The organism is Arthrobacter sp. Sr33, from assembly GCF_054511195.1.
Map to the genome: position 1 here is coordinate 1 of NZ_JBTNDD010000011.1, position 57,671 is coordinate 57,671.

The following is a 57,671-nucleotide window of genomic DNA, read 5'->3' on the forward strand; positions in this document are numbered from 1 at the left end:
CCTTGTTGTTTTCCCTCCTCCCTCCCTATCCCACCACGAAGGTTCCCCCCCCTCCGTTCTTTTGTGTTCCTCCGCTCTTTGGTTTGGCCGGGTGGGCTAGTTGAGGAGTGCGTCCACGAAGGTTTCGGCTTCGAAGAGCGCCAGATCGTCGGGGCCTTCGCCCAGGCCCACCAGCTTCACGGGGACTCCGAGGCTGCGCTGGATGGCGACCACGATGCCGCCCTTGGCGGTGCCGTCGAGCTTGGTGAGGACGATTCCCGTCACGTTTACCACCTCGGCGAATACCCGGGCCTGGTTCAGACCGTTCTGGCCGGTGGTGGCGTCGAGGACCAGCAGTACCTCGTCGACGGCGGCCAGCTTCTCAATGACCCGCTTGACCTTGCCGAGTTCGTCCATCAGGCCCACCTTGTTCTGGAGCCGCCCGGCGGTGTCGATCATCACTACGTCCACTTCACCGTCGATTCCGGCCTTGACGGCCTCGTACGCGACCGACGCCGGATCGGCGCCGTCGACGTCGGACCGCACGGTCGGCACGCCGACGCGCTGGCCCCAGGTGGCGAGCTGCTCGGCAGCGGCGGCCCGAAAGGTGTCGGCAGCGCCCAGGAGGACATCCTTGTCATCGGCGACCAGGACCCGTGCCAGTTTGCCCACGGTGGTCGTCTTGCCGACACCGTTAACGCCGACGACCAACACGACGGCCGGCCGGTCGGCGTGCCGGTGGGTAGCGAGGGAGCGGTCCATGGTGGGATCCACGAGCTTGATGAGCTCCTGGCGCAGCATGTCCTTGACCTCGGCGGGGCTGCGGCTTCCTGCCACCTTCACCCGGGCCCGGAGCGCGTCGACCAGTTCCATTGTCGGTTCGGTGCCCAGGTCGGCGAGCAGCAGGGTTTCCTCGATCTCGTCCCACACGTCTTCGTCAATGTTGTCGCGGGACAGCAGGGCGAGCAGGCCCTTGCCGAGCGCGTTGTTGGAGCGGACCAGGCGGGCGCGGAGGCGGGCCAGGCGGCCCTGTACCTCGTCGGGGGTCTCGACCGGAACCGTTTCGGTGCCGATGGTCGTCTCTTCGAGATCGCGCAGATCATCGGGTACGACGACGTCGGGCGCCGTGTCTGTCGGTTGCTCCAACGTGTCAGTGGAGGTTCCCGGGGTTCCACCGGTAACGCGGTCGTCGTCGTCACGGGTGGTGGTGTAGGTACCCGGGGGTGTTTTGCGTCCCTTCAGCAGCAGCACGGCAAGTGAGCCGATCACCGCGAGAGAAATGGCTACGTAAATTAGTATCTGGAGCGTCGTCTCGTTCACAGACCTAGCTTCTCATACGCCTCTGGCATGGCCCGAGGGAAACTGGTGAAAGACTACTCTCATCATGTTCAGCCTCAGACGCTCCCCCGCCGCCGGCGATTCCGCCGTCGCACCCGCAGAACGCATCAGAATCCCCGAGGAAATCTGGGTCCTGATTGCTGCGGCCTTCGTCATTGCCATCGGGTTCGGGCTGGTCGCACCGGTGCTGCCCCAGTTCGCCCAGAGCTTCGACCTGCCGCCGTTTGTCGCCCGTCTTGAGCTGGGGGTGACCGCGTCGGCCATCATTGTCAGCGCGTTTGCCTTCACCCGCCTCGTTTTTGCCCCTGCCGGCGGCAAACTCGTCGAACGCCTCGGTGAGCGTCCGGTCTACGTGTCGGGGCTGCTGATTGTGGCGCTGTCGACGGGTGCCTGCGCGTTTGCCGCCGATTACTGGCAGCTGCTGATCTTCCGGGGGCTTGGCGGTATCGGCTCGACCATGTTCACGGTGTCGGCGATGGGCCTGATCGTTCGATTGGCACCGCCGGGGTTGCGGGGCAGGGTTTCGGGTTCGTACGCGTCGGCTTTCCTGCTCGGCAGTATCTTCGGGCCGCTGATCGGCGGACTGTTGGCCGTGTTCGGCCTACGGGTGCCCTTCCTGGTCTACGCCGGTGCGTTGATCGTCGCGGCGACCGTGGTGTTCATCAAGCTGCGGGATTCAGCGCTTCGGGATAAAGCAGCCAATGCGACCCCACTGCCCGGCCTTTCGGTACGTGAAGCGCTCGGCGACTCTGCGTACCGGGCGGCACTCGCCTCCGGGTTCTCCAACGGCTGGTCCTCGTTCGGGGTCAGGATGGCCCTGGTTCCACTCTTTGTCGTTGCGGTCCTGGACGAAGGACCGGAAGCGGCGGGCATCGCGTTGACGTTTTTCGCCCTCGGCACCGCGCTGGCCCTGACCTTCTCCGGCAGGCTGGCCGACCGGCTGGGCCGTAAACCACTGGTTCTGACCGGGTTGGCTGTCAACGGACTGGCCATGGCGGGTCTCGGTTTCACCACCGATCTGGTGATGTTCCTCGCGGTCTCCGTTGTTGCCGGCCTCGGGGCTGGCCTGCTCAACCCGGCCCAGCAGGCAGTGATCGCTGATGTGATTGGCAACCAGCGCAGCGGCGGCAAGGTGCTCGCGGCGTTCCAGATGAGCGCCGACACCGGCGCCATCATCGGGCCAATCATCGCCGGCCTGATCGTCGACGCGCTGTCCTTCGGCTGGGCGTTCGCCCTCACCGGCGTGGTGGCGTTCGCGGCGTTCCTCATCTGGCTGGGCGCCCGCGAAACGCTCCCCGAAAAGACGAGCGCCTAGGCGTCCACCAGCCGCTGGCTGATGACCGTTGACACGCCGTCGCCCCTCATCGTCACGCCATACAGGGCGTCAGCGACCTCCATGGTCCGCTTCTGGTGGGTGATGATGATCAGCTGGCTGGATTCGCGGAGCTCCTCGAAGATGGTGAGCAACCGGCTGAGGTTGGTGTCGTCAAGGGCCGCCTCCACCTCATCCATCACGTAGAACGGCGACGGCCGGGCCTTGAAGATCGCGACAAGCAGTGCGACGGCGGTCAGCGAGCGCTCCCCACCCGACAGCAGCGAGAGGCGTTTGATGCGCTTACCCGCCGGACGTGCTTCAACCTCGATGCCGGTGGTGAGCATATTGTCCGGGTCGGTGAGGACCAGCCGTCCCTCCCCGCCGGGAAACAGCCGCCCAAACACGCGCTCGAACTGCACAGCCGTGTCCTGATAGGCGGCGGTGAAGACCTGTTCCACCCGTTCGTCGACCTCGCGGATGATGTCGAGGAGGTCCTTGCGGGTTGCCTTGAGGTCTTCCAGCTGGGTGCTGAGGAACTGGTGGCGTTCCTCCAGTGCGGCAAATTCCTCGAGTGCCAGCGGGTTGACCCGGCCCAGGGACGCGAGATCCTTCTCGGCCCGTTTGAGCCGTTTCTCCTGCTCCTGGCGGACGAAGGGAATCCCGGCGGGGATCGGATTGCCCTCCTCATCCACTGGCGCCCTCAGCTCCGCCCATTTGTCGGCTGCAGCAACGGCTACCGGGACCGGCAGGTGGGGACCGTATTCGGCGATCAGGTGATCCGAGGTGAGGCCGAGTTCATCAATCGCACGGTTCTCAAGGGTTTCGATCCGGGCACGCTGCTGGGCGCGGGCCAGTTCGTCGCGATGCACCGAGTCAGTCAGCTCGCCGAGCTCGGTGATCAGGCGATCATTGCTGGTTCGGACGTCGGTCAGCTCGGCGTCCCACTGTGCGCGGGCCTCTTCAGCGGCGTCGCGGTAGTGCGCGGCCCGCTCCACCGAGACGTCAAGGTACCCGAGTGCGGTGTGCACCGCCTGTCCGACGGCGGCAGCCCTGGCTGCCTGCAGACGCCGGATCCGTGCACGTTCGGCGGCCTGGACGCGTGCCTGCCGTTCGGCGACGGCTGCGCGCTCCAGGGACAGGGCACGGTTGGCGATCGCGCGGAGCTGTTCTTCCGAACTGCGCAACGACAGGCGTGCTTCCATCTCGGCCTGCCGCGCCTGCGCCGCGCCGAGCGCCAGCAGGTCCCGGTGTTCGGTGGACGGTTCGCTCTCTTCCGGTGCGTCCTGGGCAGCGGCGAGCCGTTCGGTGACTTCCTGCAGCCGCTCCTGTTCGGCGCCGAGGTTGGAGGCGGCAGCGTCGGCCAGGCGGGTCAGCCGGTCGGTTTCGCCGGCCGCGGACCGTACCACTGACCCGAGTTGACCCAGCTTCTCGGCGACTGCTGCGAGTCGGGCATCGGAATCATGCAACTGTTCCAGGGCCTGATCGGCTGTCTTTTGGGCGTCGTTCAGCCGTCCGGTGGTAGCTGCTATCTCAAACCGTGCACGTTCCATCCGGTTGGCGGCGGCCTCGAGCCGGACCGTCGTTTCGTCAACCGCCGCCTGAACCTCCAGCACGCCCGGTTCGGCTGCGGACCCGCCGCTGACCGACGCGACGGTGACCACGTGCCCGTCCCTGGTGATGGCCGTCAGGTGTGGCTGGGCCTGCACCAGCTCGAAGGCGTCGTCAATCCCCTGGACCACAACCCTTCCCTGGAGCAGATGGGTTACCACGGCGCCTACCTGGCTGTCGCAGGTCACCAGGTCACTGGCAGGGGTCGCACCATCGGGTAGCGGATCCAGCTCTGGGGGGCGGACTGTGGGCGGCGTGCTGCCCACCGCTGCGTCGGCGACCAGCAGGGTCACCTGGCCGGCGTCGTCCTCCAGCACCCGGCGCAACACACGATCGGCGACTGTCAGGTCCCCGACGGCGACGGCGTCGGCTGCTGAACCGAGCGCGGCAGCGATAGCGCTCTCGTATCCTGGGGCGACCGTCAGGAGGTCGGTGACGGCCGCGAGGACGCCCTCAAGGCCAGCATCGAGCACCGCCTGGCTGCCGTCCCGGCGCTGCAGTCCGGTCATCAGCGCCTCCAGCCTGGCCTGCAGGGACTCCCGTTCGCGGTCGGCTGCCCGTTCCGCGCCGGTCAGGTCCTCAAGTTCCTGCTGGACCGTCTCCAGTGCACGGGTGGCAGCCTCGTACTGTTCGTCAAGGTTCTCTTCGCCCTCCTCGGCCCCGGCCACCTGGACCTCGAGTGCCGCGAACTCCTGCTGGGCGGCTGCCCGGCGGACGTCGACGTCGCCCACCGACGCGCGGAGCCGGCCCAGCTCCGCTTCGGCCGATTCCACCCTCGACCGGGCGGCGGATACCTGGCCGATCAGCTTCGCCAGGCCTTCACGCCGGTCGGCGGCGGCGCGGAGCAGCCCGGTCAGCCGTCTGTCCTCGACTGCCGCCGAATCCTCGGCATCGGCGCGCAATTCGATGGCTGTTTCCAGCGCTTCGGCGCGTTCGGCAACGTGGTCCCGCAACGCGGCTTCCTCGGCCCTGACACGGGCGGCCTGCTGATCCAGTTCGTCGGGGGTCCTGCCGCCGGCCCGGGAGACGCCGTCGTCGTCGCCGGCTCCCAACAGCCGCCGACGCTCCTCGGCGAGACTGCCCAACGACCTGAACCGTTCGCGGGTGTTGGCCAGCTGGTACCAGGTGTCGCGGGCGGCGTTCAGCCGCGGTGTCGCGTCGGCGGAGAACCGTTCCAGATCGGCTTGCCGCGCCCGGCCGGTTGCCAGAAGTTTTTCGACGTCGGCGCGGCGTTCCTTGAGCGCTGTCTCGTCAGCGACGTCACGTTCGAAGGAGTTCATCAGCTGGACCAGATCGTCGGCCATGAGCCGCGCCCTGGCATCCCTGACATCAAACTGGACGGTCTTGGCGCGGCGGGCGACGTCGGCCTGTTTGCCCAGCGGCGTCAGCTGGCGGCGGATTTCACCGGTCAGGTCGGTCAGCCGGGTGAGGTTGGCTTGCATGGCATCGAGTTTGCGCACCGTCTTTTCCCGCCGGCGACGGTGCTTGAGGATCCCTGCAGCCTCCTCGATGAAACCGCGGCGGTCCTCGGGGGTGGCATGTAGCACCTTGTCCAGCTGGCCCTGCCCCACGATCACGTGCATTTCGCGGCCGAGCCCCGAATCGGAGAGTAGCTCCTGGATGTCGAGGAGCCTGCAGGTGTCACCGTTAATGGCGTATTCGGATCCGCCGGTGCGGAACAGGGTGCGGGAAATGGTGACTTCGGCGTACTCGATGGGCAGGGCGCCGTCGGCGTTGTCAATGGTCAGGGAGACCTGCGCACGGCCGAGGGGCGGCCGGCCCGAGGTTCCGGCGAAAATGACGTCTTCCATTTTGCCGCCGCGAAGCGTTTTGGCTCCCTGTTCGCCCATCACCCAGGCCAGGGCGTCCACCACATTGGATTTGCCCGACCCATTGGGTCCGACCACCGCGGTGACGCCTGGCTCGAAGTCGAACGTCGTCGCGGATGCGAAGGACTTGAAGCCGCGCACGGTTAGACTTTTCAGATGCACAGTGTCTTAGGTCTCCAGAAGATGGTGGTTTTCCCTAATCTACTGGGTTAACGGGCCGTTTTGCAGCATTGCGAGGGTTCACGCACCGCGTAATGCTGCCCGAACGCCGCCTGTTGCAGCTTCACCAAGTAGGCTTTATAACGAATCGTTAGATTCGTTTGTGCGTCCGAGCGCCCTAGAGGCCATCCAGCGCAGGTAACCGAGGCGCACTGACTAGTCGACAAGGCAGGAAATTTGACCGGCAATTTCAACTTCCGACACCACAACACCGCGCTACTTGGCGTAGAGAGTGTTGAGGCTCCGGTCATCGTAACCTCCAATGAGTTCGACCGGGTATTAGCTCCGGCGCTGAAGCGCCTTCGTCTCTCCAACGGCCTGCTCCAGCGGGTGGCCGGAATCACCGAACGCCGATGGTGGGCTCCAGGCACCAAGTTCGACGACGCCGCCATCGAGGCAGGAGCCAAAGCGTTGGCTTCCTCGGGGATCGAAGCGTCGCAGATCGGGCTGCTGATCAACACCTCGGTGACCCGGACCAACCTGGAACCGTCGGTGGCAGTGAAAATCCACAACAACCTGGGGTTGCCCTCGTCGGCGATGAACTTCGACGTCGCCAACGCCTGCCTGGGTTTCGTCAACGGCATCACCCTGGCAGCGAACATGATCGAAGCCGGACAGATCCAGTACGCCATGGTGGTCAACGGTGAAGATTCCCAGGCCACCCAGGAAGCCACGCTGCGCAGGCTCAACCAGCCGGACGCCACCAGGGCCAGCTTCCTGCAGGAGTTTGCCACCCTCACCCTCGGGTCGGGCGCTGCGGCTGCGGTGCTGGGTCCTGCCGATGCGCACCCCGGCGCCCACCGTGTGCTGGGCGGAGTGGCGCGGGCCGGCACCGAACACCACGAATTGTGTATCGGCGGGATGGACGGCATGTACACCGATGCTCAGGGGTTACTCGACGGCGGCCTCGAACTGGTTGTCGATGCCTGGAAGGAAGCCCAGCAGGAATGGGACTGGACGTCGATGGACCGCTACATCACCCATCAGGTGAGCAGCACCCACACGAACGCCATTGTTGAGGCCATTGATCTGGATCCTTCACGGGTACCGATGACCTTCCAGAAATGGGGCAATGTGGGTCCGGCGTCGCTGCCGATGACCCTGGCCGCTGAAGCCCAGACGCTGACCTCGGGTGACCGGGTGCTGTGCATGGGTGTTGGTTCCGGGTTGAACACCGCGATGCTGGAGATTGCGTGGTAGCACTTCCCGGCGTCGACCCCTCGTGGCCGGCCTACCGAGACGTCCCCTCGACCGCTGCCGTGGATCCGGCAGGCACCACCAACAGCTGGCATTACCTGGATAACGGATCGCAGCTTTTGGAGCCGCCCAGGGGCACGCTGCTCTGTGTGCATGGCAACCCCACCTGGTCGTATCTGTGGAGGTCTGTGCTCGCTGCCGGCGTTGAGCACGGCTGGCGAGTGATCGCCGTCGACCAGTTGAACATGGGTTTGTCGGAGCGGACCGGCCGCTTTCGTCGGCTCGCCGACCGTGTGGATGACCTGAATGATTTTGTTGAGTCGATTGGGCTGACCGGGCCGGTCATCACGGTCGGTCATGACTGGGGTGGCGTGGTGAGCCTCGGGTTCGCCGACCGGCGCAGGGACCTGCTGTCCGGTGTTGTGCTCACCAATACCGCAATTCATCAAGACCCCGATCGCCAGATTCCTGCGCCGCTGCGGCTGGCGCTGCATCCGATGGTGCACCGTTGGGGGACCAGGGACACGTCGGCGTTCCTTGATGTCACCCATTCGCTGGCGCGTCCGTCGCTGCCCAAGGAAGTGCGGAAGGCGTTCCTGCTGCCGTACCGCGGTGGTGCCAGGCGTCAGGGGATCGCTGATTTTGTCGCGGATATTCCTGCGCGCCCGTCGCATCCGAGTTATCCGGCGCTTCGGTCCATCGCGGAGGGCATTCGCACCCTTGAGGTGCCTGCCCTGATGCTGTGGGGTCCCGAAGATCCGATTTTCTCCGACACCTACCTCAACGATCTGGCGGAGCGACTCCCCCAGGCCGATATTCACCGGTTCGAGGGAGCCAGCCATCTGGTCGGCGAGGATCGGGACATTGCGACGCCCCTGTTCGGGTGGCTCAATGGAGCCCGGACCCCAGGCGCAGCATCCCCAGGCGCAGCATCCCCAGGCGCAGCATCCCCAGGCGCAGCGTCCCCTGTGGCAGCGCCCCCAGAGGCAGCGCCCCCAGGCGCAGCGTCCCCGGATCAGGAACCAGCTCAAGCCAGCATGTTCCGCCCGCTGGAACACGAGCTGATTCAGCGCGCCAACGGCCCCCACGCGGACCAGTTGGCTGTTGCCGACATGGGCGCCGACGGCCAGATTGAGCGGTCGCTGTCCTGGCAAGGCCTTGAGCGTGAAGTGCAGACCCTCACCGCAGCTCTGCGGCAGATCGGCGTGCGACGCGGCAGCCGGATCAGCCTGATGGTTCCGCCCGGAGTCGAACTCACTGTGCTCCTGTATGCCTGCTTGCGGATCGGCGCCGTGATTATCGTCGCCGACGCCGGCCTGGGGAGAAAGGGCCTTAGCAAGGCCGTTCGTGGCACGGTCCCCGATTTCCTGATCGGCATCGACCTGGCGCTCACCGCCGCGAAGCTTTTCAACTGGCCGGGTCGCCGGATCAGTGTTGCGACGTTGCCGGCCGCGAAACGGAAGCTCCTCGGGGTGCAGCATTCGCTCGCCGAACTCCGCGCGGCCAGCGGAGATGGGACGTCTACCGAGACCGACGATGCTGGACTGGATCCTGCCGGTCTCGACCCCGATCGTCCCAATCCTGCCGGACTCGATCCCGATGGTCTTGATCCTGCCGGTCTCGATCCCGACGGCCTCGATCCCGATGCCGACGCGGCCATCCTCTTCACCTCGGGTTCCACCGGCCCGGCCAAGGGGGTCGTCTACACCCATCGGCGGCTCGCAGCGATGCGGGACACCCTGGCCCAGACCTTCAACATTCGACCCGGCGACGGGCTGGTGGCAGGGTTCGCGCCGTTCGCGTTGCTGGGTCCAGCCCTGGGGACGACGTCAATCACTCCCGACATGGACGTCACCAAACCGAAAACCCTATCCGCGGCGGCTCTTGCAGACGCCGTCGCCGCCATCCATGCGACCACCGTGTTTGCGTCTCCAGCGGCCCTTCGAAACATTCTCGCCACCCAGCCAGAACTCACTGACCAGCACCGGGCGGCATTGGCCGGTGTTTCACTGCTGCTCTCGGCCGGGGCTCCCGTGCCGTCACGGTTGCTGACCGAGCTGCTGGGTATCCTTCCCGGGGCATCGCTGCACACGCCCTACGGCATGACCGAAGCGTTACCCGTGACCGACGTCGACCTCGGGTTGATCCTCTCGGCCGAAGCCGATGCAGCAGCCGGGAATGTGGTTGGCGCTGGGAACGGCGTCTGTGTGGGCAGAGCTGTCTCGGGCGCAGAGATCACCGTTAGTCCCCTCAACCAGGAGGGTACCGCCGACGGCGACCCCACCACCGATGCCGGTATCACTGGGGAAATCCTCGTCCACGCTCCCCACGTCAAAGAGCGTTACCACCGGTTGTGGATGACTCAGCGTGAGAGCTCTCGCAGCGGCGGCTGGCACCGCACCGGAGATGTGGGCCATTTCGACGGCGACGGCAGGCTCTGGGTCGAGGGCAGACTCCCCCACATCGTGACTGCGTCGACGGGTGTTGTGACCCCGGTCGGGGTGGAACAGGTGCTGGAATCGGTCGACGTCGTCGGGCTGGCCGCGGTGGTTGGTGTTGGTCCGGCAGGCACCCAGGCGGTCGTTGCAGTGGTTGAGACCATTCCCCCGGTCAAGAAGCCTGGCCTGGCCGGAGCTGAGCTGGCGGCTCAGGCACGGAATGCGGCCCGGTCCGTCGGCGTGGAGTTGTCGGCAGTGTTGGCGGTCCCGTCGTTGCCCACCGACATCAGGCACAACGCGAAGATTGACCGGACAGCGGTTGCGGTGTGGGCTGCCGGGGTGCTCGCCGGCGGCCGGGTCGGCAAGCTGTGAGGGTTCTCGTCACCGGTGCCAGCGGGATGCTGGGCCGGGTTACTGCCGCGCTCCTCCAGGCGCAGGGTCACGCGGTCAGGACGTTTCAGCGGCGCCCATCCGGTCTGGCTGGCGTTGAAGACAGCCTTGGATCGATCACCGACCAGACGGCAATCCACCGCGCTGTGCAGGGCATGGATGCGGTGGTGCACCTCGCGGCGAAGGTTTCCTTCGCGGGTGCTGCGGCTGACTTCGAGGCAATCAATGTGGAGGGCACCCGTGTCCTGCTCGAAGAGTCGCGCGCGGCCGGTGTGCGCGACTTCGTCTTCATTTCCTCGCCGTCGGTGGCGCACGTGGGTGAGGCACTCGTGGGTCAAGGTGCCACTGAGGCCACTCCGGCTCTGGTGCGCGGCAATTACGCGCAGACCAAGGCTAAAGCCGAACTGCTCGCGTTGGACGCCAACAGCGAAGGTTTCAGGGTGGCAGCGGTCCGTCCCCACATTGTGTGGGGTCCCGGTGACACGCAGCTGGTTGAACGGGTGCTGGAGCGTGCGCGTGCCGGGCGCCTGCCGTTCCTTGACGCCGGCACCGCCCTGGTCGACACCACCTACGTGGATAACGCCGCCGCAGCGATCGGCGCAGCCTTGAGCGGCATGGATCGGTTGGCTGGACAAGCTGTGGTGGTCACCAGTGGTGAGCCCCGCCCGATCGGTGAATTGATCGCCGGAATCTGCCGGGCCGGAGGGGTTCAGCCGCCGCGGTGGGCCGTTCCTGGCGGTGTGGCACGGGTCGCGGGATCCCTGGTGGAATTCCTCTGGCAGCGCGGCGGGATCGAGAGTGAACCGCCGATGACCCGTTTCCTTGCGGAGCAACTATCGACTGCACACTGGTTTGATCAGCGCAGGACCCGCGAGTTGCTCGATTGGACGCCTACGGTGTCAGTGGATGAAGGTCTGGCCCGCCTGGCACAGCATTACCAGGGGAACCAGCATTACCAGGGGAACCAGGCTTCCCTCTCCTAGCGATCCATCGGAGCGTGGAGACGTCCCTGACTGTCAGTTCGTCCCCAGGTGAGCTGGCTCGGTGGTGGCACGCAGTTTTCCGTTGTCGTATCTTGACCCGTCGGTTGCCTCGGTGTCATTGGCTTGCCCTATCGGGGACCAAAGCGTCCGGAAAGCACGAATGCGCCACCGGATTTCTCCGATGACGCATTCGGGTGCTGACAACCGTACCGCTGACGCGGAGGGTTTAGAGGGTGTAGTACCCAACCAGTGGCATGGCGCTGACCGCGTGGACCAGGGTGCCCTGGCTCGGGTTCAGTGCGCTGACCATCTGGCCGCCACCGATGTAGATGCCGATGTGTCCGCCGCCGTTCTGGACGACAAGGTCGCCGGGCTGAGGGTTGCTGGTGGGGGTCAGCGCGCCCATCTGTGCCTGGCTGGTGCGGGGCAGGTCGATGCCGTGCTGAGCGTAGACCCACTGCACGAAGCCCGAGCAGTCCCAGCCGCCTGGCGAGGTGCCGCCGTAGACGTAGGGGGAGCCAACGAGGCCCTGTGCTGTTCCGGCGATCCCTGCGCTGGAAACCTGTCCGCCGGTGGATGCTGCTCCCATTGGCTGGATGGTCTCGGAAGCGGTGGTAATGCCCAGGGTGCTGGTTTCGGCAGGCGCCGGAGCGGCTGCTGGTGCAGCAACTGGGGCGGGAGCAGCAGCCGGAGCTGGTGCTGCAGCCGGTGCTGGTGCTGATACCTGAGTGGCCTGGCCGGCGTTGCCGGACAGTGAGATGACGTCACCTGGGTAGATGATCGAATCCCAGCCGAGACCGTTCGAGGCGAAGATGGCCTCGATGCTGACGCCGTAGGTGCTGGCGATGCTGCCCAGAGTATCTCCGGACTGAACGGTGTGAGTGGTGGAGCTGGCGGCGGTCGTCTGGGCAACTGGTGCGGAGACGGCGGCCGGGGCGCTGACGTTGACTTCGCCTGCAGCGTTGGCTGGGAGTCCGGCGCTGAACATCAGACCTGATGCGGCGACGACTACAGCTGCTGGACGACCGATGGCGCCAGCGTGAGAGCTAACTGCCTTGGAAACGGTCTGCATGGCGCTTGGTGGGGTTGCACGGTGGCGCGCGATATAACGGTTCTTGGACATGATGTTGCCTCTCCCAATGCCTGCGAAGTTAGCTGTCGGATTCGGATGGGAGCCACCCGGGCGCTGTGCGCCTTCACCCCTAGGTCGTCTGGCGACGACCACTACTACTGGTTCCCCCGCTTCTGCCTGATGTGTGCGAACGGACCTTACGACGGCGGCAGAATTAGGCAATCTGTCGAAAGGACGCTGAGTTGAACGGAACCCAACGTGCGGTCCACTGTACATTTCCTGGTCCGGGTTTGTCACATTTAGGTTACGGCGGCAGTATGCTGTTGGATGTCCCAGGTCGGGGCGCGGGTCCGACCGTGGAGGGCTGAGGCAATCCAACACGACCTGCAGGAATTCCGCCGGGGCGTGAACGAGCATCGAATAGGTGACACGGAGAATCCGTGCTCGACCGGTGGTGAGCAGGTTCCATCGGCGGCGGTCTTCGGCGAATTCGGCGGGACCACTGTGATGGTTGCGTCCGCCGGGTTCGATGCCCAGCTGTCCTTCGACGAACAGATCAAGCCGTCCCACACCCTTGATGTACACCTGTGTTTGGACGCTGAGTCCTGCGCGGCGCAGGTGGGTGACGCTCACATGGAGCCACGATGATGGACGCAGCACCCAGAGGTTTGGTTGCGTTGCGGCACTGATCCAGGCCAGTTCAGCTTTGGCACACGATGCAGTGAGCAGACTCCCAGTGATGCCGGGTAGCGCAAAGACTCCTGGCCCGGGGTTTACCACCTCACCCTTTGCGAGGGCCGCGCGGAGGTGACCAGATCCCAGACCGGCGCGGGTGAGTTCCCTACGGCGTGCCACGCCGCCTAGTTCTTGCAGTGTCTTGACCGTGTCCATGCCCAATGGTCGCCCTCTTTGGGGGTGTCAGTGCGGCGTCACCCGTTCTATGTGGGTAAGTCTCCTTGGTGGAGCGGGAGTGGGACTGGGGCTAGTGGGCAACGTGGCACAGGTGAGGTGCGAGGGAGTGCTGAACCAAGGATCCCGGCTGCAGGGATGCGCTACCAGCGGCCGTTGCGGGGCTTCGGCTGACACCGCGGGCAGCTGAACGACGAACGGTTCATAAACATCTCGCGGCGGATCAGCGAAAGGCCGTCAAAGAACGGGTCGGCGGCGCAGCGGGTACAAGGTTCGCCCTCGCGGCCATAGGCGTTGAGGGAACGTTCAAAGTAACCGGAGCTGCCATTGACATTCACATAGAGCGAGTCAAAGCTGGTGCCGCCAGCGTCGAGCGCCCGCAGCATCACATCACGGCAGGCATCAATCAGCCGTAGGGCATCGGCCCGGCGCATGACATCCGTGGGGCGGGCATAGTGGACTTTGGCTGCCCACAGCGCTTCGTCGGCGTAGATGTTGCCGATTCCCGATACCAGTCCCTGGTCCAGTAGCGCTCGTTTAATTCCGGTCCTGCGTCGCCGGAGCTTTGCGAAGAAGTCATCGAAGGAGAATGCCGGATCCAGCGGATCGCGGGCTATATGGGAGGCCTCAACCGGGATCAGCGGCAGTGGACTCTCCCCCAGCCCACCCGGATGGCCGTCTGTGGTCGACACCATCGACGTCACAAAGAGGCCGCCGAAAATGCGCTGATCAACAAACCGAAGCTCCTGCGGCAGGGGTCCGGCATCAGGATCGTCGACAGCCGACAGGGTGAGCCTGACCCGCAAGTGCTTTTCCTCGGGCAAGCCTGCGTCTTTGACCAGCAGCTGGCCGCTCATGCCCAAGTGAGCCATCAGGGCCACTGGCGCGACACCACTCGTGCCACCACTCGTGGCAGTCCCACCAGCCTCGGCCGGAGGTGCCAACGGCATCCACAGGAACTTTCCCCGCCGCACCACGTCCAGCACCCGGGCTCCCACCAGATTGCCGGCGAAGTCTTCGGCGCCCAGCCCGTGCCGGCGGATGGAGCGGACATCAAGGATGTCGACGTCGTCAATGGTTCGTCCCAACACCCAGCGGGCGAGGCCGCGACGCACCACCTCAACCTCGGGAAGTTCAGGCATGGTACGGCTTAGGCTGACTCGGCCGAACCGGGGGCGGCAGTCACGTCAGAAGCATCAGCAGGGCCAGTGCCATTGGCCGGGGTCGACACCGAGTAAGCGGCCGATTTGGGTTCGTGGGCGAGGTGCCGGAGCATCTTCCACGACGCGGCGGCTGCCTCCTGCTCGGCTTCCTTCTTGGAGGGGCCCGACCCGGAGCCATACGGCAGTCCGCCGACGATGAGGAGGGCTTCGAAGGTGCGTGCGTGGTCGGGGCCGGAGCCGGTGACCTTGTAGTCAATGGCGCCGAGCCGGCGTGCCGCGGCGATTTCCTGGATGCTGGTTTTCCAGTCGGTGCCGGCGCCCATCGCTGCAGCACTGCCAAGCAGCGGCGCGACAAGCCGCATCACCATGGCCCGGGCAACTTCAATACCGTTGTCCAGGTAGGTAGCGCCAATAATGGCCTCCATCGTGTCAGCGAGGATCGAGGCCTTGTTCTTGCCGTTGGTCAGCTTCTCCCCCTGGCCCAGCAGCACATACTCGCCGAGGTCCAGTTCGCGGGCAATCCCGGCCAGGGCACGGGTGCTGACGACGGCGGAGCGTCGTTTGGCGAGATCGCCCTCTGACAGGTCGGGGTTATCCCGGTACAGCGCATCGGTGACCGCAAGTCCCAGCACCGAGTCGCCCAGGAACTCCAGGCGCTCGTTGGTGGGGATGCCCCCGTGCTCGTAGGCGAACGAGCGGTGTGTCAGGGCAAGACGAAGCGTCCCGGCGTCTATAGAGACACCGAGACGCTTCAAAAGGTCTTCAGTATTAGCCACGTCTACTTACGCATTCGCATAAGAACGCTGCGGGTCCCCCGTTGCCGGGGTACGCAGCGGTCGTTAGACGTCGGCTACTTTGCGTCCCTTGTACTCAAGGAACAGTGCAGTGCCGGCGGAGTCGGTTACTACCTTGGCCTGGTGAGCCAGGCTGTAGGTAACGCGGCCGTTCTCCACGGTCTTCACCAGTTTGGGCGCAGTTGCCTTCCACTGGGACCGACGTGCACGGGTATTCGAGCGGGACATTTTCCGCTTAGGAACAGCCACGACTAACTCTCTTCTCTCTCGACAGACTCTGTACTTGCTGCCGCGTCGCTTGACGCTGCAGTGCCAGTCAACCCGGAAAGGGCGGACCAGCGGGGATCCAAAATTTCGTGCTGATGATCGGGGTCATCTGCAAGGCGTGCTCCACATTCAGAACACAGACCCTCGCAGTCCTCCCGGCACACCGGCTGGAACGGCAGCGACGTTACCACTGCGTCCCGAAGCACCGGCTCAAGATCAATTGAATCCCGATCTACCCGGTGCTCTTCAACAGGTTCTTCTCCCTCGGACAACTCGACGTCGTCGTAGTAGAAAAGCTCCTGCACATCGATGCTGCTGCTGTACCTGATGGGATCCAGGCACCGGCCGCATTCGCCCACGATCTCGACGTCTGCGGTACCAGATACCAAAATGCCTTCATGTACTGCCTCAAGTCTCAGATCCAGTTCCACGGGGGAACCTTCCTGAACACCGATGAGAACCACACCGAAATCCTTTGGTGCGGGTACATGTTCTTCGATTGTTCGCATGCTGCCCGGGCTGCGCCCGAGGTCCTTGACGTTGAAAATCAAAGGCGAACTAAGATCGCTTTTAATGGGAACTCCTGTAGAACATATGACCGACGTATCATCTTAGCCTGATAAGCCCGCCCGGCTCAAACCAGTTCCTGCGGACCCGGTATGCGGCTATTGCCGACGACGACGGCGAGTGCCGCTCATGCCCCACCTCACCACGGATTGGGGGCAGAGCCAAACGCGCCACGCTGGTAGGCCCCAGGCCATCCGGCGCTCCGGCGGGGTCTGGTCCCCCACCTCCCCCACCCCGGCACGTAGGCTGTGTCCAGTGAAGATTCCCCCAGCCACCAGTGCCGTGTGGCTGTGGCTGCGGCGATCGCTGGCTGTCCTGGTGACCCTCGCCGGCGTCTGGCTGCTCGCCTGCTACTCACTCTTCATCAACCCTCCGGTCTTCGACGCTGCCCACGTGGCAAGCGTTGAGGCAGACGCTGTGGTGGTGTTGGGTGGCGCCAGTTCGGAGCGGCTCCCCGTGGGGCAGGAGCTTGTCGCAGCCGGCCACTCATCCATCCTGGTGATGTCCACTACCAGCACCCCGGGAAACGTCGACGCCGACAAGTTGTGCCGGCGCCCGGCCCACGAGTCGCGGGTGTGCTTTGAGCCTGATCCCCAGACCACCCGGGGGGAGGCTCGTGCCCTGGCCCGGCTAGCCGCCGATCGGGGCTGGGACACGCTGATCGTGGTGACGTCGGACTATCACTCCCTTCGGGCCTTCACCAACCTCAGCCAGTGCTCCACGGCGGACCTTCTCATGGTGCCCTCCGAGCCGGACCATGGCTTCCTCGAATGGCTGCCCCGCTTCGTCGAGGAGAGCGCCGCCCTCACCGCGAGCTATGTGCGGCCGGTGTGCGCCAACCGCATCTGACAGCCTCCCGTACCATGGTGCGTTCACCGCATTGGTCAGTATGCTTAGCGCTATCAGGGCCCGCCGATGGAGTGCGGCCTCACCTACTGCCTGAGGGGTAGCGCCACCGATGAGCGATTCCGAAAAGTCACTGGATTCAATCTGGTCCGACTGGAAACAGGCTGTCACCATGAATGCTTCCACCCTGGAGCGGTGGCTCGAAACCGATGAGTCCAAAGCGGTCGGTCAGAAGGGTGACGGCGGGGAATCAGTGGGTCATGCATCCGGTCGGCGGATTGTGAAGATGCTGCGGACCAATAAAGCGGATCTGAGCGAATCTGATGTCGAACACATGCACAAAGTCGTGGGCTACATCCACCGGCATCTGGCGCAGAAGCCCTCAGCTGACCTGGAAAACTCCCGGTGGCGGTACTCGCTGATGAACTGGGGGCATGACCCACTCGAGCAGGACTAGGGCTCTCGAAGACCCCTACATTGCCGCATCTGCTGCGATAGAGTGTGTTTTATGGCGCAGATACGCATTAAAGATGCCGCTCACTATCTTGGGGTCAGCAGCGATACAGTGCGCCGCTGGGTGGAGGATGGCACCCTGACCGGGGAAAAGTCGGAGACTGGCATCACCACAGTCGATGGGTTGGAACTTGCGCACCTGGCCCGTGAGCGGGCGGTCCTCCCGGACGATCCTTCGGGGATGGACAGTTCCGCCCGCAACCGATTTGTGGGACTGGTAACCCGGGTGGTGACGGACAAGGTGATGGCTCAGGTGGAGCTGCAGTGCGGACCGCATCGGGTGGTGTCGCTGATGAGCGCCGAAGCCGTGCGTGATCTGGCGTTGGAGCCCGGCTCGGTGGCTGTCGCCGTAGTGAAGTCGACAACCGTGATTGTCGAAACCCCCGGCCGGAAAGCCTGACGTGCAGACCAAACCTGAGTTGCGAACCGGAGGACGACGTCGTCTCCTGGCTGCGTCGTCGGTGGCAGTTCTTGCGCTGACGGCCTGCGGCGCCCCCGGCGATTCAGCGGAAAAAACGTTGACCGTCTTTGCTGCGGCATCCCTGCAATCGTCGTTCACCACGCTCGCCGAAGACTTTGAAGCGGCGAATCCGGGGATGGAGGTGACCCTGAGTTTCGCCGGTTCCTCGGATTTGGCCACTCAGCTCTCCGCCGGCGCCCCAGCCGACGTGTTTGCCGCAGCGGACACCGCCACCATGGACCGTCTGGTCCAGCAGGGCCTGATCGACGGAACTCCGGTGGATTTCGCGTCCAACACCCTTGTGATCGCTGTTCCACCGGGCAATCCGGCAGACGTGGCGGATTTCGGCGATCTGGCGGATCCGACCACGAAGGTTGTCCTCTGCGCCCCGCAGGTGCCCTGTGGGGCGGCGGCTGCCCAGGCGCAGCAAGCGGCAGGCATCACGGTGAATGCGGTCAGCGAGGAATCCTCGGTCACCGATGTGCTGGGCAAGGTGCGCTCCGGCCAGGCCGACGCGGGGCTCGTCTACGTCACCGATGTGCTGGCAGCAGGAGACGCGGTGGAGGGCATCGACTTCGACGAATCCGACCAGGCGGTGACCACCTATCCGCTGGCGGCCATGACGGCTGGCAACGTCGACGCCGCCCGCGGCTTCCTCGACCTGGTGGCCGGGCCCGCAGGCCGGCAGTTGCTTGCTGACGCCGGTTTCGGTGCACCATGAGCAACCCGAGAGCCAGCACCCCGGACCCCACCCCAAATCCCACCCCGGCCCCCACCCGGGCCCCCACCCGGGGCCGATCCTGGGGCCGATCCCGGCGCCCGCCTTCCCGGCGTCGGTCGATCCAGCACGGCATTCCGCGGTGGGTGTTTCTGGTTGCCGGCGTCGGTGCACTGTTTGTCATGTTGCCGCTGACGGCGATGATTTCGCAGGTGAACTGGGCGGAGTTTTTCTCCCTCATCACGTCTGAATCCTCGGTGGCAGCGCTGGGCCTGAGCCTGCGCACCTCAGCAATCAGCACCGTGTTGTGCGTAATCTTTGGGGTGCCGATGGCTCTGGTGTTGGCCCGCACCGACTTTCCCGGCCAAAAGCTGCTGCGTGCCCTGGTGCTGTTGCCGCTGGTGCTGCCACCGGTGGTTGGCGGCATCGCCTTGCTCTACACCTTTGGCCGCCAGGGTCTGCTGGGGAACAGCCTCCAGGTCCTGGGGATCGACATTGCGTTCTCAACCACCGCCGTCGTGATTGCCCAGACGTTTGTGGCGTTGCCGTTCCTGGTGCTCAGCCTCGAGGGTGCGATCAGGTCGGCGGGCAACCGGTACGAAGCGGTGGCAGCAACCCTTGGGGCACGCCCGGGAACGGTGTTGCGGCGAATCACTCTGCCCCTGGTGCTGCCAGGGCTGATCTCGGGGATGGTGCTGTCCTTCGCCCGTGCGCTGGGCGAGTTCGGCGCCACACTGACCTTTGCCGGCAGTCTGGAGGGCGTCACCCGCACCCTCCCGCTCGAGATCTACCTGCAGCGGGAAACTGACCCTGATGCCGCCGTCGCGCTGTCACTGGTACTGGTGGTGGTCGCGGTGCTGGTGGTGGGGCTGGCGCATCGGTCGCGCGCGCCCGGCGGAGGTGCGCTATGAGTCTGCTGGCCGATGTGCAGGTGGCGTCGCGCGGGCTGGATGTGCAGCTCACGGTGGGGCAAGGCGAAACGGTGGCCATCCTGGGCCCCAACGGTGCCGGTAAATCGACGCTGCTTGCCGTGCTTGCTGGATTGCTGCGTCCCGACGGCGGCAGCGCCACCCTGGGTGACACCGTCCTGTTCGGCGGCCATACCTGGCTGCCGCCGTACGACAGGGGCGTCTCGCTGCTGGCGCAGGAGCCGCTGCTGTTTCCGCATCTCAGCGTGCTGGACAATGTGGCCTTCGGGCCGCGTAGCCGGGGCGAGGGCAGGGCTGCCGCCAGGGCCGAAGCGCTCCGGTGGCTTCGGGAGGTGGAGGCGGAGGAGTTCGCTGACCGTCGGCCGTCGGAGCTGTCCGGCGGACAGTCGCAACGGGTGGCGGTTGCCAGGGCGCTGGCCACCCATCCTCAGCTTTTGCTCCTTGACGAACCGATGGCTGCGCTGGACATTGCTGTGACACCGGCAATGAGGCGGACGTTGCGACGGGTCCTGACCGGTCGCAGCGCGATTATCGTCACCCACAATGTGCTTGATGCGCTGATGCTTGCCGATCGCACGATCATTGTGCAGGCCGGCGAGGTGGTCGAGATGGGTCCAACGCGTGAGGTCCTTGAACGTCCTCGAAGTGCTTTTGGCGCCGGGCTGGCTGGGCTGAATCTGGTGACCGGAACCAGTGTCAAGGGTGGTTTGGCCACCGTGGACGGGTTGCGACTATCCGCCCTTGCCGAGCAACCGTTGGCGGAAGGCCAGGAGGCGGCAGCGGTGTTCAGCCCTCGTGCGGTGTCGGTGTTTGTCAGTGCGCCGTCAGGCAGTCCACGCAACGTGTTGCCGGTGACGGTCAGTGACCTGGATCAACGCGGCGAGCTGGTGGGTGTCCGGGCCGGTCATCTCAGCGCCGACATTACGGCCGCGGCTGCGGCGGATCTCGACCTGGTGCCCGGCATGCGGGTGTTCTTTGTGGTCAAGTCCACCGAGATTGCGCTGTACGCGAGGTAGCCGCTACTGCTGGGAGTCGCCGTCCGTCGGCTTAGCTGCGTCGTCCGTCGGCTCAGTTGCGTCGTCGGACGTGCCGTCTGCGTCGTGCGGCGTGCCGTCGTCGGACGTGCCGTCTTCGTCGCGCTCGTCGAGTTCCTCGTCGAGCTCTTCCTTGCGGAATTCGGTCTCGGGGTGTGGCTGGCCCTCGTCGACATACTCCTCGTCGATCTGACGGTGGACTTTGCTGTTCAGCACTTCCACTTCACCGTCGGCCAGGTCGTCAAGGTCCTCCGGGAACGGATCTTCGGGTGCGAGTCGGGTCTTGTCGTTCATCAGGCCAGACTACTTCATCGGCCCAGATTCGTCCGATTAATTGGGACCCTACGATGAGGGCCGTTTGAGCCTTTTCAGCACACCCTTGGGAACGAACGGCGAGATGTCTCCGCCGAGTGAATCGACCTCTTTCAAGAGCGACGACGAAAGATGGGTGTAGCTGTTTTCGGCCGGGATGAAGACGGTTTCGACGCCGGTGAGTTGGCGGTTCATGGTGGCCATGGGCAGTTCATAGTCGAAGTCCTGGCTGGACCGCAGACCCTTGACGATGAGGTTGGCGCCATGTGAGCGGCAAAAGTCAGCCAGCAGACCTTCGCTCATGGGCAGGACTGACACGCCCCGGAGGTACTGGAGGGTTTCGCGGACGCTCTCGAGGCGTTCATCCAGGTCGAACCGGTATTTTTTGGCTGGGTTGTTGGACACCGCTACGATCACCTCATCAAAAAGGCTTGCGGCTCGGGCGATGACCTCCACGTGACCGTTGTGGATGGGGTCAAAGGATCCGGGGCAGACTGCGCGACGCATGGTTCGAATCTACAGTGAAGTGCGCTGCGGTACACCCGGCCGCGGCGGTGCGGCGTCATAACCGCAATACTTGAGTGCATGAGTTCAACTACTTCTTCACTGGTTACCGGCACCGCCACAACCCCTACGCCATGGCAACGGACGGCGTCGGGCGCCAATCTGTTGGCCTCCGATGGGCGTCTCGGTGTCACGATCTTCGAGGAAATCACCATGTTGGCGATGCAGCACGGTGCCATCAACCTGGGGCAGGGTTTTCCTGATGAGGATGGTCCGGCTGAGATTCTTGAGGCTGCCCGTGCTGCCATTGCGGCTGGCGCCAACCAGTATGCGCCGGGGCAGGGACTGCCGGTGCTGCGGGAAGCCATCGCTGCCCATCAGGAGCGGTTCTATGGGCTGACCCCCGATCCCGGCACCGAGATTATCGTCAGCACCGGCGCAACCGAGGGCATTGCGTCAACAGTTTTGGCACTTGCCGGACCCGGTGATGAGGTGCTCACCTTTGAACCGTTCTATGACTCGTATGGCGCGACGATCGGCCTCAGTGGCGCCACCCACACCACTGTTCCGTTGTCGGCTCCCGATTTTCAGCCCGATCTGGACGCACTCGAGCGGGCCGTCAACGCCAATACCCGGATTATTCTGCTCAACAATCCGCATAATCCCACGGGCACCGTGTTTACGCGCGAGGTGTTGCAGAAGATCGTCGATCTTGCGGTGAAGCACAACTCGGTGATCGTGACCGACGAGGTGTATGAACACCTCACCTTCGGCGTCAGGCATGTGCCAATTGCGTCGTTGCCTGGCGCTGCGGACCGCACGCTCACCATTTCCTCGGCAGGGAAGACGTTCTCGGTCACCGGCTGGAAAATTGGGTGGATCAGTGGGCCGCGGGAACTCATTTCGGCGGTCCGCACGGTAAAGACCTTTCTGACCTACAGCTCCGGGACTCCATTCCAGAGCGCCGTTGCACACGGTTTGGGTCTCAACGACAGCTTCTTCGAGACGACCGCAGCAACGCTGCAGCGTAAGCGGGACATTCTCAGTGCCGGTCTCGAGGCTGCCGGATTCGATGTCTTCACACCCCAGGGCACGTACTTCGTGAACGTCGACGCAGCGCCGCTGGGAATTTCGGATGCCACCGCGTTGGCTCGGCGGTTGCCCGAACTGCTGGGGGTTGCGGCTATTCCGGTGGCTGTCTTTTGCCATCCCGACGGCGCCGCACGGACCAGTTCGTTGCTCCGGTTTGCGTTTTGCAAGAAGACCGAGGTGCTCGAAGAAGCAGCTGACCGTCTGTCGACGTTGCGGTCGCGGCTGTGAAGGGTGTTGAACTGGGCGCCGACGAGGATGGTGCTGTGCCCACCCTTCATTTGGCCGACATTGGCCAGCTAGCCGAAATTGATGAAGACGCGTTCACCGAGGGCGCTTACATTCTCAGTATTGGCGGTGCCCAACAATCGCATGTTGATCTGGGGAACCCCGGTCACGTTTTCTACGAGTATCTGCGGCGTATTGCGAATGTCCTGGATATTTTCAAGCCTGCCGGTGAGCCAATTCGGGTGTTGCATCTCGGTGCTGGCGCGTTGACGTTGGCTCGCTATGTCCAAACGACGAGGCCGGGCTCTGAGCAGGTTGCGGTCGAACTGGAACGGGAGTTGTTGGACTTTGTGCTGGAGCATCTGCCGCTGCCTGAAGGCACCCGGTGTTCCCTGCTGATCGAGGATGCCCGGGCGGCGCTCGACAGGTTTGAGCCAGGCTCGTTTGATGCAGTGGTGCTCGACGTGTTTGCCGGCGATGATGCTCCAGTCCATCTCACCGATCAGGCGTTTTATCAGGCGTTGACCTCGCTGGCGGCTCCGGGCGGAGTTGTTCTCGTCAATGTTGGGGACGATCCGCCGCTGACGTTTGCGCGTGCCCAGGTTCGTCGGTTACAGGAGGCGGCCGACGACGTCGCGGTGCTGGCTGATGCGGGAATGATCGGAGGGCAACTGGCTGGGAATATCGTGCTGGTGGGAACCGATTCGGTGTGGCCAGCCGAGTGGTCGGCTCCGCTGGTAGCGGCGGGTCCGCATCCAGGTGTTGTGGTGACCGGTTCCGAACTTGTTGCATTCTCCTCGGTACCGCACTAACCCCAGAGCAGGCAATATCCTATTCACCCGACCTCAATACGAAAGCAATAAATACGCTAATTTAATGTGCGCTATAGAATTGCTTTTATCGGCTGTTTTTTCATTCATTCAGCAGTACCGTTGGTGCATAGACCACGTGTCATGGGGTGTTGATCCTGTGCCACCGCTGATTGCTACAAATGGAGGAACCATGACTACCGAAGTTGCGAGTGTTTCAGAGTGCAGTGTTGATTCCTGCTCTTTCAATCACGACGGCTGTACTGCCTACGCGATCACTGTCGGTGGTAGCCGCGATCATGCATCGTGTTCGACGTTCATCGACACGTCGGCGACCGGTGGTTTGCCGATGGTGTTGGCTCACGTCGGTGCTTGTCAGCGCACCGAATGCACGTTCAACGACCACTTGATGTGCGGCAAGACCAATGTGACCATTGGCCACGGCGCTGACACTGCTGATTGCCTGTCCTACCAACCGCAGTAGGACCTCGTTCCAAGTTTCACAGCGTCTCTCCAAGTTTCACAGCGTCACAGACCCGGTTGTCCACTAGGACGGCCGGGTTTGTGCATGAGCGGGGGCGGTTCCAGCAGACATCCTTCGGACCGTTCCGGTCGCCGTCGGGCGCGGATGAGAGTTCTCTCATCAGGGGCTCACGAACGTCTCATAGGTGACTGACTAGATAGAGAACCTGCGGCAGTTCCATCACCGCGGGGGAAGATCGGTCACCACCATGGAAATGCATGTGTCTCAGACGCACTCGTTGGAGGAACTGTCCTCGACCGAGCACTCTTCCGAAGAACTCCGTGTTGTGCTCTATTCGCATGAGGCCCTCCGGTCCCAAGGATGGCCCACGATGACCCCGGCCCTTGCACGCTTGTGTCAATGGTTCGCGTCGCTATGGCCAGCAAGGCTCCGACTGGTGTCCCTCAGACCGCGGCCTCGGTCGGTTCTGCGAACCATAGCTTGGTTTCGCCATACTTTTTTTCGGCAAACCGTTCCAGACCGGCCGGCCATTCAGGTTCCTGCGAGCGCGATGAGCGTTCCAGTACGACAACAGCGCCCTCTGCCAGGTGGGGAACCAGGGTTTCAAGGATGCCGGTCAGTGCGTCGTTTTCTACCGGATAGGGAGGATCCATCAATACGAGATCCCATTGATCCGACGGAAGAGCCCGATCCAAGTAGGTTTCTACCTTGAGGTGATGTACCCGGACAGTCTGGTTTTTGAGGGTTTTGTTCACCAGATCGGCGTTGGTCCGGCTGACTGCCGCGGCTTTGTCGGCCGATTCCACCAGGTCGACGATCTTCGCTCCGCGGCTTGCGCTTTCGACGCCCAGGGAGCCTGAGCCAGCAAAGAGGTCGAGTACTCTGGCATCGGCGATGACCTCGTAGGCGTCGAGACGAGAAAACAACGCCTCTTTGACCCGGTCAGTGGTGGGCCGTGTTGCTGTGCCCGGAACACTGAATAGAGGTATGCCTCCAGCGGCTCCGGCGATAATTCGACTCATGTTTCAACTGTATCGACATGAGGTGGGACGTTTGGCCACCGATTCTTGTCTGCCGAAAGTGGCGGCAATATGGCGGCGCCGGGATCGGGGCCGCCATCAGGTTGCTGGTGGGTGCTGTTGCGGGCGGAAGTACAGACCATAAGCGGGTGCGGTCGACCTGCCATAGATGGCAAACCGGGGGCTTCCTATCCGCTCGTATCCTGCAGCACCTCCAACATAAGCCGGTGAAACTCGGTTGGCTGCTCCCACATTGGTCGGTGCCCTGAGGTCTCAAACACACGTAGTTCCTTGGAGGGGGCGGTCAGCACTTCGTACCACTCTTGCGCGAGGACGGCACGGCCAGGAGCCTCGTAACGCCCCTGCGCCAGATACACGGGGATATCCAGGGTCGTCACCTGTTCTCGAAAGTCAATCTCTTGCAGCTGCGGATAGAGCGCAGCGAAAACGTCGAGGGTGGCGCCGAGGTTCCGGACCTTCTCAACGTTGGAGTACTCCTCAACAAAAAGCCCTTCGGAATTCTGACCTGAACCCTCCGCGTTCGGCGTTCGGTCGTACGGATGAACCAATTGCTCGGTTCCGATCGCCGGTTCGTAGCCCCTGATGTCGGTGTAGGGCGGCGGACCGTACGCTTCAAGCGTGGTCGCCAGCCCGACGTCGCCTGTGGTGCGCGCCCACTCCAGCGCATCCTCATAAAAGATGATGTCAGTGGCACGCTGGCTCACCATTTGGCCGACGCCAACGAAGGCCTGGTAGAACTGCGGTTCACGATCCGCAAGGAGGACCCCGAGCGTTGAACCCCACGATTGTCCCACCAGGTAGATACGGTCCTGGCCGAACCGCTGGCGAAGATACTCAGTGACAGTTAGTGCGTCGCTAATTGCGTTCTCCAGCGTGAGGGTTGACGCCGGCTCGAACTGGTCCATCGACTTGCCGGTGCCTCGCTGGTCGAGGGTCGCGACGACAAAATCCTCCTCCAGGGCTTCCCCGTGGTTACGCATCGCTCCCAATTCGGTTCCTCCGGGACCTCCCGCAAGGAACAGGAGGACCGGGTTCGTATCGCTGCGTCCTCGGATCATTACGCTCAGCTGATGATCTCCGACATCCACACTTGCGAACTCGGAGACGCTTCCCGGCACGGGTGTGCCGTCCTCGGCCAAGATAGCGTCTGTGGAGCCCGGCAACGCGACAAAGAAGCCGAGTAGAAGAACGAACACGCCGGTCAGGGCCGTCAGCCCGCGGAGCAGGACTGTCCGTGTCCGCCGACGAATTGGAGCGCTAGGATTCTGGCTGTTGCGCTGCACTCTCCGCCGTTCGAGCGCAGCGCCCAGGATTGCGCCAAACATCATCGGGATCAGCACCAGAAGGCCGTGGAACCCGCGTCCGGTAACAAACGCGACGACGCCGTAGATCGAGTTGAGCTGAATTTCGTCCACGGTTGGGCCTTGAACACCTGCACGGACGAGTTCGAACGATACGAGGAAAAGTACTGGCGCAATAAGAACCGCCCACCGCGAGCGAAGGGCGACGCCGCTGGCGGTGCCGACCAGCAGACTTATCGCCACAGTAGCTACGGCATCGACCTCCGTCAGTGGGCCTCGGGGAGTCAGCCAACCGGCCATCAGTGCATACCCGACCGTCACAGCCACAGTGGCTGCGAGTCCTACCCATGGTCTATCGAGGATGGTGCTCAGTCGGCTCGGCTCGGCCGGAACGGTCGGGGACGGCGAACTGGTTCGCTGCTCTTTTGACATATCCGTGGCTTCCTGGAGGGGGATCCTCATCTTTCCTGGAGGGGTGATCATCATCTAGAGACCAAATGCCGTCAATCCGGAGTCTGCGGCCCCCACCGATTCACCCACTCTTCATTCGACCGCTGTCCCAGCCGACGACATAGAGTCGAAGGTCCCGCGGTGCCGAGCAAGAACCCGGGTGTCCCCGGCGGTGCCGAGAGAACCTGTCGCCAGTCGCTAGTCGCCAGGACCCAGGAACTCAAAACTCGACACTCGACACTCGACACTCAATGACTGTGGATGCTATCGCTTCTTGGCGTCGCTATGTGATCGCTTCGTGGCGACGTTATGTGATCGCTCGTTGTCGTATCAGCGACCCGTATGCCGATCGGCTTGTGGTCGCCCTGCTCCAGGGCCTTGGGGTACATCAAGGAGGCATCGACGGTCGAGCCGCCACGTGAGCCCAGTTCGAACCGCAGAAGTGGTTTCCGTTTGAGTTGCAGCCATCATGGTGAGTATTCGATGCTCAGCTGAGGCCGAATCAGCGCTTTCAGGATGCCGGTACCGCAGATGTTCTGGGCAGGAGGACGGGGCAGCGTGTCACCCGGATTCGACTCCGTGAGACGCCTGCCGCCGTTAGCACGGTACCGTGTTCGCCGCCCGGTAATTCATCATGGCCGATATCACCCACTCCTGCGTTGTAACTCCCCTGCCCATCTACCCGCAACAGCCGTTCCACCAAGACCGGGCTGGAACGTTCTTAACGCCAAAGGCTGCACGGATACCACTCAACGTAGGACGCGCTTCGACAGAGTTCTGGTGGAACGTATGACTGTGCTCCATGAGCATCACAGGTGTCTTCGGACGACCCGCCTTCAGCATGTCGACCCCTGGGCCGGATCATTCAGCAGCGCGCGTTGACGATGGGTCAGGTCGGGGCCATAATCGCCCTATTGAGCCAAGACACGCGGGCGCGCTCCGCAAGGACCTATTCCCTGGTGGCCAGTGCCGGTGGTGGTTCCTGATGCAAAGGGAGGTCCCCGGTCATGGCCGAATCCAGAATCAAGCACCGGAGCGTTGAGGAGCGGATCGCGAAGGGCAAGAGTTGCCGGAAGAAAACGCCGGTCTCCAGCCCAACGGGGTGGGTTCCCGATCCCGGTCGGCCGGATCCGGTCGCGCTCCTCGAGGAGCAGAACCGCACCCGGGAACAGGACCTTGTGCCGGTGCGGCACGGCCGGATGCTGGCCTCGCCGTTCACCTTCTACCGGGGTGCGGCCAAGATCATGGCCGCTGATCTGAAGGACACTCCACGGGCCGGCCTGATCACCCAGCTGTGCGGAGACGCCCACCTGTCGAACTTTGGCGTATTTGCCTCGCCGGAGCGGAACCTGCTCTTTGACCTCAATGACTTCGACGAGACGCTCCCGGGACCGTTTGAATATGACGTCAAGCGCATGTCCGCGAGCTTCACCATCGCTGCCCAGAACAATGCCTTCACCAGGACAGAAACACACGATGTGACGCTGACCGCGGTCCGGGCCTATCGGGAAGCGATGGCCGAGTTCGCGCAAATGCGCACTCTGGACATCTGGTACGCCCAGCTATCCGAGGAACAGCTACTGGAAACCATCAACATGGCTGCGTCGACGCCCAAGGGCAAGACCCTCAAGAAAGCCGAGGGCCTGGAGAAGACGGCGCGGAAAAACATCGCCAAGGCCCGCACCCGGGACAGTCTGCAGGCCCTCTCCAAGCTTGGCGAACTCGTGGACGGGAAGTACCGGATCGTCAGTCAGCCGCCGATAGTCATCCCGGCCCGGGAGCTGGGCGGATCGCTCGGCATGTCTGCCGATGAACTTGAGCATGTGATCAGCGAGCAGCTCCGTTCCTACCGGGCCACGCTCCAGGACGACCGGCGTCACCTGCTCGAACGGTTCGAAGTCATCGACGTCGCCCGCAAGGTTGTCGGCGTCGGCAGCGTTGGCACCCGGGCGTTCATCGCTTTGCTCCAGGGGCGCGATCAGGAAGACCCGTTGTTCCTGCAACTCAAGGAGGCCACGCGATCCGTGCTCGAGGACCACTTACCTAAGAGCAAGTTCAAACAGCCGGGCGAGCGCGTGGTGCAGGGGCAGCGGATGATGCAGGCAGCAAGCGACATCTTCCTGGGGTGGACCGAGGGCGCGCAGGAAAACCGGTACCTGTACTGGCGCCAGTTACGTGATATGAAGGGCTCAGCCGTCGTGGAGGGAATGAAACCGCTCAACATGACCATCTACGCCGGAATCTGCGGCTGGACCCTGGCCCGGGCGCATGCCCGCTCCGGTGACCCGGTCGCGATCGCTGCCTATATGGGCAAAAGCGCTAAATTCGACGTGTCGATCACCGACTTCTCCGAGCGCTACGCGGACCAGAACGAGCAGGATTACCGGGCCTTCGCCAACGCGGTTCGTTCCGGACGATTGGAAGCCGTCGAGGGCCTCTAGGCCGACCGCAACGTGCCAGCGGACGCGCGCATGACGTCCCATGCACTGCTCAGCAAACCACAACGCCTCATAAACGCACTCGTCATGGACGAGCGGCTTCTGTAGGCACGAACGGACAACCTTGATCGTCAGGACCAGACCCAGTGGCTTGAGGGCACGGCTGCGGTGCCGGCCCTCATGGCGCAGATCTGATCCACGATCTGGTCTTGCAAACGGGACTGCCCCGACGAGCAAGTGGAAATTCGCTGGCAATTGAAGCCCCTCGGCGGCGAAGCCTAGCAAGTCAGACGGCACATCAACCCGAAACCAACGGATTGCGATCCTGCTCAGGGGGATGATCCCGGTGATAGTGGTTCTGTCGAGGTCTCTGCGCCGGATCGATAAACCGCGGCGGAACAAACCACGGAATCCGGTCCCTCACCTCGATCTTCCATTCATCTTGGTGAACCAGATGGTGATGCCTGGTGCAAAGCAACACTCCGTTGTCAACGGTGGTCGGGCCACCTCGACTCCACGGAAGGATGTGATGACCCTCGGTCCAGGGCGACGGCATCATGCAATCCGGAAACGCACATCCACCATCCCGCGCGGCCAATGCTTTACGGATAGTGGGAGGAAACAAACGACGAGGATTCCCCACATCGAGAACCTGGCCTTGCGTTCCAAGCACCACGGGTAAGACATTCGCATCGCAGGCAATCCGACGAATCGACCGAGCACTGATCAAGCCGCCAAACGCTGCATGACCAGCTCTACCGACATCGGCCACCAAGTCCTTGTAGTTGATGGTGACCAACACCTGCGGCCTCATCCCTCCGGCGTCGGAAAGCGTGCTGCTAGCCAAGGCAATTCGACATGCACCCACCAAGCCATCCAGCAACTGCTGCGCCCACGTCGACCGATCAAGCTCCTCTTCCGGAATGGTCCCTGCTCCCTGAGCAGCTGAATCTCCGGATGAACCGAACAAAGTCGCCTCAGCGTTCGAAGAATCCGCCCCGGCACCAGACGGCTGTGCGCCGGCATCTACACCTCCATCTGTGCCCGCACCTGCACCTGCACCTGTGCCCGCAGCTGCACCTGCACCTGCACCTAAAGTCTTAGCCACGCCACCCAGCTTTTCTGCTTCAGCAGCCGACAGCCCTGCCCTGGCCCTTGGGTTGGTGGCTGAATACATCACCGTGATCAGGTCTTCGAACTGTTCGTCGGTCGCTGAGATCTCCATGAAGTGCAGACCATGACGCTTGCCCCGGAGAAAAACTCCCTGCCGTGCACGCAAAACCTCTTCGGTTGGTTCAGAGCCATCAGGGTTGAGCAAACTCTCCCACCGCTGAATCAACACCCTGAGCACATCCAGATCCGAGACAACTGCCTGCCGAGTCAGAGTGGCCTCCATCTCGTCCAGATCCTTGGACGAAGCAAACGGCTTGACTCTTTCCATGGCCGAACTGATCAAGGTGGCCGCCTGGCTGCTGACTTCCGATCGAGCAATCGCAGCCCCAAGATGTTCCAGCCGAGGAGCAAGCGGCTGACCATTCAGCTGAACCGTGGGCAAAACCTGGCCAGATACACGAATCCGCCGCTTCGCATCACTCTTGCTGATTCGCAAAGTGTTCCGAAGATACTCAGCGTTGTCTCTGCACCCCGTGCGGTTCAGCGCTCCCTTGGAGGAATCGCCGTCGGACACTCCAAGACTGATCCGCTGGTCGGACTCACCGACAACCGCCACATTCTGATGTTCCACCGCGTGTGCCACAATCAGCTGTAGCTGCTCGGCAGTTCTGGCGACCTGCTCGATAGCCACCGCGATTTCGGCAAGTTCACGGGTGGGCATGACCAGACTCTCCGAACGAAAAGAGTCAGCAATCCCCGACAGTTCGGTGTTCAACCAGGCGAGATACCGAGGAGTATCGGTCTGCTGCTCGAAAGGGGTGATTGCCATGGTCCAATTTTATCGAACACATGTTCGAATGATCCAGCGACTGGGGCCAATGTGGAGAAGGAGTGGCCACTAGTCCTCCACACCTTCAGAACCTGCCACCATGTGCATCTGATGGCGTCGGCTGCTGGTGAATGGTTGAGGGCGCCGATGGTGCGGACAATATGAACGTGCAGCCACCACCCCGCTTCAGAGGAATCGTGGAGTATCAGGTGGCTCGATAAGCTCGAGGGCATGACTGTGAAAGCTTACCGACGAACGTGCACGCCTGCCTTGGGTGGAGCGTGGCGCGATGCCTGCACCGTTCACGGTGCCAGATTAGAGGACTGTGCCTGAGGAACTGGTCGGCCTGATTTTTCTCTCGTTCACCCTCTTACTCCTGCCAGCCGTCTGCGTTGCCGTTACACGCCAGGCAGCCGAGGGCTCCATCGGTGTAAACGGGTCCGCCGGGATCCGTACCCGGCACACCAGGGCGTCCTCCGCGGCGTGGGTCGCCGGGCACGCGGCGGCCCTTCCGGTGGTGAAAATAATGTGGCCCGTGGCAGGCGCCGGGCTGCTGACCGCCGTGGTGGTTCAACTAGTAGCTGGTGGTCCGACGGGCATAGGTGTCGCATTCCTTGCGCTCATCGCTCAGACAGTGGTGCTGCTCTGTTCCGCCGCGGCCGCTAATCGCGCCGCGTGCTCGGCCTCCCAGGATGAGGTGCCGTAGCCGATCCCCTATGGACGATCCCTGATGCCCTGGGCGTATTCGATGCCATACCTGAGCACCGGGTCGAAACCGGCGCCGATGGTGCGCTGAAATGCGAACGGCATTGACGACGAAGATGTTCCACGCATTCTGTCAGCCTTACTAGCGCATGCTGATCAGGCAGCGCTGAGCATTTTACTTCTTGGGGGAAGAAGTGGTCTCAAAATTTTCGTCGTCAAACCTTGGTTGCTCAAACATGCGCTCGTGGGCGGCTCTCGGGGTAGCGGCTTTGATTCTGACCGGTGGATCTCCTGCGACAGCAGCGTCACCGGTGATGACCTCCGTTGCAGCAACCGCGGATACTGCTGCAACCTCGCTCGGCAAGACCAACGGCAAGACCAACGGCAATGGCCACGGCAATGCGAAGGGGAACGCCATAAAAGCCTTCGATCGCGACGTCGAGAAGGCAACGCAGTTCATGCGCACTGCACCTGATGGTTCCACCCACTTCGATACCGATGCCGCGCAGGCCGCAAATGCCGACCCGGCGACGCTGGAAATGGGAACGATCATCAACCAGCTCGGAGCATCCCAGCAGTCCGCGCCCGAGGGTCAGTTGTCGATTCAGGCGAGTGTGCCGATCTGGGGAAACTGGTGCGGTCCCGGGCACGGTGGAGGCGTTGCCGTGGACGTCCTTGACTCGATCTGCCGCACACACGACCGCTGCTACGGCTCCCGCGGCTAGTTCGCCTGTTCCTGCGACCGAGCCATCGTCCGAGACATCCGGGCAAACGCCTCCCGCATGAAGACGCAAGAACGAATGGTAGCGGCAGCCGTGAGCACCTACTTCACGTACTGCCTCTGCAATGCTTTGAAGTTGCCCATGCTTCGGCACCGAGATGAAGAAAAGAGGCTGGGAAGCGATGTCCTCTGCTGACCACGCCGATTACCAGGCGCCACGAACTGCCAAGCCCGTTTTTACTTGGGCGCTGATGCTCCTTGCGGTGATCGTCGTCCTCCTCTTCCCTGATTGGACTGGGTCTGGAGCCACCCGCCCTATCTGGGTTTTTGCCGTACCCGTTGTGCTCGGGCTGATTGGAGGTGCCCTCGCCCTGAGAGCCAGGCATCCATGGTGGGCCGTCGCCTCAGCTCTCTGGGGCTTCGTTCTGATCCAGGTCCTCGTCGTCGTCATCACCTTGATCAGCGGACCCTAGAAGTCATTCGCTCCATGGCCTAAGCGTTGCTCAGTGAACGAGCTGTCTGCGCAGCGTCGGACGTCCTGCAGACCCCCACCTACGGATCTCAGGGGGCGCGCTCTGCCGCCGTGACCTTCACGCCCGCGTCGCTGCGCGCTTCCGGTCACCGACGTTGCGCGGGATAGACGAGCGGTGATGAAAAGCCAGTCAAACGGCCGTACGCGGGGGCATAGCGCTCATGCCGATCGGGATCTTGTTCCCTGTACTTGCGACTGCAATGATGATTTCCTAGACGAAGTCATGAATCGGCGAACCGGTGAGCTGGTCGCTACCCGCCCCAGTCCCGCTGGAGTCGCAGTTGTGCTCATGCGGCCAACAATAGACCCGTCGCTATTCACGGCCATTCACATAGGCGGCCAACCGCTCATCCGCAGCAGCAGGACGGTAACCAGACGCTTCCAGCTTGTCCAAAGCCAGCACACTATTCAGAGGACGAGGCGCCGCGTCTTTATCCTTGAAATATTCGGCAGTGCTTACGCCCGTAACCGAGTCCTCCGGCTGCCCGCTGAGCCCATACACCTGTTGGGCAATGCCAGCCCAAGATGCCTCCCCACCGGTGTTTGACACGTTATAGGTGCCGTACTCAGCTCCGGTGTCGAGCAAATGCCTGATGGCACCCGCAATATCCTGAGTAAAGCTCAGCCGCCCAATCTGGTCATCGACCACACTCGGCTTGATCCCACGCCCCGCCAGGGAGGTCATCGTTTTCACGAAATTTGCACCCTCGCCCACAACCCAACTGGTCCGCACAATGTAGTGCCGAGGTACCACGGATACCACAGCGTCCCCGGCTGCCTTCGTCTGCCCATAGACACCCAGCGGCGAAAAAGTTTCGTCCTCGGTGTGCGGACCCTGCGTGCCGTCAAATACGTAGTCGCTCGAGACATGAACCAAAGTGATCCCATGGGTGTTGGCGACAGAGGCAAGCCGCGCAACTGCAACAACGTTGGCTGCCCACGCATCCCTCCGCCCCTCCGCTGTTTCCGCTGTGTCGACCGCTGTATAGGCGGCAGCGTTGATGATGGCGCGATAGTTGCGCCAGTTTCGCTCGCTATAGGAAGCTGGATTCAGTAAGTCGAACTCTGCACGACCTGCGAACTCAACCGTCGCGTCGCCGTCGTACGCCTCTTGCAATGCTTTGCCCAGCTGGCCGGTAGCCCCCAGGACGAGGATCTTTTTACCTGGCATAGGCGTGACTTCGGCGAGCCGAGGGTGAGCCCGGTCCTTATCGGAAAGCTGAGCATCGACAAGCGGGATAGGCCAATCGATCGCTGCAGTCTCATCGGCCAGATTCAAGAATGTGTAAGCTGCCTGCGCATCCGCGCTCCAGTGGTCATTGACCAGGTAAGTGTAGGCGGTGTTGTCCTCCAAGGTCTGGAACGCGTTACCGACCCCTCGCGGGATATAAATGGCCTTCCCCGCGTCAAGCTCAGCGGTGTAAACAGTGCCAAGGGATTCACCTTCGCGCAGGTCGACCCAGGCCCCGAAAATACGTCCAGTGGCCACCGAAACAAATTTGTCCCAGGGCTCCGCATGGATACCGCGGGTGGTGCCAGCTGATTCGTTGAACGAGATGTTGTTTTGCACTGGCTGAAAGTCTGGCAACCCCAGGGCCGACATTTTTTCGCGCTGCCAATTTTCCTTAAACCAGCCGCGGTTATCGCCATGAACGGGCAGGGTATAAACCGTCATTCCGGGAATCGGTGTAGAGGTCGCAGCGAGAGGCCGGGAAAATTCTAGTTCCATGGCTTTACTGTCCCTGACCCTTGTATTTGGCTTCGGTGGCAGACTTCTGTGGACGCCACCACTGCTCGTTGGCCTTGTACCAATCGATCGTCGCGGCCAGACCGTTATCGAATTCACCGAATTGTGGTCGCCAACCCAGCTCAGAGCGCAGTTTGGTGGAATCAATGGCGTACCGAAGATCATGTCCAGCGCGGTCCACGACGTGCTCGTAGCCGGTCGTCGGCTTCCCCATGATCCCAAGAATCATCTCGATGACCTCTTTGTTGTTCTTCTCACCATCCGCGCCAATGAGGTAGGTCTGGCCAATCTCGCCCTTGTCGATGATCGCCAGAACCGCCGACGAATGATCGTCAGCATGGATCCAGTCGCGTACGTTCTCCCCCGCACCGTACAGCTTCGGTCGGACGCCGTCGATCACGTTGGTGATCTGGCGAGGAATGAACTTCTCAACGTGCTGGTAGGGCCCATAGTTATTCGAGCAATTGCTCAGCGTGGCTTGGAGGCCAAAAGACCTAACCCAGGCACGCACCAGCAGGTCCGAGGCAGCCTTTGTCGAGGAATACGGGCTGGAGGGGTTGTACGGGGTTGCCTCCGTGAACCGTTCCGGGTCATCAAGCTCAAGATCGCCATAGACCTCATCCGTCGAGATGTGGTGAAAGCGTTTGCCGTGACGGCGAGCCGCTTCGATCAGGGTGTAGGTGCCGATGACGTTTGTGTCGAGGAATGGGCGGGGGTCATGCAAGGAATTGTCATTGTGTGACTCGGCGGCGTAATGCACTACTACGTCGTGGTCAGCTACCAAGGCATCGACAATATCGACGTAGCAAATATCGCCCTGAACGAAACTGAACCGGTCAGCGGGCAGGCCACGCAGTGACTCCTTATTGCCAGCGTAGGTGAGTTTATCCAGAACGGTGACCGAATAGTCGGTGTTGCGCAAGACATAGTGCACGAAGTTTGATCCGATGAACCCGGCGCCACCAGTGACGAGTAGTTTAAGCATGAAATCACCATACCTGCCGGTTCCCGCCCGCTAGGCCGCACCCCTTTTGCGCCGTTTTGGTTGTTCGGTTAGCGGTACGGGATGATCAGTCCCATGCGCGGAATCATTTTGGCTGGCGGAACCGGCTCACGACTGCACCCTATTACTTATGGCATCAGCAAGCAGCTGGTACCGGTATATGACAAGCCGATGATCTACTACCCCCTATCCACTTTGATCCTCGCGGGTATCCGGGACATCCTCATCATCACCACTCCCCATGATGCCGACCAGTTTGAGCGCTTACTCGGTGACGGCTCTCAGTTCGGTGTCTCGATCAGCTATGTCCAGCAGCCCTCACCCGACGGCCTCGCCCAGGCCTTTGTGCTCGGAGCGGATCATATCGGCTCCGACACCGTCGCCTTGGTCCTGGGAGACAATATCTTCTACGGACAGGGCATGGGGACTCAGTTACGTCGATTCAAGGATGTCGACGGCGGCGCGGTCTTTGGTTACTGGGTGGCGGAGCCCAGCGCTTACGGAGTGGTGGAGTTCGACGACGACGGCCGCGCACTCTCTCTTGAAGAAAAGCCAGCCAACCCGCGTAGTAACTATGCCGTGCCTGGACTCTATTTCTATGACAACGATGTTGTAGAAATTGCCAAGAATCTATCTCCCAGCCCGCGCGGCGAACTGGAAATCACCGATGTGAACCGAATCTACCTTGAGGCCGGAAAGCTACAGGTGGATATCCTCCCCCGCGGCACCGCATGGCTGGACACCGGAACCTTCGACTCTCTCAACGACGCCTCCAACTTCATTCGCACGGTCGAACACCGGCAAGGCCTGAAGGTGGGTTCACCGGAAGAAATTGCCTGGCGTGTCGGCTTCTTGACCGACGACGAACTGCGGGCGCGCGCAGAACCTCTGGTGAAGAGCGGCTACGGCAGCTACCTGCTGAACCTGCTTGTCTCATCCCCGTTTTAGATTGTTGCTTGGGGCTGGTCCATCCCTAGCTGGGTTAGCCCCGCTCCAGGTACGCTTCCTTCACGGGATTCAAATAGATATCCAAAGCCTCGGCCAGCTCCGGATGATCCACTAGATCAAGATCCTCCGCAACAATCTGCTGCGCATCCTCACGGGCCTTCTCGATGATCGCCGCATCCTTGACCACCCGCAAAAACTTCAGCGCTGACCGGCCACCGGACTGCGAAGCACCAAGGATGTTGCCTTCACGCCTCAGCTCCAGGTCCTTCTGCGACAGCTCAAACCCATCCGTGGTCGACGCAACAGCGGCGAGCCTCTCCCTGCTGGGATGATCCGGATCGAGTTGCGTCACCAATAGACAGGTCCCAGGATGCCCACCACGACCAACCCGTCCGCGCAGCTGATGCAGCTGCGAAATACCGAACCGATCCGCATCCATGATCACCATCATCGTGGCATTGTGAACATCCACGCCTACCTCGATCACCGTGGTCGACACCAGCAACTGAACGCTTCCGTCATTGAAGCGAGCCATCGTCGCTGACTTCTCGACAGGGTCCAGCCGCCCATGCAACAGCCCAATCGACACCCCCTGCATCACCGGCATCTCCTGCAGGCTTTCGAACAACTCGTTGACCGACGTCAGCTCCTGCTGAGCCGCACGGGGTGCTCCCACCGCTTCCGGCGAATAGAGCTCCAGAGCCGTGGAATCCTCCTCCTGGTCCCCAATCTTGGGACACACCACGTACACCTGGCGACCGGCGTCGATCTCTTCCCGAGCACGCGCCCAAATCCGCTGTATCCACCCTGGATGCTCGGTGAGACCCACCTCGTGGGTGGTGATCGGCGCCCTGCCGGCTGGCAGCTCGGTCATCGTCGAGACATCCAGATCCCCAAACACCGTCATCGCGACAGTGCGGGGAATCGGAGTTGCCGTCATCACCAGCACATGAGGCGAATTGGTTGCCTTGGACCGCAGCACGTCGCGCTGCTCAACGCCGAACCGGTGCTGTTCATCCACCACGATGAGCCCCAGATCGAAAAAGCTCACATTCTCCGACAGCAACGCGTGCGTCCCAATGACGACGCCTGCTTCACCGGTGGCCGCATCGAGCATCGCCCGCTTACGCTGCGCTGTGCTCATGGAACCGGTCAACAGCACCACCTTGGTGCCGTCGGCAGCACCGCCAAGCATTCCACCCATCCCCAGCGGACCCAGCGTTCGGGTAATCGACTGCAGATGTTGAGCCGCCAACACCTCGGTGGGTGCCAACAGCGCAGCCTGGCCGCCGGCGTCGATCACCTGGAGCATCGCGCGCAACGCGACCAGCGTCTTGCCCGAACCCACCTCACCCTGCAGCAGCCGGTTCATCGGATGCGGCGACGAAAGCTCATCGGCCAGCGTCTCCCCCACCGTCTTCTGCCCGTCGGTCAGCGTGAAAGGTAGCTCGGCGTCGAACTGGTCAAGCAGTCCGCCCGACCTGAACGGACGCGCCGTCGCCTCTTCCAGCGAAGTCAGGGCCCGACGTCGGGCAAGTGCGGTTTGCAGCACCAGCGCCTCCTGGTAGCGCAACCGGTGTTTGGCTCGGTAGGTGTCTTCGATGACATGCGGCCGGTGGATCAGCTCATACGCCTGGGTGACGTTCATCAGCTTGTCGCGGCGAGCAATTTCCGGTGGCACCGGATCATTGAGTTGGGAGTGCACCAGGCTGTCGAGCAGCTTCCCGACGGCCTTCTGAATGTCCTTGCTTTCCACCTTCGCCGCCGCCGGGTACACCGGTATGGGCCTCTCGAGGAAGGCCGGATCCACCATCTCGTCGTCGTCAAGCAGGGAGTACCCGGGGTTGGTGAGCGTCAGCCGGTTTTTATAGGCGGTGACCTTGCCATAGAACATGGCGTGCACGCCGGGGCGCAGGTCCCGGTGGGCATTGTGTCCGTTGAAGAAGGTGAGGCTGAGGCTGCCGAGGCGTCCGCCGTCGTCGTCGGTAATGACCACCTCGCACAGGAAGCCCTTGCGAGTCTGCATCTTCCGCTTGTTGGCTGACTGAACCCGGGCGATCAGGGTGACGTCCTCGCCCAAGGGCACGCTGCTGACCGGAGTCAGCTCGCCCCGCTTGAAATAGGCGCGCGGGACATGGTTGAGCAGATGGCCAATCGTATGAAGGTGGAGATGCTCGGCAAACAGCTTGGCGTTCTTGAGACCGATTCTCCCCGCAAGGGGAACGTTGAGTTCCTCAGTAATGTTATTGTCCACTGGCCTCTTGGGCTTCACTATGCCGTGCCGATTCGTTGAGTGGGGATGAGTCACCGAAAGTGGATGGGTCCTTGAGTTGAGTCACGTCGCCGTACTGCGGCGAGTCGGACTGGCGTGGCGACGCCAGTTGCGTCACTGACACGTTGATTGGATGGCCGGCTTCCTGGATGAGTTTCAGCGCCGGCTCGGGCTCGGGCACGTGGACGTGGACACGCCACCGATAGCCTTCCTCGACCTCGGTGACGGCGCTCATGATGACTGAGTCGCCGAGCTCGTCCAGGTGAAGCCGCAGAGTGGCGGCGTCGAGGGGGCTGAGGTTGATGGTGCACATGACTTCGACGCCTTCGGCGTCGCCGCCGTTGTGGATGTGGGGTGCCTGGATGTCGTACCCGTGGAGTCCGTCGAGGAGTTCGTCCTGCAGCTCTTCGCCGAGCGCGGCGGCCCGCAGCGCATCCATGATCAGGAGGAATCCCACTCCCCCGGCATCCACCACCTTGGCCGCGGTGAGAACGCCGAGCTGGCTTTCGGTCTGGATGACGGCTTCCAGGGCGGCTTCAACGGCGGCTTGCAGGGTGAGGGCGAGGGCGTGGTTGCTGTCGTCTCCGTTTTGGGCGCCGTCTGCCATGGCCGCTCCGCGGGCCGTCGCCTCAAGGACGGACAGCATGGTGCCGGGCACCGGGTCGCTGAGGGCTGACCAACTGCGGATCTGGGCTCGCTGCAAAGCTGTGGCAAGCAGGGGTCCGGAGAGTCTGGTGTGGTGGTGCAGTGGTTCGGCAACAGCTGCGAGGAACACAGCGAAGAGGGTGCCTGAGTTACCTCGTGCGTCTTCCATCGCGGCTTGACCGGCGACTCGGAGCAGTACGCCGAGATCGGTGGTGTCGGTTGCCGAGGCGGCGTGGGAAGCGGCGCGGACGGTGAGGTAGAGGTTGGTGCCGGTGTCGCCGTCTGCCACTGGGAAGATGTTGATGGCATTGAGGCGGTCGCTGTGGTTGCCCAGAGACTCTTCCGCCTTGCTCAACCATCGCTTCATCGCGGTCGCGTTAGCGGTGATTTTCGTCTGCAAAGTCATCCCACCCCACGTTGGCATGTGACTGCGGCGCTGCGGTCACGCCGGGCAATCCGGCACATACCGAGCCTACCGCAGTGAACCCTTTAGGGAGAGTAGCGGTGGACGGAAAGGTGGCGAGCAGGGATTAGCCCCCCTCCTCGCCACCGAGCCTCCAATGCCGATGACTTCGAGCCTACTTTGCAGTCGCAGTCAGACTAAGGTTGGTCACGTTGACCATGGTCAACGTGATAACAGTGAGTACCTTCCCATCCGGCCCCTTGCCGGCACAGTTACCCCAGTCAACTTCGACCCGGATGGGACCCCTCCCAAACTGATGGATATCCGCTGTCCGTTCTTTATCAAGGTTGCGATATTGCGGCTCGCGTCGAGTGGGACAGCTGCATCCGTCTCCCATTGCCACGTCAGCGTCTTACCTGAACTCGCCTATACAGCGTCTCTGATCACCACACTTGTTGCACTATTTGTCACAGTTCGGTTGGCCGAAGATGTACCAGGTATGGCCGGAATCATGTCCACCGAGGCTGCTGTTGAGGATAGGAGGTTTTAGCGCCCCTCGCGCTAATCTACTAATTTGCCTAACCCAAAACAGTGTTGAGTGCGCGAAGCCCCCTGCTTCCAAAAGTTCCATCTAGCCGCGGCACTCTAGTAACCTGCGGGATTATTTAGTTCGGTATCCGGGCCAATGGCCCACTGAACCCACTTCGGAAGAAGGACACCGTACCTAGATCGAGGTGAGCGTGATTCGCGCTGTTGCTGCCCCCTCCTCCCCCGTCACCCTTTTCGTGGCATGTTCCTGTGTGCTGGCCTGTTGCCCCGGCATGGTTGCCGCCCCCAGTCGTCCATGATCCGGGGGGTGCCTCTATGGTTTTCGTCAAGCGGCTGTGGCCGGTCGTGGTTCGTAGAAGGTGCCGTCTCTGAGCATGGCGTAGAGGGTGTCGCAGCGGCGGCGGGCGAGTGCAATGAGAGCTTGGTTATGGCGTTTACCCTCGGCCCGTTTCCGGTCGTAGTAGGCCCTGGATGGAGGGTCCTTTAGCGCCGCCAAGGCGGAGAGAAACAGGGCTCTTTTGAGTATCTTGTTCCCTTCCATGACAGGTGGTCCCCGCGGATGGATGTTCCGGACCGCCAGGTCACTGGGGCCAGTCGGGCGTAGGAAGCCAGATGTCCGGCGGAGGCGAAGTCTTTCCCGACGATCTCGATGAGGATTCGCGCTGCGGTCCTGACACCGACCGCCGGGAGCGATGTCAGGACCGGGTGAAGAGGGTGGGCCTCCACGAGGGCTTCGACCTGGGTGAAGACCGTGTCCCGGGATTCGCGGATGTCAGCGAGCATCATGGCTAATTGGGGTAGCACGATGGTCGCCGCGTTCGTTCCCACGACGGTGACTGTTTGCTGATCCAGGGCGGCGATGATGTCCGCGGCGAGGCGTTCACCCATGCGGGGTGCTAGCTTCGTCAGCCGGTTCCCGATCCCCGTCGACCGGCGTGGCGTAACGCTTCGGGGGTAGGCCAGATACTAGGGTCGTCGTCGAAGCCGCAAAGCATGGTTAGTAACTACCTGCGGCCGGACACCTCACTGCGGAGCCAGTATTCAGCGGAACTGCGCAACGCCGCGCTCAGCCCTAGGACCCGCACGAGATCCGACCTTGGCACTCATATGCCCCGGCCGAAGCCTGCAAACAGGCCGTCGGTGGAGTCCGAAGAGGATCTTTCCTCAATCGTGCGTCGTAACAGTAGGGCCGACGGTGCCGGGTCTTATCTTGGCACTGCTACTGCTGGGGTAGTCTATATACCGAAATGCCTACAAGAGAATAGGGACAACTTGTGCCAACTATAATGCCCATCTACGGGACCCGTCCGGAAGCAATCAAAATGGCTCCGATCGTTGACGCCCTCGAAAAGTCCGAAATATTTGATTGCGTGGTTACCGTCACTGGCCAGCATCGCGCCATGTTGGACCAAGTTAACAATCTCTTCGGGATTACTCCCAATCACGACTTAAACATAATTCAGCAACGTCAATCTTTGAACTCCATAATGACGAAAACGATTGAAGGATTAGATAAGTTATTTGAAACTTCCAAACCAGACGCCGTAATCGTTCAAGGTGATACAACGACTTCCACAGCGGCCGCAATTGCCGCATTCTACCAAGGTATCCCGGTGGTACATGTGGAGGCCGGGCTGCGATCTGGAAACCTGTTCTCGCCTTTCCCTGAAGAAGCAAACCGGAAAATGACTTCTCAAATCGCCAGCCTGCACCTCGCGCCGACACATACCAGTAAAGAGAACCTACTTGCGGAAAATGTGCAAGAGAAGGATATTTTCGTGACTGGAAACACAGTAATTGATGCTCTGTTCGAGACTGTCAAGAAAAATCTCCCCTTCACTGATCCGCTTCTTGAGGATTTGGCTTCCTCCGAAAACCGCATTCTGTTGGTAACAACGCACCGCCGAGAAAATCAAGGTGACGCGATGCGAGGAGTCGGCCGAGCGATAGCGAGAATCGCGGATGCCGAGCCAAACTTGACTATCGTTTTGCCCGTCCACAAGAACCCGGCTGTGCGTGAAGCAATTCTTCCTTTCCTCACGGACAAGCAAAACGTCCTTGTGACCGAACCCCTGGCCTATGGCGAGTTCACTCGACTTTTGTCAATTGCGCATGTAGTACTCACGGATTCAGGAGGAGTTCAGGAAGAAGCGCCAAGCCTGGGCAAACCAGTTCTCGTAATGCGCGACAATACCGAAAGGCCAGAAGCAGTGGTGGCAGGAACCGTCGCCCTTATTGGTACCGATGAGAACCGGATTTTTTCGGAGGTCGACCGCCTGCTGAATGATCAGGAATGGTTTGATTCTATGGCCAACGCCATAAACCCTTACGGAGATGGCCGGGCAGCGGAACGATCTGTTGCAGCAATTGCCCATATGCTCAATCTTGGACCAAGATCCCAGCAGTTCACTGGGGAATAGCACGAATCTACAGGAAGAAAGTAGCATCAGCATTCGATCTGGTTGGTTCTGTCCGAATTGTTTATTCGGCTCCGAGATACTCCTCGATCGTTAGGAAAAGGTTTCCAGATGAATAGGCGAATGTTAGTCGGTAGGGTACACGCCAGGCCGTGCCCATCGGACGATTAGGGCGAGAATACAATTCGGGCCATTAAGGCTTAGTTGAATGGAATATGGAGAATACCTGACGATGCTCAAGAACGAAGATGATATTAGCAACTTGCTTACCAATTCTATTTGGCACTTCTCCGGCAACGATCGGGTTCTGAGTATCGCCCTGCGTTTCCACCCAGACGGAAGGCTTTTCGGATATAGCCATCGCAACGAGCGTCGGTGGACAATTTTGGACGGTCAATTATGCTTCATGACTGAGCAAGGCAGGCTAACCGGCCGACTATCACCCGTTGTGGGCGATACGGAAGACATCACCTTCTGCGGAAACTCTCTCGTTGACCCTAAAGTGACATTCATTCTATCGCCAGTGACATGGGAGGCCCGAGGCCGCATGGAGACAATGACCCGCGCGGCCTTCGCTGGTGAATCAGCGCTGTATGGATGGGAAATTGGTGACCATACTTATGGAAAGCCTATAGTATTCGAAAAAACCTCCAAATTAAAAATCGGAAAGTTCGTCTCGATAGCTGGCGGAGTGGGCATTGCCTTGGGTGACCATCGTATCGACTCGGTATCTAGCTACCCATTTCCGACATTACGTAGATGGTGGCCATCCGCTGGCTCCCCCGTAGATCATGTCAGCAAGGGCGACGTTGTTATTGGGAATGATGTCTGGATCGGCGCCGGGTCGTTCATCACCTCGGGCGTCACTGTTGGAGACGGAGCAGTCATCGCTGGTCACGCCGTCGTGACCAAGAATGTGCCACCGTATGCGATTGTTGGGGGGAACCCTGCCCGAGTTCTTAGGTATCGCTTCCCTGAGACCACCATTGACCGGCTCCTGCGGATTGCATGGTGGAATTGGTCGGACGAAAAAATTGACCGATTTTTGCCACTTATGTTTAATGATGAATTGAAAGAATTTCTCGCCCAAGCGGAACGTGAAGTGTGAATTTAACTATTTTTGAGTTGGCCTCAGCCGACTCTCCGCTTGCATTTACTTGCCGGATCTTGCTCGTAAATCATGGGGAATTGGTTCGGAGCGAAAATTCATAATGGACCGTTCGCACTAGCCTCGATTTTTCATCGGGGCTAGCGATTGGGTTTCTGACGTCGGTGGGCAGAGCCGCTGATGCTGGATTGCTTTTGCCCTGTTGTGTCCCTCTGGATCAGCGCCGCTTCCACTTAGGGTGGGCTTTCGTTCTGGTCGTCGGGCTAATCCCAGGGGCAGGGGTTAGCCGGGCGCAAGGGGTCCTGAGAACAGGAGTCGTTGTTTGCGGCCAATGGTGATGAGTTTGCCGGCGGTAGCGATAACCCGATAGCGCCAACGTTTGATGTCCCAGAACGCGGCTCGGTGTCCCGCGGGAACGCAGGTGAGTTGAAGCCAGAAGGTGTGCTTCAGGGTTCGGATGCGGTTCTCGCACCGGCCGAGGCCCGGTAACGTGCGTCCAGTGCTGGTGCGTGCCAACGCGGTGAATTGGCCAGAACGCGGTGATCCGGTGATCATCCAGTTCTTAGTGAACGCCTACGGATTGTCCTATCTGCAATAGCCGTTGTTCGAACGGTCCGACCGATAGGACGACAGTCTGGCCCTGTTGTCATACCACCCAAAAGATGAATAGACCCCGGCGCCGACTTGAGCTCTCTACCCTTCCCCTAATCGCACTATACTGTGTGTACTCGACGGAGAACAATCTCGTCGTGACATTTAGGATTTTACGTCGCAGAATATTTGTACGTCTTCCGCCACTGAATCGAAATATTTTTGGTAATCAAACAATTCGGCATCAATGGATTTATCGAACAATACAAACGAATCGACTAAGGACTTGCCTGCAATTAATAGCCCATTATCAGGCCGGACCCCCGATAACTTTCGATCGGGTTGATAGATTGTCGTTGACCTAACATAAGGTTTTAAGCAACGAAGGAAACTGGCAAAATCTGTCGATCTTCTGATTATTAAGACATCGACAGGTGACCTGCCGAGGAGGTTGAAAGTGTGTAGGGCGGAGCCCTGAATGGAAATAGCATGGCTTGCGTTATAGGCAAGTTTGATCTGATCAGATGCATCCATCATTTCAGGAAATATGCAAGCATAGCCGAACTGCTCCAGAAATGCCGCAATATACCCCTCCCCCGCCAACTTTCCTCCAACGTCAGATAGAGGTCGCCTATAGAAAATTTTCACTGGGCTCCCCCGCTCTCCGAGCTTTCTATGGGAGTGTGCCGATAAAATATCCAAGTAGTCCGGTTTGTGAATATCAGAAAACAACAAACCACCTTGTTCCGGAACGGCAAGATTCTCGAAAATTGTCCGAGTCTTAATGAACGTCACCAAGTCAATATCAAAAAACCTAAAAATTTCCTGCTGCCAGGATCTTAGACTTTCAAAAACGAAGTTAGATCGCTCTTCGACCGAGCTTACCTCCGGCATGGCAACTACCCGAACATCCTTGTGCGACCCATCTAACAAGTACCAAACACGAGTCATTGTCTCAGTAATGAAGTGGCCATAGTGATTATGCAAAGGACCCAAATACATGCTAGGTCTTGAATCGATTTCAGGGACCGCCCCTGGCTCACTGAATCCAGTCGGATCATTGTGTCTGAAACGAGTGACCGAACCGACGGATTGACCAATCTGACGTAATTGCTGAGTATAAAGAGGCGCGCCGCTAATCGGAACGAGCCCACCTCGAACCGATCCATTTGAGCTTGAGACGGCCGTCGGCAGAACTGCGGCGTTATGAACCTCCAAGTAGTGCAAATCAGCTACTGAGTGTTCAATCCAACTAGGAGATGCCACTGGGAACATTCTTTCTGCCTATTGTAATACAACATACGAGCAAAAAATAGGCTATTCATCTAAAAATTTGAACGGTATAAATGGCGGTCCGATCAATCCATTAGCACTTTCAATTCACCGAGTATTATCGGGGTTTCCAAGACGTTTTTCTAGTTCACCTACACGCGCTAGATATTTATCCGCCCTAGCATGCATCCCACGATACTTGACCTGCATCGAGCCCAATTCTTCCTCCAGCCTTTCAGCTTGCTTCAGGTATCCATCGGCCCGTGCATGCATCCCCCGAAACTTTACCTGCAACTTATCATGGTCCTTGACGAGTTTAGCGAGAAAAGATGCCGACCTTGCAAGAGTAGGCCCTTCGCTAGTAAGAGAGTCGTTTAGTTGATTCCCTTTCACTGATTCTTTTCGGATCATCTTTAGTGCTTGGTCCCGAACAAAAAAATCTAAAACTTCGCCAAAAAGCTCGGCTCGTCGCTCCTCTGCAGCGGTAATCCCAGGATCTGATGCACCCAATCCTAGGGCGATCACGGGACCCAACGAATCAACAACTTCCAAGGACTCACTGGCCATCACGAGCTGTAAAAGCCGGCCAGTTCCGACTCTGCTCAGATCAATAAACAGGATATCCCCTGTCTGAAGAACTCCGCCAGAGTTCTCAGTAAGCAGAAGGGCAACTGACGAGCTGTTTAGCGTCCTCTTTGAATGGGCCCCCGTAACCTTTGCAAGCAACTTAGGAAGAAGCTGACGGAGCGACTCACTGAAAGTGAACTTCGCTGATACGTCGAACGATCTACGAGCCGCCACTTCTACGACATCTGGGTTATCGCGAACTAGTTTCAGAATATTTACATACTCGGACATTGAATCAGCGAAAAGAGGATAGTCGCTACCGAATAGTGCTTCGTGCATAGGTGTCCGGTTCATCACACATGGTCGGCCGAAGGACCCATACTCAAGCAACTTCGTCGACAACTCCAGGCTGTCGTCCAACTCCTTCGATCTCCAACTAATCCCGACGTCGGACGACATGATCAGTTCGCGAGCTCGTTTCCGGTCCACTCCACCGATCCATTCAACGCGAGGCGTGTTTTGCAAGAGGTAGCGTACATCTTTCGCAAAATACGGATCCTTTGGGTCATCCTTAAATTGGTCGCCCGCAACCGCAAGCGTCATAGATGGATCGTCAACCGAAGCCTCGCGGAACCCTGAAATGATCTTCCCGGGATTCCACATGGGAACGAATTTTCCGGTATAGACAAAGCGGGTGTAACGATCACGGTTTTGGAAAACTTCATCAAAAGTGAGATCGATATCAGGGACCATGGGACGCAGAGCAAAAAGGGATTCTTCAGGAATACTCAGATCGGAGTGCTGCAGAATATGGTGTCGCATCTCATCGGTCTGGCAAACCAATGTCATTCCTCTTGAGACCATTGTGCGGAAGTCATCTACAAGGTCGTCATCCAGCGGCTGACTACCGCGAACCACGCCTGTAACGTAGAGAAAGGTCCTATGCGATCCCTCTGGTTCGTATTCCGCGAATGCCAATCCAACTTCAGTGGATCTGATGAATACAAGGTCATATGATCCTGTTTGCCAATAGTGGCCGAGCAGGACAGCAGCCTCTGATGTGGTCATCCTGCCTGAATGTAAGAAGGATAGATTTATTCCAGGATCCGGTTCCTGATAGGGGTCAATAATGGTGACACTTGGGTGATCTATGATATCGGACAGAACTGTGGTTCGCTTGAGCGGATTGGCGAGGACCAAATCGACCTCGATCTCCGGCGCAGAGACAAGCATTGAGGTCAGGCTGGTCAGAAATAGGGCGGAGCCGTCTATCACATTTACGTTGATGTATCCGAAGAGCAAAATGCGCAATGGCTTGTGAGAATTTGAGGAAGCGGTCATCACAGCTGCACCTCGATAGACTCGGATTTCATAAGCGCCACGCTCCCACTGTCATGCATATTTCGAACATAAGCCCACACTCTGAAAGATCCGCTGCTCGTCGGAACGTATTTAAGGCTATTCGATCGCCCATACTCGTTGACCACTTTCAAATTACCTGGTCCGTATACGAAAAAAGCAAACTCGGGGTTAGCCGCGCTCGCGACGCAAGTTGCTGTGATAACACCTTCAGCCATGACCGTTTGCAATTCCACGATTCGAACCGCTTGAACCAACGATCCACTTCTTTCAAGTTCCTCCATTTTGTCCGCAACGGACAGCAAAATGATTTCGAGTTGGGATTCCAAGCCTCGGTAAAGACGACGCCAATCCAAGTCAAAGGCGTCAGGTTCTGATAATTTACTTTCTGACAATTTCAAGCTCCTTTGAAATAGATTCGCTAACGGAGCAAACGGACCGGATGGATTGTGCTGCAGCGGAAGATACCGAACGAAATAACTCCGGGTTGAAGTAGAGACGTTCAATCCATTCAGCTAAGCCCTCGGCATTTTCTGGTTCCGCCAGGAAACCTGTAACTCCATGTTCAACAAACTCCGGGATTGCGGAGACGTGATTCGAGATGGGCACGACCCCACTTGACATCGCCTCACACATCGAGACCCCCTGGGAGTCAAATCGGGTAGGCCCTAGAAACACACCATGATCTTTATGTAGCTTTGCAATATCAGATTGCCGCAAGAATCCATTTGTGATGCGCACATTTTTCATTGCTTTCAATGGTTCCACGGTTTCCCAGAAATACTGCCCCTCGCCGTAAATCGAGAATCTGAGCTGTTCAAAAAAGGGCCTCGGTGTAAGCAAAATAATCGCTTGTACCATTAGGTCATTGGCATACTTACGCGAAGCATAAGGGCGAATGGAAATTATATTTTGCCGCTGCCATAATGGTTTTTCTTGATATGAGAATAGTTGGTCATCGATAGCATTTGGGATAACGTAACTGTTTTGAGTAGGAACTCCAGCGTCCGGTTCGACGATGTTTTCCTTAAACCACTTGGATACATGAACAAAAGTGAGGTCGAGTTCTTTCGTCTGATACAACCAAGCCATAAAAGAAAGCTGGCCATCATAGTACTCAGTCTTCTTTTTGATCGCACTCTTGATCTCAGCTGATGATCCAATGAAGTTAAACCATCGACGATGCCACGCCTCAGCTTCGAAACCATGAATCCATACAATTACCGGAGTCTTCGGGCAATTGTTACGTATCGGTTCAATCATATCCGGAGATGCAAAATGTATTAAGATCTTTTTGAACTTCTTAAGCTTCAGATAATCTTCCAAGTGCGATCTTGCTCCGACGCGGACATCCACCCCATCGTACTGGTACTCGTAGGCAGACTTCACGGGGGGATGGAGGTAGAAAACCTGCACGGTCTCGCCCTGAGCTTGGTAGGCCTTCAGCCGCGAATGGATGAACGCGTTTCGATAGAGGGCTTTGTCGCTGGGGTAGGCGTTAGCGATAATCAAGTAGTCCGAGGACCTCGGCGTGTAGTTATCAGCCATTACTCGCCCTTTCATTGGTTGAGCAGCCGTAGGCACTGAAGTGTTTATCGGTGCATGGTTTAGGAGGCGGAGCGCCTGCTTGAGAGACGGTGGCATCCCGGGTGGTACATATCTATCTATGCCTCAGATTCAGACTATCAAGCTATTGGGATTTCGCTAAAAGTTGAGCAAATCTCATCGACCATTCAACGCAAGACTGCCAACGCCGGTCGTAGCCTGCTTCTTCAATGGACACGGATTCTAAGATCGTCCCGATCACTGGCTCCGCCGCCTAACCCATTCTGGCAGCCCACTCGTGAGATCCGGGCTCGTTCCCAGGCTTGGAAGCTGCGCCCTTTCGGGAAGGTCCGCCGCGTTCGTCTGATACTGGATCGTTGCTGTCCCGGGCAGCATCACGTGGCTCGTTAGGCGTTCGTAGCGGAAATAGACCTCCAGCATGGTGTCCGTGACCCGCAGGTCAAAAAGGGCACCGATGTAGGTGAAGGGACAGAGTAAAAGTATTTCACCCAAGCCACAGCACGTTCCTGCCCACCTTGCGCTATTTAGCCCAGGAGCGAATTTCGAACGCAACCGCTGGCAACGGTTGCAACTGGCCTAGTTCTTCCAGGGTGAATCGCTCAGCCGCGATCCGTCCTGCTTCTGGAACGGCTGCCGGTTATAGGCATCGATCCGCTCCCGCAACTGTGCCAGGGACGTGAACTACTCGAGCCTCCACCCAGCGATGACCCAGGTGGCAACATCGGAGACAGTGTTTTCGACGCTCGCTTTGTCCTTCGGCGTCCCGACTCTGCCCGGTAGCACCGCGTCCGAGTAGTGCGCGGCCATCTCCCGGTACGCATCGTTGAGGGCGGCTTCGCCCTCTCGTGGATGGGAGATCACCCAGGTCTTCAGATTGTCGGGCACCAGACGCGGGACGCTGCCGCCGAAGGAGGCGAACCTAGATACGTGGGCGCGTGGCCACGATTCTTGGCGCATGTCCAGAGACACCTCAACGAACGCGTACTTGTTGAACGGCAGACAAGCGAAAAATAGATAAGCCTTTGAGATCTCACCCGTGGTAATGCCCAGCAGCTATACTGTGGGCCCTGACCAGCCGACCTCGATACTATGCCCGGCCTTGTATCCAACCCTCGACGATGGCCCGGTCACGGCCGCGTAGTCGCCGTAGAGCCGACAGAACCGATCATTACTCATCTACGTCTACCCCGCCCGCGCGCTGGTGTCGACGTATTCCTGGGGCAGCAGCTTCACATCACCCCGACCCTGGCTAACTTCCGGCGAACCTGTGGCCAGTCCGGTTGCGCAAAGACAATCTCGCGGACTTCGCGGCCGAGAAACAACACCCCATAGACCTCGGCCTCAGACATGTCCGCGACATCATCCCAGCCCAGCCCTAGCCGGTCCGCAGCAACGAGCACCGCCAGGATACTGTTTCGGGACATCCCGTGCGCGGACTCAATTGGTCGCCGCGACAGGATTGACTACATAACTACAGAACCAGCTTCGCTTTGATCTTCCGCACCATTACCGGTTTCCTTCCGCCATGTGGCCATCACATGGTAGGAGGAGCTTCTCAGACGACACTCAACCACAATGATATTGATGCTGCACAACGCGCATCACGGAACTGAACAGTCGTGCTCATCCGCACCACACCCGGAGCCCGCCAAGGCGAATATTCATCCCCGCCACCGAAACGGGGACTGTAGGAAAACGGTGTGTGAGGGTCCGGCCTGATCCGAAAGGCGACGACCGTGACTGACTTCACGACCGAAGCAACAGAGGAGATGATCGATCCGGTGACGGGAGAGATCATCGATCAGAAGGACCTTGCCGAACGGGTGCTCGTCCAGGCCAGGGAGGAGTGCGTGTGCCTTGTCGGGCCGGGCGGGTTGTTGAACCAGCTCACGAAGAACGTCCTTGAGACTACGCTTGAGGCGGAGTTGACCGAGCACCTTCATGAGCACCGGCAGACGCCGATAGCGGCGAATATGCGCAACGGGACGAGGTCGAAGACGGTGCTGACGGAGATCGCTCCGGTCGAGAACGAGGTGCCCCGGAATCGGGAGGGTCGTTCGAGCCGGTGATCGTGCCCAGGCGGCAGCGGCGTCTTCGACCTCGTCGTGCTCTCGCTGTCTGCCCGCGGCCTGACGACCGGAGAGATCGCTGCGCACTTCGAGGAGGTCCACGGGGCAAAGGTCTCGAAAGACACCATTTCGAGGATCACCGAGAAGGTCGCAGGCGAGCTGGCCGAGTGGTCTTCCCGGCCACTGGACCCGCTCTACCCGGTGCTCTTCGTCCACCCGATCGTGGTGAAGGTCCGCGATGGGCAGGTGCGCAACACCCCGTTCTACGTCGTCATGGGCGTCACGACGAACGGGGAACGCGACATGCTCGGGATCTGGGCCGGTGATGGGGCGGAGGGCGCGATGTTCTGGTTGCAGGTCTTCTCCGAGCTGAAGAACCGGGGTGTCGAGGACGTGTTCATCGCCGTCCGCGACGGGCTCAAGGGCCTGCCCAAGGCGATAAACACAACCTGGGAGCAGGCGGTCGTGCAGCGGTGTATCGTGCACCTGATCCGCAATTCCTTCCGTTACGCCGGCCGACAGCACCGCGACGGGATCGTCAGGGCCCTCAAGCCGTACTACACGGCTCCGAGTGAGGCAGCGGCGAAGGACCGGTTCCGGGAGTTTGCCGCGGAGTGGGGTGAACGGTATCCGGCGATCGTCAAGCTTTGGGAGTCTGCGTGGGCGAAGTTCGTGCCGTTCCTCGAATACGACGTGGGGATCCGCCGGATGATCTGCACGACGAATGCGATCGAGTCGATCACAGTCCGCTACCGGCGGGCCGTCAGAGCGCGCGGACACTTCCCGAACGAGGCCGCGGCGCTGAAGTGCCTCTACCTCGTCACCCGGTCCCTTGACCCCACAGGCTGTGGCAGAGCACGCTAAGTGATCAGGTGGAAGCCCGCCCTCAACGCGTTCGCGATCACCTTTGCTGGACGGCTCGAAAGAACCACTCACTGATGAAAACCGCCGGACCCTACACATCGTCTATCGGACAGTCCCGGGCATGGGAACTATTTCACGATTGCTGTCAAGTTCAGCGATGTCACTTTCGGCATGACCAATCGGACGATTCTCAGGGTGGCTCCAGTGTTCGATGTCTCGGGGGCTTGAACCACACTGAGCTTCGAGCCTCCCGGTACCCCGCCCAGCTGAATGGTGACCTGTTTGCCGTTTTTTGACAGCACCGCTACGTTGCTGCTGGCATCAACGGTGACCGCGGCATCCGTTACCCATTGCCAGGTCAATGGTATTCCCGCCGCCGAGGTTACCGTGTCCCGGACCGTCATGCCGGTCTGAGTGTGTTCGATTGACCTTTTGGCTGAGTTCGAACCGGCGAGTGCCTGCGTAAGGTTAACAGACGCAGAGGTTGGGGATTGCATGGTCGTTGCTGCCTTGGCCGTCAGTGGCTGATTGGCCCCTGCGACGGACAACGTAGAGTGGGCTGAAGTACTTGTCTTCCAGAAGTTCCACCGCGTTCCGGCACTGTAGTAGCCAGCTGGGCTTCCCAGTTCTCCACCGGGGTCAATAGACCATTGCACTCCCTTCCGGTAAAAAGCCAGCGACCCGAGATCCAGATGGCCATGACTCGCGGCGTTATCGCCGCCTTTCAAAACGGCCGTGCCTGCCGGGAGGTGGAGAGCGGCGAGGCCGGTCAATGGATACACGCTGGACTTCTTGGCCGGCAATGCTCCAGGCTGCACCCTCCACCACATCAGGTAGGCATCCGGTTTCTCAATCAGTTCCTTTTCGACCCAGGCCGCCACTGCCCGGTCCCCGCGCGAATAAGCATCCCAAGCGGGCATCAGGGGGATCAGCTTGTTGGGTTCGGCATCGCCGAATGCGGTGGGGACGCCATCTAGCGCCGTGCTGTTGAGCGCGTAGCCAGAAGTCTTTGCCAAGGGGGGCATTGCAACAGGAAGGGTTGAGTAGACATTCGGAAGGGTTGAATAGAGGGAAGCAAGTGCCCGACTCTGGTAGGTCCAATATCCAGGGCCTTCCTGGGTTCCCCCGTCAGTAAGGATCAGTTTCAGCGCGGGTTGAATCGATACCAGTGACTCGCGGGCGAGTGCCGCCGACAACAGTGGCTGCTTCTCCAGAAATACTGCTGCCGCCGCGAAGGTCGCAGAGTTGTGAATAGCTGCGATGTTAGATGCAGCGTCTACGAAATTCTCCCGGTCTTCATGCAAGCAGGTAATCGGTCCCAACCACCGGATGAGGACGGTTTCTTCCATCCCTGTCGCGGATGACCAGTCGCTCCCGGTGGCGGCCGCCAACAGGAGATGGGAGGCGGTCAGCGTGTTCATGGACTCCGGACCAGCAGCGAGAATTTTCTTGGCATCGGATCGCAGTGAATCGCGCGCGGGGACGTCGCCAGCTTCCAACCATCCGTAGCCGAGGCGCGCCACGCGTTCGGGATAGCCCCGCCACAGTTGCTCAACCGTCAGACTGGTTGCGGCCTGGCGACTCGCTTCCCGGATCATTTGGCGGTGGATAGGACCCACGGTGGCATCGGTCTCACCTGTCACCTTCGCCCTGGCTACCAGGTTGTTGTTGGTTGCGACACCTGGTCCAGCCGCGGGGAGCCGGGGGGCGAACTTTGGATCGGCGTAAGGCAGCGCGCATCCTCCGGCAAATCCCACCCAACCCGGTGCGGAAGGAATAGGTTTCGTGCCTCCTTGCAGTTCGTCAAGCCAGCCTGTCGCCAGCATGGGTTTAGGCTGGACCACTTTACCAATCACGCTGAGCTGATTCGCGGCGTCCGCGGCCAGCTGGGTGGTAAATCCCGCTGCACGGCTCTTGCCGGCTTGATAGTTCGCCTCGGTTATCCGGGCGGCCCCACGATCAGCCAGGAGCTTCCTGGCAATGTCCTGCTGGGTTATCCTCAGCTCCACTACCCGCTTGAGTTGCGCCGCGCTGGTCTTGACCGTGGCTGCGCGAAGGCGCTCATCCCTGACCCTCGGTGCAACCTGATCGATTTTTGCCTGGGTGTCTGCCTCCCTCACAGCCACCGCGACCTTTTGAAGTTCACCTGTTCCCAGTGCAATGGCATCTTGAACCACAACCCCATTAGGCCTCGGCAGGGAGGAAATGAACGGACGCGAATTTACATACTCCTGCTGTGCCGCAGCGATAATCACCTGCAGGTCGGACCTCTGTTTACTGAGGGTAGGCGGGGCGGATTGTATCGGTGCAGGACTGCCGGCATAGCGGTACATGAACGCTGCCATGGCGTCGCGATTTACCGGCTGGACGGGACGATAGGTGTTGTCTGGCCAGCCTTCAGAAATCTTCTTCGACGCGAGCCAACTGATTTCCTTGTAGAACTGAACGCCCGTACCGACGTCGGTGAACCTTGCAGTCGCGGGTGCTGTGTAGGTAGGGCTTCCTGCCAGTCGGTACATGAACGCGGCCATGGCATCCCGGTTTACCGGCTGAACAGGTCGGTAGGTTTCATCCGGATATCCCGTAGAAATCTTCTTGGACGCCAGCCAGCTGATCTCCTTGTAGAACTGGGTTCGAGTAGTTACATCCCGGAACGGTGAGCTAGCGGGAGGAGTGTAGGCAGGTTCGCCTGCCAGACGATACATGAATGCTGCCATCGCATCACGGTTGACCGGCTGCAGAGGACGGAAAGACCCGTCGGTGTAACCGGTGGAGATGCCCTCAGCGGCCAGCCAGCTAATCTCATCAAAGAATTGATTATCGCTGCCTACATCGAAAAAGGATCCGGAGGCGGCTGCGACTTCCGCTGGTTCGACGGCGTTGGCTGAACCCATCGCAAGAATAGGGACCACCAGGACGTATGCGGTTAGCGAGGCAACCATTCGATGTGTGCGTGTGATGAAAGACATAAAGCTGACCTCCGCATAGGTCAGCCCTAACGACCGACAACCCGAATGAATTCCGGGCCATTTTGAACCTACCCTTGGGTTTGTGCGGAGGTGTGATAGTTGGTCAAAAATGACTCAACGCTGATTAAATCCTGTGGTGAAGTCGCGCCTGGAAGCAAATGGGGACCTTTCTGTTGTCAGCCGGAGAAATGGTCCCAACCCTCGGAGACGATGGTCCCACCCACCTCGACCGCTGCGTCACCCTCCGAGACTCTGCCGACTCTCACGAACCCCCCGGGCAACTTCACTTCGGCGGGAAACGTGGCTAGCAGACCGTAGTCTTCGCCGCCCGAAAGCACCCATTCCATCGGGTCAACACCCAGAAGCAAGCCAGCGGCACGCAATGGCGCCGAAAAACGTTCAATGATGCGCCGGTCCAGGTGGATGGTCGCGCCACTTGATGTGGCGATACGTCCCGCATCCCGCATCAACCCGTCTGAGATGTCCAACATGGAATGTGCCCCCGCGGCGGCCGCAGCCGGTCCGGCACCTAGAGGCGGCCTCGGACGGCGCTGGAGCATCGCGTACCGCTGAAGTAAGGGTTCCAAGCTGCTCAGCTTGTGATCGGACTCCATCAGAGCCAATCCTGCGGCCGCCCGGCCCACGGTTCCGGCAAGTGCCACGTTGTCCCCCGGCAGCGCTCCCGATCGCAGCACCGGATCGCGTTCCTCAAGCGTTCCAGTTGCGGCAATAGTGATTGCAAGGTCCCGCCCTCCACCGAGGTCTCCCCCGACAACCCCGCACCCTGTTGCGCCAAGATCCCCGATAGCTGCGGACATCCCATCCGCAAAATCTTCGACCCACGAAACGCGCGTTGATCCTGGCAAAGTAAGGCTCACAACAAGGGAGGTAGCCCGTGCACCCATCGCGTTGATGTCGCTAAGATTCTGGGCGGCTGCTTTCCACCCAACATCGAAACCACTGGTTAGATGCCCATTTGCCCGCCAAAGCCTAAAGTCGAGGTTCTCGACAAGAGTGTCGATCGTGATCACCACCCGACCATCCGGGGCGGCCAGCACTGCGGCGTCGTCTCCAGGACCCACGACTGCTGCGCCTGCAGGCAGCAGGCGGGGGAAAATTCGTGCCAACAGGTCCGATTCGCTGACATAATTGACGGTAAGGGACATACCCCCAAAGTACTAGAACCGGGCCGAAATCTTCGCAGACAAAGTTATTGCACTGGGCATGACGGCCCCAGCTACTAATTGGTTGCCCCCGACCGAACTATATTAGAACGGGTTCAAACACTGGCGCGTGGATAGGAAGTGGGTTTTGTGTACGCTCGCTTGGATAGCGATCTCCCTGCGGCACGGCATCTCAGCCAGAACGCGTCTTCGAGCGCGCGTCAGCCGACCGACACTACCAAGCAACCGCGTCCCGCGGGGCCAGGGAAGAAGCTTGAACGTTCACGAGCTATTGAGCGCAATGCAAACCATCGACGGAAAAAGAACATTGCCCTCCTTCTGGTCCTTCTTGTCGCACTGAGCGTTCCGACCCTCATCGTGGCGCTCCTCGTGCTGGGATAGGCTGTATCGCAGAAGGAAATCTCATCGAATCAGCGGACCCAATTGCCTGTCATAATGCCGATCTATGGAACTCGACCTGACGCAATAGAAATGGCGCCTATAGTCGCGGCGTTGAGAAGTTCTGAGCATTTTAACTGTGTGGTGACTGTCACCGGGCAGCACCGCGAGATGTTGGGTCAAGTGAACTATCTTCTCGGAACTGTTCCGGATCATGACCTCAACATAATTCAGCAGAGACAAAGCCTCACTTCCATTATGACCAAGACGATTGATGGCCGCGCCGCATTGTTCGAGCAGTCGAAGCCGGATGCCGTTATTGTCCAAGGGGACACAACCACATCTACGGCCGCCGCCATCGCTGCGTTCTATCACGGTATCCCTGTTGTCCATGTGGAGGCAGGACTTCGCTCGGGTAATCTGTTCTCGCCATTTCCGGAAGTGGCGAACCGGAAGATCACCTCGCAGATCGCCAGCCTGCCCCTGGCCCCTACCTCCACGAGCCGCGACAACCTCCTCGCCGAGAATGTTTCGGCGAAGGACGTCGTCGTTACCGGAAACACCGGCATCGATGCGCTTCTTGAAACAGTGCGGAAACAGGTTCCATTCACTGATCCACCGCTGGCGTATCTCGCGC

General features: G+C 60.4%; 47 protein-coding genes, 2 pseudogenes and 1 riboswitch (1 of these 50 running past the window's edge). Of the genes and pseudogenes, 23 read left to right on the forward strand and 26 right to left on the reverse strand.

The window, feature by feature from the left end:
- Window positions 1-96: 96 nt before the first annotated feature.
- On the reverse strand, window positions 97-1,299 hold the full coding sequence (ftsY, locus tag ACX80T_RS13895) for a signal recognition particle-docking protein FtsY (RefSeq protein WP_019482930.1): 1,203 nt from the start codon (window positions 1,297-1,299) through the stop codon (window positions 97-99).
- 64 nt (window positions 1,300-1,363) lie between these two features.
- On the opposite strand from ftsY, the gene ACX80T_RS13900 reads away from it, so the two are divergent.
- Window positions 1,364-2,632, forward strand: a complete 1,269-nt coding sequence (locus ACX80T_RS13900; protein ID WP_019482931.1) for an MFS transporter — start codon at window positions 1,364-1,366, stop codon at window positions 2,630-2,632.
- Here ACX80T_RS13900 and smc read toward each other — a convergent pair.
- Window positions 2,629-6,231, reverse strand: coding sequence for a chromosome segregation protein SMC (gene smc / locus ACX80T_RS13905; protein ID WP_459304689.1), 3,603 nt, complete (start codon window positions 6,229-6,231; stop codon window positions 2,629-2,631). The genes ACX80T_RS13900 and smc overlap by 4 nt on opposite strands.
- A 234-nt stretch (window positions 6,232-6,465) precedes the next feature.
- Between smc and ACX80T_RS13910 the strand changes: the two genes are divergently transcribed.
- Genes ACX80T_RS13910 through ACX80T_RS13920 form a run of 3 tightly spaced genes read left to right on the forward strand, consistent with a single transcriptional unit; the run spans window position 6,466 to window position 11,296 of the window.
- Window positions 6,466-7,488 (forward strand): 3-oxoacyl-ACP synthase III, encoded by a 1,023-nt coding sequence (locus tag ACX80T_RS13910; protein ID WP_019482933.1) that lies wholly within the window; start codon window positions 6,466-6,468, stop codon window positions 7,486-7,488.
- Complete coding sequence (locus ACX80T_RS13915; RefSeq protein ID WP_459304690.1) at window positions 7,482-10,295, forward strand: alpha/beta fold hydrolase; 2,814 nt, start codon at window positions 7,482-7,484, stop codon at window positions 10,293-10,295. The genes ACX80T_RS13910 and ACX80T_RS13915 overlap by 7 nt, the downstream gene beginning before the upstream one ends.
- Window positions 10,292-11,296 carry an NAD-dependent epimerase/dehydratase family protein gene (locus tag ACX80T_RS13920; RefSeq protein WP_459304691.1) on the forward strand — a complete coding sequence of 335 codons (1,005 nt, stop codon included), beginning with the start codon at window positions 10,292-10,294 and terminating at the stop codon, window positions 11,294-11,296. The genes ACX80T_RS13915 and ACX80T_RS13920 overlap by 4 nt, the downstream gene beginning before the upstream one ends.
- Window positions 11,297-11,522: 226 nt before the next feature.
- Here ACX80T_RS13920 and ACX80T_RS13925 read toward each other — a convergent pair whose 3' ends face one another.
- Window positions 11,523-12,419 (reverse strand): C40 family peptidase, encoded by an 897-nt coding sequence (locus ACX80T_RS13925; protein ID WP_459304692.1) that lies wholly within the window; start codon window positions 12,417-12,419, stop codon window positions 11,523-11,525.
- A 3-nt stretch (window positions 12,420-12,422) separates the two neighbouring features.
- Window positions 12,423-12,599: riboswitch (cyclic di-AMP (ydaO/yuaA leader) on the reverse strand.
- A 174-nt stretch (window positions 12,600-12,773) separates the two neighbouring features.
- Between ACX80T_RS13925 and ACX80T_RS13930 the strand changes: the two genes are divergently transcribed.
- Window positions 12,774-13,016, forward strand: a complete 243-nt coding sequence (locus ACX80T_RS13930; protein WP_459304693.1) for a hypothetical protein — start codon at window positions 12,774-12,776, stop codon at window positions 13,014-13,016.
- A 404-nt stretch (window positions 13,017-13,420) separates the two neighbouring features.
- Here the strand turns inward: ACX80T_RS13930 and mutM are convergent, their stop codons facing one another.
- The 4 genes from mutM to ACX80T_RS13950 form a co-directional block, all read right to left on the reverse strand.
- Window positions 13,421-14,419, reverse strand: coding sequence for a bifunctional DNA-formamidopyrimidine glycosylase/DNA-(apurinic or apyrimidinic site) lyase (gene mutM / locus ACX80T_RS13935; RefSeq protein WP_459304694.1), 999 nt, complete (start codon window positions 14,417-14,419; stop codon window positions 13,421-13,423).
- An 8-nt stretch (window positions 14,420-14,427) separates the two neighbouring features.
- Window positions 14,428-15,216, reverse strand: a complete 789-nt coding sequence (gene rnc, locus ACX80T_RS13940) for a ribonuclease III (RefSeq protein ID WP_459304695.1) — start codon at window positions 15,214-15,216, stop codon at window positions 14,428-14,430.
- 63 nt (window positions 15,217-15,279) lie between these two features.
- A complete protein-coding gene (rpmF, locus tag ACX80T_RS13945) occupies window positions 15,280-15,483 on the reverse strand; it encodes a 50S ribosomal protein L32 (protein ID WP_024476178.1) in 204 nt (67 codons plus the stop codon).
- Between the two features lie 2 nt (window positions 15,484-15,485).
- Window positions 15,486-16,052: a YceD family protein gene (locus tag ACX80T_RS13950; protein WP_019482941.1), complete on the reverse strand. Its 567-nt coding sequence runs from the start codon at window positions 16,050-16,052 to the stop codon at window positions 15,486-15,488.
- A gap of 271 nt (window positions 16,053-16,323) precedes the next feature.
- Between ACX80T_RS13950 and ACX80T_RS13955 the strand changes: the two genes are divergently transcribed.
- From ACX80T_RS13955 to ACX80T_RS13980, 6 genes are all read left to right on the forward strand, one after another.
- Window positions 16,324-16,917: a YdcF family protein gene (locus ACX80T_RS13955; protein WP_459304696.1), complete on the forward strand. Its 594-nt coding sequence runs from the start codon at window positions 16,324-16,326 to the stop codon at window positions 16,915-16,917.
- Window positions 16,918-17,026: 109 nt separating this feature from the next.
- Window positions 17,027-17,371 carry a DUF3140 domain-containing protein gene (locus tag ACX80T_RS13960; RefSeq protein ID WP_019482943.1) on the forward strand — a complete coding sequence of 115 codons (345 nt, stop codon included), beginning with the start codon at window positions 17,027-17,029 and terminating at the stop codon, window positions 17,369-17,371.
- A 51-nt stretch (window positions 17,372-17,422) separates the two neighbouring features.
- Complete coding sequence (locus tag ACX80T_RS13965; RefSeq protein ID WP_459304697.1) at window positions 17,423-17,827, forward strand: TOBE domain-containing protein; 405 nt, start codon at window positions 17,423-17,425, stop codon at window positions 17,825-17,827.
- A 1-nt stretch (window position 17,828) separates the two neighbouring features.
- Window positions 17,829-18,608: a molybdate ABC transporter substrate-binding protein gene (modA, locus tag ACX80T_RS13970; RefSeq protein WP_459304698.1), complete on the forward strand. Its 780-nt coding sequence runs from the start codon at window positions 17,829-17,831 to the stop codon at window positions 18,606-18,608.
- Window positions 18,605-19,516: an ABC transporter permease gene (locus ACX80T_RS13975; RefSeq protein ID WP_459304699.1), complete on the forward strand. Its 912-nt coding sequence runs from the start codon at window positions 18,605-18,607 to the stop codon at window positions 19,514-19,516. The genes modA and ACX80T_RS13975 overlap by 4 nt, the downstream gene beginning before the upstream one ends.
- Complete coding sequence (locus tag ACX80T_RS13980; protein WP_459304700.1) at window positions 19,513-20,550, forward strand: sulfate/molybdate ABC transporter ATP-binding protein; 1,038 nt, start codon at window positions 19,513-19,515, stop codon at window positions 20,548-20,550. The genes ACX80T_RS13975 and ACX80T_RS13980 overlap by 4 nt, the downstream gene beginning before the upstream one ends.
- Window positions 20,551-20,553: 3 nt before the next feature.
- Here ACX80T_RS13980 and ACX80T_RS13985 read toward each other — a convergent pair whose 3' ends face one another.
- Complete coding sequence (locus ACX80T_RS13985; protein ID WP_459304701.1) at window positions 20,554-20,862, reverse strand: hypothetical protein; 309 nt, start codon at window positions 20,860-20,862, stop codon at window positions 20,554-20,556.
- 48 nt (window positions 20,863-20,910) lie between these two features.
- Window positions 20,911-21,387, reverse strand: coding sequence for a pantetheine-phosphate adenylyltransferase (coaD, locus tag ACX80T_RS13990; protein WP_019482949.1), 477 nt, complete (start codon window positions 21,385-21,387; stop codon window positions 20,911-20,913).
- Between the two features lie 78 nt (window positions 21,388-21,465).
- On the opposite strand from coaD, the gene ACX80T_RS13995 reads away from it, so the two are divergent.
- From ACX80T_RS13995 to ACX80T_RS14005, 3 genes are all read left to right on the forward strand, one after another.
- Window positions 21,466-22,704 (forward strand): aminotransferase class I/II-fold pyridoxal phosphate-dependent enzyme, encoded by a 1,239-nt coding sequence (locus ACX80T_RS13995; RefSeq protein WP_459304702.1) that lies wholly within the window; start codon window positions 21,466-21,468, stop codon window positions 22,702-22,704.
- On the forward strand, window positions 22,701-23,513 hold the full coding sequence (locus ACX80T_RS14000) for a spermidine synthase (RefSeq protein WP_459304703.1): 813 nt from the start codon (window positions 22,701-22,703) through the stop codon (window positions 23,511-23,513). The genes ACX80T_RS13995 and ACX80T_RS14000 overlap by 4 nt, the downstream gene beginning before the upstream one ends.
- Before the next feature lie 190 nt (window positions 23,514-23,703).
- The gene (locus tag ACX80T_RS14005) at window positions 23,704-23,994 is read left to right on the forward strand and encodes a DUF1540 domain-containing protein (RefSeq protein WP_019482952.1); all 291 of its coding nucleotides are present in this window, start codon (window positions 23,704-23,706) and stop codon (window positions 23,992-23,994) included.
- 443 nt (window positions 23,995-24,437) lie between these two features.
- Here the strand turns inward: ACX80T_RS14005 and rsmD are convergent, their stop codons facing one another.
- Both rsmD and ACX80T_RS14015 read right to left on the reverse strand, forming a co-directional pair.
- Complete coding sequence (gene rsmD / locus ACX80T_RS14010) at window positions 24,438-25,016, reverse strand: 16S rRNA (guanine(966)-N(2))-methyltransferase RsmD (RefSeq protein ID WP_459304704.1); 579 nt, start codon at window positions 25,014-25,016, stop codon at window positions 24,438-24,440.
- A 185-nt stretch (window positions 25,017-25,201) separates the two neighbouring features.
- Window positions 25,202-26,797, reverse strand: coding sequence for an alpha/beta fold hydrolase (locus ACX80T_RS14015; protein WP_459304706.1), 1,596 nt, complete (start codon window positions 26,795-26,797; stop codon window positions 25,202-25,204).
- A 995-nt stretch (window positions 26,798-27,792) separates the two neighbouring features.
- On the opposite strand from ACX80T_RS14015, the gene ACX80T_RS14020 reads away from it, so the two are divergent.
- Window positions 27,793-29,226: a DUF2252 domain-containing protein gene (locus ACX80T_RS14020; protein ID WP_459304707.1), complete on the forward strand. Its 1,434-nt coding sequence runs from the start codon at window positions 27,793-27,795 to the stop codon at window positions 29,224-29,226.
- Between the two features lie 295 nt (window positions 29,227-29,521).
- Here ACX80T_RS14020 and ACX80T_RS14025 read toward each other — a convergent pair whose 3' ends face one another.
- Window positions 29,522-31,165: an HNH endonuclease signature motif containing protein gene (locus ACX80T_RS14025; protein ID WP_459304708.1), complete on the reverse strand. Its 1,644-nt coding sequence runs from the start codon at window positions 31,163-31,165 to the stop codon at window positions 29,522-29,524.
- A 325-nt stretch (window positions 31,166-31,490) separates the two neighbouring features.
- Between ACX80T_RS14025 and ACX80T_RS14030 the strand changes: the two genes are divergently transcribed.
- From ACX80T_RS14030 to ACX80T_RS14040, 3 genes are all read left to right on the forward strand, one after another.
- Window positions 31,491-31,871 (forward strand): hypothetical protein, encoded by a 381-nt coding sequence (locus tag ACX80T_RS14030; protein WP_459304709.1) that lies wholly within the window; start codon window positions 31,491-31,493, stop codon window positions 31,869-31,871.
- A 313-nt stretch (window positions 31,872-32,184) separates the two neighbouring features.
- On the forward strand, window positions 32,185-32,595 hold the full coding sequence (locus ACX80T_RS14035; protein ID WP_459304710.1) for a hypothetical protein: 411 nt from the start codon (window positions 32,185-32,187) through the stop codon (window positions 32,593-32,595).
- Between the two features lie 178 nt (window positions 32,596-32,773).
- A complete protein-coding gene (locus ACX80T_RS14040; RefSeq protein WP_459304711.1) occupies window positions 32,774-33,064 on the forward strand; it encodes a hypothetical protein in 291 nt (96 codons plus the stop codon).
- Between the two features lie 372 nt (window positions 33,065-33,436).
- On the opposite strand, the gene ACX80T_RS14045 is transcribed toward ACX80T_RS14040, so the two are convergent.
- Complete coding sequence (locus ACX80T_RS14045) at window positions 33,437-34,852, reverse strand: sugar nucleotide-binding protein (RefSeq protein WP_459304712.1); 1,416 nt, start codon at window positions 34,850-34,852, stop codon at window positions 33,437-33,439.
- Between the two features lie 4 nt (window positions 34,853-34,856).
- A complete protein-coding gene (gene rfbB / locus ACX80T_RS14050) occupies window positions 34,857-35,855 on the reverse strand; it encodes a dTDP-glucose 4,6-dehydratase (RefSeq protein ID WP_459304713.1) in 999 nt (332 codons plus the stop codon).
- A 93-nt stretch (window positions 35,856-35,948) separates the two neighbouring features.
- Here rfbB and rfbA point away from each other — a divergent pair, with 93 nt between their 5' ends.
- The gene (gene rfbA, locus ACX80T_RS14055) at window positions 35,949-36,821 is read left to right on the forward strand and encodes a glucose-1-phosphate thymidylyltransferase RfbA (RefSeq protein ID WP_459304714.1); all 873 of its coding nucleotides are present in this window, start codon (window positions 35,949-35,951) and stop codon (window positions 36,819-36,821) included.
- A gap of 34 nt (window positions 36,822-36,855) precedes the next feature.
- Here rfbA and ACX80T_RS14060 read toward each other — a convergent pair whose 3' ends face one another.
- The 3 genes and pseudogenes from ACX80T_RS14060 to ACX80T_RS14070 form a co-directional block, all read right to left on the reverse strand.
- Entirely contained in the window at window positions 36,856-39,063 is a 2,208-nt protein-coding gene (locus ACX80T_RS14060; RefSeq protein WP_459304789.1) for an ATP-dependent DNA helicase RecG, read from the reverse strand.
- Window position 39,064: 1 nt separating this feature from the next.
- Window positions 39,065-40,105, reverse strand: a complete 1,041-nt coding sequence (locus ACX80T_RS14065) for a DAK2 domain-containing protein (protein ID WP_459304790.1) — start codon at window positions 40,103-40,105, stop codon at window positions 39,065-39,067.
- A gap of 910 nt (window positions 40,106-41,015) precedes the next feature.
- Window positions 41,016-41,691: pseudogene (locus ACX80T_RS14070) on the reverse strand (transposase); the annotation flags it as partial.
- Between the two features lie 273 nt (window positions 41,692-41,964).
- Between ACX80T_RS14070 and wecB (ACX80T_RS14075) the strand changes: the two are divergent.
- Together wecB (ACX80T_RS14075) and ACX80T_RS14080 are read left to right on the forward strand one after the other, a co-directional pair.
- Window positions 41,965-43,110, forward strand: coding sequence for a non-hydrolyzing UDP-N-acetylglucosamine 2-epimerase (wecB, locus tag ACX80T_RS14075; RefSeq protein WP_459304715.1), 1,146 nt, complete (start codon window positions 41,965-41,967; stop codon window positions 43,108-43,110).
- A 205-nt stretch (window positions 43,111-43,315) separates the two neighbouring features.
- Window positions 43,316-44,215 carry a CatB-related O-acetyltransferase gene (locus ACX80T_RS14080; RefSeq protein ID WP_459304716.1) on the forward strand — a complete coding sequence of 300 codons (900 nt, stop codon included), beginning with the start codon at window positions 43,316-43,318 and terminating at the stop codon, window positions 44,213-44,215.
- A 282-nt stretch (window positions 44,216-44,497) separates the two neighbouring features.
- On the opposite strand, the gene ACX80T_RS14085 is transcribed toward ACX80T_RS14080, so the two are convergent.
- The 7 genes from ACX80T_RS14085 to ACX80T_RS14115 all read right to left on the reverse strand — a co-directional run bounded on the left by ACX80T_RS14085 (window position 44,498) and on the right by ACX80T_RS14115 (window position 50,994).
- Window positions 44,498-44,770 carry a hypothetical protein gene (locus ACX80T_RS14085; RefSeq protein WP_459304792.1) on the reverse strand — a complete coding sequence of 91 codons (273 nt, stop codon included), beginning with the start codon at window positions 44,768-44,770 and terminating at the stop codon, window positions 44,498-44,500.
- A 201-nt stretch (window positions 44,771-44,971) separates the two neighbouring features.
- On the reverse strand, window positions 44,972-46,072 hold the full coding sequence (locus tag ACX80T_RS14090) for a glycosyltransferase 61 family protein (protein WP_459304717.1): 1,101 nt from the start codon (window positions 46,070-46,072) through the stop codon (window positions 44,972-44,974).
- A 114-nt stretch (window positions 46,073-46,186) separates the two neighbouring features.
- Window positions 46,187-47,986, reverse strand: a complete 1,800-nt coding sequence (locus ACX80T_RS14095; RefSeq protein WP_459304718.1) for a glycosyltransferase family protein — start codon at window positions 47,984-47,986, stop codon at window positions 46,187-46,189.
- Window positions 47,986-48,399: a hypothetical protein gene (locus tag ACX80T_RS14100; protein WP_459304719.1), complete on the reverse strand. Its 414-nt coding sequence runs from the start codon at window positions 48,397-48,399 to the stop codon at window positions 47,986-47,988. Before ACX80T_RS14100 ends, ACX80T_RS14095 begins: the two co-directional genes overlap by 1 nt.
- Window positions 48,386-49,552 carry a glycosyltransferase family 4 protein gene (locus ACX80T_RS14105; RefSeq protein ID WP_459304720.1) on the reverse strand — a complete coding sequence of 389 codons (1,167 nt, stop codon included), beginning with the start codon at window positions 49,550-49,552 and terminating at the stop codon, window positions 48,386-48,388. Before ACX80T_RS14105 ends, ACX80T_RS14100 begins: the two co-directional genes overlap by 14 nt.
- Window positions 49,553-50,251: 699 nt before the next feature.
- Window positions 50,252-50,527, reverse strand: coding sequence for a hypothetical protein (locus ACX80T_RS14110; protein WP_459304722.1), 276 nt, complete (start codon window positions 50,525-50,527; stop codon window positions 50,252-50,254).
- 272 nt (window positions 50,528-50,799) lie between these two features.
- Window positions 50,800-50,994: a hypothetical protein gene (locus ACX80T_RS14115; RefSeq protein ID WP_459304723.1), complete on the reverse strand. Its 195-nt coding sequence runs from the start codon at window positions 50,992-50,994 to the stop codon at window positions 50,800-50,802.
- A 345-nt stretch (window positions 50,995-51,339) separates the two neighbouring features.
- Here ACX80T_RS14115 and ACX80T_RS14120 point away from each other — a divergent pair.
- A pseudogene (locus ACX80T_RS14120) lies at window positions 51,340-52,503 on the forward strand (IS256 family transposase).
- Window positions 52,504-52,631: 128 nt separating this feature from the next.
- Here the strand turns inward: ACX80T_RS14120 and ACX80T_RS14125 are convergent.
- Both ACX80T_RS14125 and thiL read right to left on the reverse strand, forming a co-directional pair.
- A complete protein-coding gene (locus ACX80T_RS14125) occupies window positions 52,632-55,472 on the reverse strand; it encodes an S-layer homology domain-containing protein (protein WP_459304724.1) in 2,841 nt (946 codons plus the stop codon).
- A 176-nt stretch (window positions 55,473-55,648) separates the two neighbouring features.
- Window positions 55,649-56,638 carry a thiamine-phosphate kinase gene (thiL, locus tag ACX80T_RS14130; protein WP_459304725.1) on the reverse strand — a complete coding sequence of 330 codons (990 nt, stop codon included), beginning with the start codon at window positions 56,636-56,638 and terminating at the stop codon, window positions 55,649-55,651.
- 441 nt (window positions 56,639-57,079) lie between these two features.
- Between thiL and wecB (ACX80T_RS14135) the strand changes: the two genes are divergently transcribed.
- A protein-coding gene (gene wecB, locus ACX80T_RS14135; protein ID WP_459304726.1) for a non-hydrolyzing UDP-N-acetylglucosamine 2-epimerase crosses the window boundary here: on the forward strand, window positions 57,080-57,671 show its 5' portion. Its footprint extends 476 nt past the window's final position; the window shows 592 of its 1,068 coding nt (coding positions 1-592); it begins with the start codon at window positions 57,080-57,082; the stop codon falls past the right edge of the window.

Coding starts and splice junctions, on each gene's coding strand:
- ACX80T_RS13900 (WP_019482931.1), top strand. CDS start 1,364: ATGTTCAGCCTCAGACGCTCCCCCGCCGCCGGCGATTCCGCCGTCGCA.
- ACX80T_RS13925 (WP_459304692.1), bottom strand. CDS start 12,419: ATGTCCAAGAACCGTTATATCGCGCGCCACCGTGCAACCCCACCAAGC.
- mutM (WP_459304694.1), bottom strand. CDS start 14,419: ATGCCTGAACTTCCCGAGGTTGAGGTGGTGCGTCGCGGCCTCGCCCGC.
- ACX80T_RS13960 (WP_019482943.1), top strand. CDS start 17,027: ATGAGCGATTCCGAAAAGTCACTGGATTCAATCTGGTCCGACTGGAAA.
- ACX80T_RS13965 (WP_459304697.1), top strand. CDS start 17,423: ATGGCGCAGATACGCATTAAAGATGCCGCTCACTATCTTGGGGTCAGC.
- ACX80T_RS13975 (WP_459304699.1), top strand. CDS start 18,605: ATGAGCAACCCGAGAGCCAGCACCCCGGACCCCACCCCAAATCCCACC.
- ACX80T_RS13980 (WP_459304700.1), top strand. CDS start 19,513: ATGAGTCTGCTGGCCGATGTGCAGGTGGCGTCGCGCGGGCTGGATGTG.
- ACX80T_RS13985 (WP_459304701.1), bottom strand. CDS start 20,862: ATGAACGACAAGACCCGACTCGCACCCGAAGATCCGTTCCCGGAGGAC.
- coaD (WP_019482949.1), bottom strand. CDS start 21,387: ATGCGTCGCGCAGTCTGCCCCGGATCCTTTGACCCCATCCACAACGGT.
- ACX80T_RS13995 (WP_459304702.1), top strand. CDS start 21,466: ATGAGTTCAACTACTTCTTCACTGGTTACCGGCACCGCCACAACCCCT.
- ACX80T_RS14005 (WP_019482952.1), top strand. CDS start 23,704: ATGACTACCGAAGTTGCGAGTGTTTCAGAGTGCAGTGTTGATTCCTGC.
- rsmD (WP_459304704.1), bottom strand. CDS start 25,016: ATGAGTCGAATTATCGCCGGAGCCGCTGGAGGCATACCTCTATTCAGT.
- ACX80T_RS14015 (WP_459304706.1), bottom strand. CDS start 26,797: ATGAGGATCCCCCTCCAGGAAGCCACGGATATGTCAAAAGAGCAGCGA.
- ACX80T_RS14020 (WP_459304707.1), top strand. CDS start 27,793: ATGGCCGAATCCAGAATCAAGCACCGGAGCGTTGAGGAGCGGATCGCG.
- ACX80T_RS14025 (WP_459304708.1), bottom strand. CDS start 31,165: ATGGCAATCACCCCTTTCGAGCAGCAGACCGATACTCCTCGGTATCTC.
- ACX80T_RS14035 (WP_459304710.1), top strand. CDS start 32,185: ATGACCTCCGTTGCAGCAACCGCGGATACTGCTGCAACCTCGCTCGGC.
- ACX80T_RS14040 (WP_459304711.1), top strand. CDS start 32,774: ATGTCCTCTGCTGACCACGCCGATTACCAGGCGCCACGAACTGCCAAG.
- ACX80T_RS14045 (WP_459304712.1), bottom strand. CDS start 34,852: ATGGAACTAGAATTTTCCCGGCCTCTCGCTGCGACCTCTACACCGATT.
- rfbB (WP_459304713.1), bottom strand. CDS start 35,855: ATGCTTAAACTACTCGTCACTGGTGGCGCCGGGTTCATCGGATCAAAC.
- rfbA (WP_459304714.1), top strand. CDS start 35,949: ATGCGCGGAATCATTTTGGCTGGCGGAACCGGCTCACGACTGCACCCT.
- ACX80T_RS14065 (WP_459304790.1), bottom strand. CDS start 40,105: ATGAAGCGATGGTTGAGCAAGGCGGAAGAGTCTCTGGGCAACCACAGC.
- ACX80T_RS14080 (WP_459304716.1), top strand. CDS start 43,316: ATGGAATATGGAGAATACCTGACGATGCTCAAGAACGAAGATGATATT.
- ACX80T_RS14085 (WP_459304792.1), bottom strand. CDS start 44,770: ATGATCACCGGATCACCGCGTTCTGGCCAATTCACCGCGTTGGCACGC.
- ACX80T_RS14095 (WP_459304718.1), bottom strand. CDS start 47,986: ATGACCGCTTCCTCAAATTCTCACAAGCCATTGCGCATTTTGCTCTTC.
- ACX80T_RS14105 (WP_459304720.1), bottom strand. CDS start 49,552: ATGGCTGATAACTACACGCCGAGGTCCTCGGACTACTTGATTATCGCT.
- ACX80T_RS14110 (WP_459304722.1), bottom strand. CDS start 50,527: ATGCGCCAAGAATCGTGGCCACGCGCCCACGTATCTAGGTTCGCCTCC.
- ACX80T_RS14115 (WP_459304723.1), bottom strand. CDS start 50,994: ATGTCCCGAAACAGTATCCTGGCGGTGCTCGTTGCTGCGGACCGGCTA.
- ACX80T_RS14125 (WP_459304724.1), bottom strand. CDS start 55,472: ATGTCTTTCATCACACGCACACATCGAATGGTTGCCTCGCTAACCGCA.
- thiL (WP_459304725.1), bottom strand. CDS start 56,638: ATGTCCCTTACCGTCAATTATGTCAGCGAATCGGACCTGTTGGCACGA.